54 protein-coding genes and 1 pseudogene (1 of these 55 running past the window's edge) are annotated in these 57,176 nt (G+C 65.7%); 36 read left to right on the top strand and 19 right to left on the bottom strand.

The genetic code is table 11. The annotated features are described in order from the left end of the window. Positions 1-186 carry the 5' portion of a hypothetical protein gene (locus LOC57_RS11135; protein WP_227914257.1) on the bottom strand. The gene continues 246 nt to the left of window position 1, outside the view, so only the first 186 of its 432 coding nucleotides appear in the window; it begins with the start codon at positions 184-186; its stop codon lies off the left edge, out of view. A gap of 40 nt (positions 187-226) precedes the next feature. Here LOC57_RS11135 and purN point away from each other — a divergent pair, with 40 nt between their 5' ends. Next, on the top strand, positions 227-808 hold the full coding sequence (purN, locus tag LOC57_RS11130; RefSeq protein ID WP_229959716.1) for a phosphoribosylglycinamide formyltransferase: 582 nt from the start codon (positions 227-229) through the stop codon (positions 806-808). Here the strand turns inward: purN and LOC57_RS11125 are convergent. Continuing rightward, positions 805-2,157 (bottom strand): MFS transporter, encoded by a 1,353-nt coding sequence (locus LOC57_RS11125; protein ID WP_229959714.1) that lies wholly within the window; start codon positions 2,155-2,157, stop codon positions 805-807. The genes purN and LOC57_RS11125 overlap by 4 nt on opposite strands. 145 nt (positions 2,158-2,302) lie before the next feature. Here LOC57_RS11125 and LOC57_RS11120 point away from each other — a divergent pair, with 145 nt between their 5' ends. From LOC57_RS11120 to LOC57_RS11105, 4 genes are all read left to right on the top strand, one after another. Then, positions 2,303-3,265 carry an endonuclease domain-containing protein gene (locus LOC57_RS11120; protein WP_229959713.1) on the top strand — a complete coding sequence of 321 codons (963 nt, stop codon included), beginning with the start codon at positions 2,303-2,305 and terminating at the stop codon, positions 3,263-3,265. A 269-nt stretch (positions 3,266-3,534) separates the two neighbouring features. Further along, positions 3,535-5,148 carry a bifunctional phosphoribosylaminoimidazolecarboxamide formyltransferase/IMP cyclohydrolase gene (gene purH, locus LOC57_RS11115; RefSeq protein ID WP_229959711.1) on the top strand — a complete coding sequence of 538 codons (1,614 nt, stop codon included), beginning with the start codon at positions 3,535-3,537 and terminating at the stop codon, positions 5,146-5,148. A 177-nt stretch (positions 5,149-5,325) separates the two neighbouring features. Beyond that, on the top strand, positions 5,326-6,561 hold the full coding sequence (locus tag LOC57_RS11110; RefSeq protein ID WP_331460660.1) for an NADP-dependent isocitrate dehydrogenase: 1,236 nt from the start codon (positions 5,326-5,328) through the stop codon (positions 6,559-6,561). Between the two features lie 131 nt (positions 6,562-6,692). After that, positions 6,693-7,658, top strand: a complete 966-nt coding sequence (locus LOC57_RS11105; RefSeq protein WP_229959709.1) for a bile acid:sodium symporter family protein — start codon at positions 6,693-6,695, stop codon at positions 7,656-7,658. A 321-nt stretch (positions 7,659-7,979) separates the two neighbouring features. Here LOC57_RS11105 and LOC57_RS11100 read toward each other — a convergent pair. The 3 genes and pseudogenes from LOC57_RS11100 to LOC57_RS11090 form a co-directional block, all read right to left on the bottom strand. Further along, positions 7,980-8,372 (bottom strand): annotated as a pseudogene (locus LOC57_RS11100) (Hsp20/alpha crystallin family protein); the annotation flags it as partial. 208 nt (positions 8,373-8,580) lie between these two features. Next, positions 8,581-10,047 (bottom strand): glutamate--cysteine ligase, encoded by a 1,467-nt coding sequence (locus tag LOC57_RS11095; protein WP_227914250.1) that lies wholly within the window; start codon positions 10,045-10,047, stop codon positions 8,581-8,583. Positions 10,048-10,052: 5 nt separating this feature from the next. After that, positions 10,053-10,595, bottom strand: coding sequence for a hypothetical protein (locus LOC57_RS11090; RefSeq protein WP_227926910.1), 543 nt, complete (start codon positions 10,593-10,595; stop codon positions 10,053-10,055). A gap of 172 nt (positions 10,596-10,767) precedes the next feature. On the opposite strand from LOC57_RS11090, the gene LOC57_RS11085 reads away from it, so the two are divergent. Genes LOC57_RS11085 through LOC57_RS11075 form a run of 3 tightly spaced genes read left to right on the top strand, consistent with a single transcriptional unit; the run spans position 10,768 to position 12,574 of the window. Next, complete coding sequence (locus LOC57_RS11085) at positions 10,768-11,547, top strand: hypothetical protein (RefSeq protein WP_227914248.1); 780 nt, start codon at positions 10,768-10,770, stop codon at positions 11,545-11,547. Further along, on the top strand, positions 11,547-11,981 hold the full coding sequence (locus LOC57_RS11080; protein WP_227914247.1) for a phage holin family protein: 435 nt from the start codon (positions 11,547-11,549) through the stop codon (positions 11,979-11,981). Before LOC57_RS11085 ends, LOC57_RS11080 begins: the two co-directional genes overlap by 1 nt. Further along, positions 11,978-12,574 carry a DUF3618 domain-containing protein gene (locus LOC57_RS11075; protein WP_227914246.1) on the top strand — a complete coding sequence of 199 codons (597 nt, stop codon included), beginning with the start codon at positions 11,978-11,980 and terminating at the stop codon, positions 12,572-12,574. The genes LOC57_RS11080 and LOC57_RS11075 overlap by 4 nt, the downstream gene beginning before the upstream one ends. A gap of 217 nt (positions 12,575-12,791) precedes the next feature. Here LOC57_RS11075 and LOC57_RS11070 read toward each other — a convergent pair whose 3' ends face one another. The 7 genes from LOC57_RS11070 to purU all read right to left on the bottom strand — a co-directional run bounded on the left by LOC57_RS11070 (position 12,792) and on the right by purU (position 21,034). Continuing rightward, positions 12,792-13,880 carry a Gfo/Idh/MocA family protein gene (locus LOC57_RS11070; protein ID WP_227914245.1) on the bottom strand — a complete coding sequence of 363 codons (1,089 nt, stop codon included), beginning with the start codon at positions 13,878-13,880 and terminating at the stop codon, positions 12,792-12,794. A 199-nt stretch (positions 13,881-14,079) separates the two neighbouring features. Continuing rightward, positions 14,080-15,162, bottom strand: a complete 1,083-nt coding sequence (locus LOC57_RS11065; protein ID WP_227914244.1) for a substrate-binding domain-containing protein — start codon at positions 15,160-15,162, stop codon at positions 14,080-14,082. Between the two features lie 55 nt (positions 15,163-15,217). Continuing rightward, positions 15,218-16,510 (bottom strand): multiple monosaccharide ABC transporter permease, encoded by a 1,293-nt coding sequence (mmsB, locus tag LOC57_RS11060; RefSeq protein WP_229959707.1) that lies wholly within the window; start codon positions 16,508-16,510, stop codon positions 15,218-15,220. Further along, positions 16,507-18,072, bottom strand: a complete 1,566-nt coding sequence (gene mmsA / locus LOC57_RS11055) for a multiple monosaccharide ABC transporter ATP-binding protein (RefSeq protein ID WP_227914242.1) — start codon at positions 18,070-18,072, stop codon at positions 16,507-16,509. Before mmsA ends, mmsB begins: the two co-directional genes overlap by 4 nt. Before the next feature lie 221 nt (positions 18,073-18,293). After that, the gene (locus LOC57_RS11050) at positions 18,294-19,508 is read right to left on the bottom strand and encodes an ROK family transcriptional regulator (protein ID WP_227914241.1); all 1,215 of its coding nucleotides are present in this window, start codon (positions 19,506-19,508) and stop codon (positions 18,294-18,296) included. 74 nt (positions 19,509-19,582) lie between these two features. Further along, entirely contained in the window at positions 19,583-20,110 is a 528-nt protein-coding gene (locus LOC57_RS11045) for a gamma carbonic anhydrase family protein (RefSeq protein WP_229959705.1), read from the bottom strand. A gap of 30 nt (positions 20,111-20,140) precedes the next feature. Beyond that, positions 20,141-21,034 (bottom strand): formyltetrahydrofolate deformylase, encoded by an 894-nt coding sequence (gene purU, locus LOC57_RS11040; protein WP_442860720.1) that lies wholly within the window; start codon positions 21,032-21,034, stop codon positions 20,141-20,143. Positions 21,035-21,080: 46 nt separating this feature from the next. Between purU and LOC57_RS11035 the strand changes: the two genes are divergently transcribed. Continuing rightward, complete coding sequence (locus LOC57_RS11035; RefSeq protein WP_227926917.1) at positions 21,081-21,635, top strand: GNAT family N-acetyltransferase; 555 nt, start codon at positions 21,081-21,083, stop codon at positions 21,633-21,635. On the opposite strand, the gene LOC57_RS11030 is transcribed toward LOC57_RS11035, so the two are convergent. Next, positions 21,586-22,743: an FAD-dependent oxidoreductase gene (locus LOC57_RS11030; RefSeq protein ID WP_229959703.1), complete on the bottom strand. Its 1,158-nt coding sequence runs from the start codon at positions 22,741-22,743 to the stop codon at positions 21,586-21,588. The genes LOC57_RS11035 and LOC57_RS11030 overlap by 50 nt on opposite strands. A gap of 309 nt (positions 22,744-23,052) precedes the next feature. Here LOC57_RS11030 and glyA point away from each other — a divergent pair, with 309 nt between their 5' ends. The 5 genes from glyA (at position 23,053) to LOC57_RS11005 (ending at position 28,104) form a co-directional block, all read left to right on the top strand. Next, positions 23,053-24,336 carry a serine hydroxymethyltransferase gene (gene glyA / locus LOC57_RS11025; protein ID WP_442860199.1) on the top strand — a complete coding sequence of 428 codons (1,284 nt, stop codon included), beginning with the start codon at positions 23,053-23,055 and terminating at the stop codon, positions 24,334-24,336. A 2-nt stretch (positions 24,337-24,338) separates the two neighbouring features. Then, complete coding sequence (locus LOC57_RS11020) at positions 24,339-25,352, top strand: bifunctional methylenetetrahydrofolate dehydrogenase/methenyltetrahydrofolate cyclohydrolase (protein WP_227914237.1); 1,014 nt, start codon at positions 24,339-24,341, stop codon at positions 25,350-25,352. Positions 25,353-25,431: 79 nt separating this feature from the next. Then, positions 25,432-26,397, top strand: a complete 966-nt coding sequence (locus LOC57_RS11015; RefSeq protein ID WP_227914236.1) for an ABC transporter ATP-binding protein — start codon at positions 25,432-25,434, stop codon at positions 26,395-26,397. After that, complete coding sequence (locus tag LOC57_RS11010) at positions 26,390-27,274, top strand: ABC transporter permease (protein ID WP_229959701.1); 885 nt, start codon at positions 26,390-26,392, stop codon at positions 27,272-27,274. Before LOC57_RS11015 ends, LOC57_RS11010 begins: the two co-directional genes overlap by 8 nt. After that, positions 27,271-28,104: an ABC transporter permease gene (locus tag LOC57_RS11005; RefSeq protein WP_227914234.1), complete on the top strand. Its 834-nt coding sequence runs from the start codon at positions 27,271-27,273 to the stop codon at positions 28,102-28,104. The genes LOC57_RS11010 and LOC57_RS11005 overlap by 4 nt, the downstream gene beginning before the upstream one ends. A 12-nt stretch (positions 28,105-28,116) precedes the next feature. Here LOC57_RS11005 and LOC57_RS11000 read toward each other — a convergent pair whose 3' ends face one another. Continuing rightward, positions 28,117-28,638, bottom strand: coding sequence for an O-acetyl-ADP-ribose deacetylase (locus LOC57_RS11000; RefSeq protein WP_229959699.1), 522 nt, complete (start codon positions 28,636-28,638; stop codon positions 28,117-28,119). A 158-nt stretch (positions 28,639-28,796) separates the two neighbouring features. Here LOC57_RS11000 and LOC57_RS10995 point away from each other — a divergent pair, with 158 nt between their 5' ends. From LOC57_RS10995 to LOC57_RS10975, 5 genes are all read left to right on the top strand, one after another. Beyond that, entirely contained in the window at positions 28,797-29,549 is a 753-nt protein-coding gene (locus tag LOC57_RS10995) for an SDR family NAD(P)-dependent oxidoreductase (protein WP_227914232.1), read from the top strand. 57 nt (positions 29,550-29,606) lie between these two features. Next, positions 29,607-30,098, top strand: a complete 492-nt coding sequence (locus LOC57_RS10990) for a hypothetical protein (RefSeq protein ID WP_229959697.1) — start codon at positions 29,607-29,609, stop codon at positions 30,096-30,098. A gap of 93 nt (positions 30,099-30,191) precedes the next feature. Then, entirely contained in the window at positions 30,192-31,058 is an 867-nt protein-coding gene (locus LOC57_RS10985; protein ID WP_229959695.1) for an exodeoxyribonuclease III, read from the top strand. 9 nt (positions 31,059-31,067) lie between these two features. Then, positions 31,068-32,102: a tryptophan--tRNA ligase gene (gene trpS / locus LOC57_RS10980; RefSeq protein WP_227914229.1), complete on the top strand. Its 1,035-nt coding sequence runs from the start codon at positions 31,068-31,070 to the stop codon at positions 32,100-32,102. Between the two features lie 3 nt (positions 32,103-32,105). Next, a complete protein-coding gene (locus tag LOC57_RS10975) occupies positions 32,106-32,699 on the top strand; it encodes a 2'-5' RNA ligase family protein (RefSeq protein WP_331460659.1) in 594 nt (197 codons plus the stop codon). A 3-nt stretch (positions 32,700-32,702) separates the two neighbouring features. Here the strand turns inward: LOC57_RS10975 and LOC57_RS10970 are convergent, their stop codons facing one another. The 5 genes from LOC57_RS10970 to sdhC all read right to left on the bottom strand — a co-directional run bounded on the left by LOC57_RS10970 (position 32,703) and on the right by sdhC (position 37,034). Continuing rightward, positions 32,703-33,491 (bottom strand): alpha/beta hydrolase, encoded by a 789-nt coding sequence (locus tag LOC57_RS10970; RefSeq protein ID WP_227914228.1) that lies wholly within the window; start codon positions 33,489-33,491, stop codon positions 32,703-32,705. A gap of 79 nt (positions 33,492-33,570) precedes the next feature. Beyond that, the gene (locus LOC57_RS10965; RefSeq protein WP_227914227.1) at positions 33,571-34,347 is read right to left on the bottom strand and encodes a succinate dehydrogenase iron-sulfur subunit; all 777 of its coding nucleotides are present in this window, start codon (positions 34,345-34,347) and stop codon (positions 33,571-33,573) included. Next, positions 34,347-36,113: a succinate dehydrogenase flavoprotein subunit gene (sdhA, locus tag LOC57_RS10960; RefSeq protein WP_227914226.1), complete on the bottom strand. Its 1,767-nt coding sequence runs from the start codon at positions 36,111-36,113 to the stop codon at positions 34,347-34,349. Before sdhA ends, LOC57_RS10965 begins: the two co-directional genes overlap by 1 nt. Before the next feature lie 58 nt (positions 36,114-36,171). After that, a complete protein-coding gene (locus LOC57_RS10955) occupies positions 36,172-36,651 on the bottom strand; it encodes a succinate dehydrogenase hydrophobic membrane anchor subunit (RefSeq protein ID WP_227914225.1) in 480 nt (159 codons plus the stop codon). Between the two features lie 5 nt (positions 36,652-36,656). After that, positions 36,657-37,034 carry a succinate dehydrogenase, cytochrome b556 subunit gene (gene sdhC / locus LOC57_RS10950; protein ID WP_227914224.1) on the bottom strand — a complete coding sequence of 126 codons (378 nt, stop codon included), beginning with the start codon at positions 37,032-37,034 and terminating at the stop codon, positions 36,657-36,659. Between the two features lie 240 nt (positions 37,035-37,274). Here sdhC and LOC57_RS10945 point away from each other — a divergent pair, with 240 nt between their 5' ends. From LOC57_RS10945 to LOC57_RS10865, 17 genes are all read left to right on the top strand, one after another. Then, positions 37,275-38,414 carry a mannose-1-phosphate guanylyltransferase gene (locus LOC57_RS10945; RefSeq protein ID WP_229959693.1) on the top strand — a complete coding sequence of 380 codons (1,140 nt, stop codon included), beginning with the start codon at positions 37,275-37,277 and terminating at the stop codon, positions 38,412-38,414. 171 nt (positions 38,415-38,585) lie between these two features. Continuing rightward, positions 38,586-39,740, top strand: coding sequence for an amidohydrolase (locus LOC57_RS10940; RefSeq protein ID WP_227914222.1), 1,155 nt, complete (start codon positions 38,586-38,588; stop codon positions 39,738-39,740). A 296-nt stretch (positions 39,741-40,036) separates the two neighbouring features. Continuing rightward, complete coding sequence (locus LOC57_RS10935; protein WP_442860198.1) at positions 40,037-41,119, top strand: BMP family lipoprotein; 1,083 nt, start codon at positions 40,037-40,039, stop codon at positions 41,117-41,119. 171 nt (positions 41,120-41,290) lie between these two features. After that, on the top strand, positions 41,291-42,835 hold the full coding sequence (locus tag LOC57_RS10930; RefSeq protein WP_227926923.1) for an ABC transporter ATP-binding protein: 1,545 nt from the start codon (positions 41,291-41,293) through the stop codon (positions 42,833-42,835). Beyond that, a complete protein-coding gene (locus LOC57_RS10925; protein ID WP_442860197.1) occupies positions 42,832-44,193 on the top strand; it encodes an ABC transporter permease in 1,362 nt (453 codons plus the stop codon). The genes LOC57_RS10930 and LOC57_RS10925 overlap by 4 nt, the downstream gene beginning before the upstream one ends. Then, a complete protein-coding gene (locus tag LOC57_RS10920) occupies positions 44,190-45,476 on the top strand; it encodes an ABC transporter permease (protein ID WP_227914220.1) in 1,287 nt (428 codons plus the stop codon). The genes LOC57_RS10925 and LOC57_RS10920 overlap by 4 nt, the downstream gene beginning before the upstream one ends. Before the next feature lie 54 nt (positions 45,477-45,530). Continuing rightward, positions 45,531-45,956, top strand: coding sequence for a cytidine deaminase (locus LOC57_RS10915; protein ID WP_227926924.1), 426 nt, complete (start codon positions 45,531-45,533; stop codon positions 45,954-45,956). Continuing rightward, the gene (locus LOC57_RS10910; protein ID WP_229959691.1) at positions 45,946-47,235 is read left to right on the top strand and encodes a thymidine phosphorylase; all 1,290 of its coding nucleotides are present in this window, start codon (positions 45,946-45,948) and stop codon (positions 47,233-47,235) included. The genes LOC57_RS10915 and LOC57_RS10910 overlap by 11 nt, the downstream gene beginning before the upstream one ends. A 380-nt stretch (positions 47,236-47,615) precedes the next feature. After that, a complete protein-coding gene (locus LOC57_RS10905) occupies positions 47,616-48,284 on the top strand; it encodes a DedA family protein (protein ID WP_229960058.1) in 669 nt (222 codons plus the stop codon). Between the two features lie 19 nt (positions 48,285-48,303). Continuing rightward, entirely contained in the window at positions 48,304-49,449 is a 1,146-nt protein-coding gene (locus LOC57_RS10900) for an adenosine deaminase (protein WP_227914217.1), read from the top strand. Continuing rightward, positions 49,442-50,182, top strand: a complete 741-nt coding sequence (locus LOC57_RS10895; protein ID WP_227914216.1) for a MazG family protein — start codon at positions 49,442-49,444, stop codon at positions 50,180-50,182. Before LOC57_RS10900 ends, LOC57_RS10895 begins: the two co-directional genes overlap by 8 nt. Positions 50,183-50,328: 146 nt before the next feature. Further along, complete coding sequence (gene eno, locus LOC57_RS10890) at positions 50,329-51,609, top strand: phosphopyruvate hydratase (protein WP_227926928.1); 1,281 nt, start codon at positions 50,329-50,331, stop codon at positions 51,607-51,609. A 177-nt stretch (positions 51,610-51,786) separates the two neighbouring features. Next, positions 51,787-52,536, top strand: a complete 750-nt coding sequence (locus tag LOC57_RS10885; protein ID WP_229959688.1) for an FtsB family cell division protein — start codon at positions 51,787-51,789, stop codon at positions 52,534-52,536. Between the two features lie 64 nt (positions 52,537-52,600). After that, positions 52,601-53,278, top strand: coding sequence for a DUF501 domain-containing protein (locus LOC57_RS10880; protein WP_227914214.1), 678 nt, complete (start codon positions 52,601-52,603; stop codon positions 53,276-53,278). Then, complete coding sequence (locus LOC57_RS10875; protein ID WP_227914213.1) at positions 53,275-54,252, top strand: Ppx/GppA phosphatase family protein; 978 nt, start codon at positions 53,275-53,277, stop codon at positions 54,250-54,252. Before LOC57_RS10880 ends, LOC57_RS10875 begins: the two co-directional genes overlap by 4 nt. Further along, positions 54,249-55,616 carry a S8 family serine peptidase gene (locus tag LOC57_RS10870; RefSeq protein ID WP_229959686.1) on the top strand — a complete coding sequence of 456 codons (1,368 nt, stop codon included), beginning with the start codon at positions 54,249-54,251 and terminating at the stop codon, positions 55,614-55,616. Before LOC57_RS10875 ends, LOC57_RS10870 begins: the two co-directional genes overlap by 4 nt. A 69-nt stretch (positions 55,617-55,685) precedes the next feature. Further along, complete coding sequence (locus LOC57_RS10865; RefSeq protein WP_229959684.1) at positions 55,686-57,071, top strand: NAD(P)/FAD-dependent oxidoreductase; 1,386 nt, start codon at positions 55,686-55,688, stop codon at positions 57,069-57,071. The last annotated feature ends 105 nt before the right edge of the window (positions 57,072-57,176 follow it).

Genomic DNA, 57,176 nt, shown 5'->3' with positions numbered 1-57,176 from the left:
CCCGATTGCCAGCGGCACCAGCTTCCACGGCAGGACCAGGCCGCTGCTCAGCAGCATGACCAGCACCAGCAGCCAGAACACGCGGACATAGCGGACCGCGTTCTTCTTCTGCTCGTCGGTCGCCCCGGGGCGGCGGCTCTGCTCCGCGAGGGTTTGGGTCTTGTACTGCGCGCCGTCGTCATTCATGGGTTTAAGCCTAGGGGACGCCGCACCCTATGGTTGACGCATGCGCATCGTAGTCCTCGTGTCCGGTACCGGCTCCAACCTTCAGGCCGTGCTCGACGCCGTCAGCGACGGCCGGCTGGATATAGACATCGCGGCAGTGGGCGCGGACCGGCCCGGCACCTACGGGGTGCAGCGGGCGGCCGACGCCGGCGTCCCCACCTTCGTGGTGCCCTTCCGCGATTTCCCGGCCCGGCCGGACTGGAACCGGGCGCTCACCAAAACGGTGGCTTCCTACGCGCCGGACCTGGTGCTCTCCTCGGGATTCATGCGCATTGTGGATGAGGAGTTCATCAACGCGTTCAACGGCCGGTACCTGAACACGCATCCCGCGCTGCTGCCTTCCTTCCCTGGGGCACACGGCGTCCGGGATGCCCTGGCCTACGGCGTGAAGATCACCGGCTGCACGGTGCACTGGGCCGACGCCGGCGTGGACACCGGCCCGATCCTGGCCCAGGCCGCGGTGGAGGTGCTCGACGGCGATACCGAGGAGTCCCTGCACGAGCGCATCAAGGTCCAGGAGCGGCGGCTGCTGATCGACACCCTGGACCGGTTGAGCCGGGAAGGGTTGCCGGCGCCGGCTTAGTCCAGCGCCGCACCCTTGGTCTCGGGTGCGAACCGGGCCATCCACAGCACCGCCATTAGCACCAGCACTCCTGCCAGGGCGAACGACAGCGCCAGCCCGAGATGGGGCCACAGCACCGAGACGAACAGCAGCGGACCCAAGCCTGCCCCCACCCGGGAGACGGTGGAAGCCCAGCCGAAACCGCTGCCGCGCAGCTCGGTGGGGTAGAGCTCCGAGACGTAGGCATACAGCACGGGGATGGCCACCTGCACCACGAATCCGTAGGCCAGCAGCCACACCGTTGCCGCAGTGGGCAGGTCCACCACCAGCGCCACCACCACCAGGATGGCGGCGGACAGCGGACCGGTGACCGCCAGGATCCACTTCCGGCCAACCTTCTCCACCAGCAGGGCCGCCGCGATAACTCCGAGCAGGCCAACGGCTGCCATGCCCGAGGTGGTCAGGAACGCCCGATACTCGGCAAACCCGGCGTCAACGAGGATCTTGGGCATCCACTGCAGCGCCAGGTAGTAGACCAGCAGGATGGTCAGGAACAGGGACCATGCGGTGATGGTGGTTTTGCTGCTGAACCTCCATAGGTCGCCCAGTTGGGCGCCCATAGTGCGCAGGGACAGCTTTTCCGGTTCCTCCGGTTCGGGCAGCCGCCACTGGGTTTGGGTTCCCCCGGTGCGCCGGATCAGGCTGTTGATGACGGCGGCCGCCTCATCGGTGCGGCCCTTGCGGACCAGATAGAGGGGGGACTCGGGGACCGAACGGCGCACCCAGAACACCAGCAGGGCGGGGACCACCATCACCAGCATGGTGTACCGCCAATCCGCGAAGGTGGCCATGATCGCAGCGGAAGTGAGCCCGCACAGGGCGGCACCCACCGGCCACCAGCCGTCCATCCCGGTCAGCACCCGGCCGCGCTGTTTCTTGGGGGTGAACTCGCCAACGAGCGCGTAGTCCACCGGCACGCAGCCGCCCAGTCCGAACCCGGCCATAAAGCGGAAAATGCAGAACCACACAATGTCCGGGGAGAACGCACCCAGCACGGTAAAGAGGGAAAACACCAGCAAGGTAGCGGAAAACGCTCGCTTGCGGCCGATCGCATCGGCAATGGAACCCCATACGAAGGCACCAATGGCCATGCCCAGCAGATTCGCGGTGCCGATCCAGGCGGCCTGCGGCGCCGTCAGCCCCCATTCCTTGGACAGCAGCGGAATCAGCACGCCGTTCAGCGTTACGTCCCAGGCATCGAACATAAACCCGAGTCCGCCGATGAGGAAGATCCGGCCTTGGACCTTCCACCGCCACGGCAGGTTCTGGACCACCTGGTCACCGGTGGGCAGCATATTGGTGATGGACATGTTGGTTCGGGGCCTTCCGGGGATGCGGGGTGCAGGAGGGGTGGCTGCGTGCCGGGGGTCAATGGCGTCGGGGAAACAATACCGTGCGGGGCCCCCACCTGTGGATAAGGCGCCGAAGACTCGCGGGACCGGGCACCATGTGGTGATGGGCAAACCGGAGCGGGCGGGAGGGATCGGGCTGCCCGGACCGGTGTTCTCCGTGGCAGAGGCGCGGGCACGCGGCGTGCCGGCGTCGGAGTTGCGGCGCAGGGCGTACGACGGCGCCGGGCACGGTTTGCGTACGGTCCGCGGGGCAGCATCCGCCCTGCCGGATGCGGTGCGGCCGCTTGCCCCGGCGTCCGGCACTACGGTGGCCAGCCACACCACCGCCGCCGCCCTGTGGGGCATCTGGTTGCCGTACCGCTTCGGGCCCGAACCGCTGCACCTCACCCGGCCGCTGCGGTTCAGCCAGCCGCGGAGGAAGGGCGTCGTCGGGCACCATGCACCCCTTCTGCAACTGGACGTGGTCCGGGCCGGAGGGCTGCTGGTGACATCACCGGCTTGGACTTGGCGCGACCTGGCCGCTCTCTTGTCTCCCGATGAGTTGGTGGCTGCGGGGGACTCCCTGCTGCGGCGGAGGGATGCGCCGGACCGCGGTGGCTACCTGTCCCAACCGGATCCGCTGTGCGGTATGCAGGAGTTGCAGGAGGTTCTGCTGCGCAGAGCGGGAAACCGCGGTGCATCCACCGCGCGCACCGCTCTCGAGCTGATGCGCCCAGGCGCGGACTCGGCCCAGGAAACCAGGTTGCGGTTGCTCATTCGGCGTTCCGGGCTGCCGGAGCCGGCAGTAAACCAATGGATTATCGGTCCGGCGGCGCAGCGCGTGTCCCGGCCGGACCTGCAATATGTGCGGCTGCGGATTGCGCTTGAATATGAAGGCGAGCATCACCTGCTGAATCCGGACCAGTGGCACCGGGACATTGAGCGCGACGACCGCCTTCGACGGCTGGGATGGGTGGTGCTGCGCTTCAGCAAGAAGCACCTGCGGCCCGGCAACCAAGCCGCAGCAGCGGAGAAGGTTCGCGCTGCCCTCCTGACGCGCGGCTGGCGACCCGGACAGCCCGCCTGACGCGGCCGGCCTGACGCAGCGTGCCCCACGAGAAGGCAAAATTTACCGATATTGTGCCGAAAATCGGTAAATTGTGCCTTTTCGTTCCCTTTGACGGTAATTTTTGCCTTTTCGATCGCGTGCAGGGACCGGTCTTTGCCCGGCCCCAGCGCGGCCAAGACACGTTGTTACAGCCCCGCAGGCGTGGTCCGGAGCACATAGGCATAAACTTTCCGCATGGCCGTACGGCCTTTTGCACGCCCTTCATCAACCCCTTTGGAGTGTCAGCTGTGAGCAACCCTGTCCTTGACCGTGTTCCTATCCGCCGGGCCCTGATCTCGGTTTACAACAAGACGGGGCTGACGGAGCTGGCGCAGGGCCTTTCGGCAGCCGGTGTCCGGATTGTGTCCACCGGATCCACGGCCAAGCAGATTGCCGCCGCCGGCATCGAGGTCACCGAGGTCTCCGAGGTCACCGGCTTCGCCGAATGCCTCGACGGGCGGGTCAAGACCCTGCATCCGCGCGTCCACGCCGGGATCCTGGCAGACCGCCGCCGCGAGGACCACGTGGCCCAGTTGGAGGAGATGGAGATTGAACCCTTCGACCTCGTGGTGGTGAACCTCTACCCCTTCGTGGAAACCGTCCGCTCCGGCGCAGCGCAGGATGACGTGGTGGAGCAGATCGACATCGGCGGTCCCTCCATGGTCCGCGCCGCCGCAAAGAACCACCCGTCCGTTGCAGTGGTGGTGGACCCGAACAAATACTCCGACGTCGTCACCGCAGCAGCCGAGGGCGGCTTCGACCTGGCCCAGCGGCGCCGGCTCGCCGCCGAAGCCTTTGCCCACACCGCCGCCTATGACAACGCAGTTGCGACCTGGACCGCAGAGCAGTTCGGCGACGGGACCGAAGACGGCTCCAAGTGGCCGGCCTTCACCGGCCTGGCCCTGGAACGCGCCGAAGTGCTCCGCTACGGCGAAAACCCGCACCAGGACGCAGCCCTGTACGTAGAGCAGGACGGACAGCCCGGCGTCGCCCAGGCCGACCAGCTGCACGGCAAGGCCATGTCCTACAACAACTACGTCGACGCCGACGCCGCCCTGCGCGCCGCCTTCGATTTCGATGGACCCGCCGTCGCCGTCGTCAAGCACGCCAACCCGTGCGGCATCGCCGTGGCCTCGCCCGGTGCAGCCGATCCCATTGCGGATGCGCACGCCAAGGCGCATGCCTGCGATCCGGTCTCGGCGTTCGGCGGAGTCATCGCCGCCAACCGGACCGTCACGGCAGGCATGGCCGAGACCGTGAAGGACATCTTCACCGAGGTGGTGATCGCCCCCGACTTCGAGCCGGAGGCCGTGGACATCCTCAGCGCCAAAAAGAACATCCGGCTGCTTGCCCTGCCGGACGGCTACGGTCGCAGTGCCGCTGAATTCCGGCAGGTTTCCGGCGGCGTGCTGGTCCAGAAATCGGACCGGCTGCAGGCCGAGGGCGATGACCCGGCGAACTGGACCCTGGCCGCGGGGGAGCCGGCAGACGAGGCCACCATGGCCGACCTGGCCTTCGCCTGGGCAGCGGTCCGCGCGGCGAAGTCCAACGCCATCCTGCTCGCCAAGGACGGCGCCTCCGTAGGCGTGGGAATGGGCCAGGTGAACCGGGTGGACTCCTGCCGGCTCGCCGTCGAACGCGCCAACAGCCTGGGTGCAGCCGGCGAGGACCGCGCCCGCGGTTCCGTGGCGGCGTCGGACGCGTTCTTCCCGTTCGCGGACGGCCTGCAGATCCTGATCGACGCCGGCGTCCGCGCCGTGGTGCAGCCGGGCGGCTCCATCCGGGACAGCGAAGTGGTTGAAGCAGCTGCTGCGGCGGGGGTCACCATGTACTTCACCGGGGCACGACACTTCTTCCACTAGGAAAAACCCGCTCCGCCGCGCCTGGAACCGCGGGACCGTGCAGGTAATGCACCGTCCCGCGGTTTAGGGCCGGGATAGTGGGCTGTGGCATAGTTGGACTCAAATACAAGCTAAAAAGACGGGTCCCGTCATGCCACAAGACATGCTCCGGTGCCCACCAACACACTAGGAGTACGTGTGGCTGAGAAAATCAAGGTTGTGGGCTCTGTTGTAGAGCTCGACGGCGATGAAATGACCCGTATCATCTGGCAGTTCATCAAGGACCGCCTGATCAACCCGTACCTGGACGTAGACCTGAAGTACTACGACCTCTCGATCCAGAACCGCGACGCAACCGATGACCAGGTCACCATTGATGCCGCCAACGCCATCAAGGAACACGGCGTGGGCGTCAAGTGCGCCACCATCACCCCGGACGAAGCACGCGTCGAGGAATTCGGCCTGAAGAAGATGTGGGTCTCCCCGAACGGGACCATCCGCAACATCCTGGGCGGCGTGGTCTTCCGCGAGCCGATCATCATCTCCAACATCCCGCGCCTGGTCCCGGGCTGGAACAAGCCGATCATCATCGGCCGCCACGCCCACGGCGACCAGTACAAGGCCACGAACTTCAAGGTTCCCGGTGCCGGCACGCTGACCCTGACCTACACCCCGGCCGACGGCAGCGAAGAAATCAAGCAGCAGGTTGTCACGTACAACGAAGATGGCGGCGTCGCCATGGGTATGTACAACTTCAACGATTCCATCAAGGACTTCGCGCGCGCTTCCTTCGCCTACGGCCTGCAGCGCAACTACCCGGTATACCTCTCCACCAAGAACACCATCCTGAAGGCCTATGACGGCCAGTTCAAGGACCTGTTCCAGGAAGTCTTCGACGCCGAGTTCAAGGACCAGTTCGAAGCAGCCGGGCTCACCTACGAGCACCGCCTGATCGATGACATGGTTGCCTCCGCAATGAAGTGGGAAGGCGGCTACGTCTGGGCCTGCAAGAACTACGACGGCGACGTCCAGTCCGACACCGTTGCACAGGGCTTCGGCTCGCTGGGCCTGATGACTTCCGTGCTGATGACCCCGGACGGCAAGACCGTTGAGGCCGAAGCAGCGCACGGTACGGTCACCCGCCACTACCGCCAGCACCAGCAGGGCAAGCCCACCTCCACGAACCCGATCGCTTCGATCTTCGCGTGGACCCGCGGCCTGATGCACCGCGGCAAGCTGGACAACACCCCCGAGGTCATTAATTTCGCCGAAACCCTTGAGGACGTTGTCATCAAGACGGTTGAATCCGGCAAGATGACCAAGGACCTTGCACTGCTGGTTGGACCCGAGCAGCCGTACCTGACCACCGAAGAGTTCCTCGCCGCACTGGACGAGAACCTCAAGGCCCGTCTGGGTGCCGTGGGCCCCCCTTAGTTATCCGCGGCCCCCCCCCAACCGGCCGCGGGCGCCGCGCCGGGGGGGGGGGGGGCCCCCCGTCGCCGTTAAGCCCGGTAACACCGGCGTCACAAGTAGCGCAGGGGTTGCGGCGGTGCCACCATGTGGGGATGTCGAACTCCACCGCCGCACCGTCCAAGCCCGGCTCCGCCGCCGAAGAGCGAAGTGCCCGCATAGCGGTGACCGTCTTCCCGCTGCTGATTGTGGCCGGCGGACTGGTTGCCCTGTTTTTCCCGCAGCCCTTCACCGGTCTGTCCGCCTACATCAATCCGGGCCTGATGCTGATTATGTTCGGGATGGGCCTGACTCTCACCCTTCCCGACTTCGCCCTGGTGGCCCGCCAGCCGCTCCCCGTCCTGCTGGGGGTGGTGGCCCAGTTCGTGATTATGCCGCTGCTGGGGTTCGGGATTGCGTGGGCGCTTCAACTCAGTCCGGAACTGGCGGCCGGCGTGATCCTGGTCGGCTGTGCCCCCGGAGGCACGGCGTCGAACGTGGTCACATACCTGGCCCGGGGCAACGTGGCGCTGTCCGTGGCCATGACCTCCGTTTCCACGCTGCTGGCCCCGCTGCTGACCCCGTTGCTGGCTCTGTGGCTGGCTGGCCGGTACATGGCCGTCGATGCGGGAAACATGGCCTGGTCCATTGTTCAGATCGTCCTGATCCCGGTGATACTGGGGCTGGTGATCCGGTACCTGGTGCCGAAGCTGGTTGACCGGGTGCTGCCGGTCCTGCCCTGGGTTTCGGTAGCGGCCATCACGTTCGTGGTGATTGCTGTCGTCTCGGGCAGCTCCGAGGCCATCTTCACTGCGGGCTGGCTGATCCTGCTGGCCGTTGTGCTGCATAACGGCCTGGGCCTGGGACTGGGCTACGGTGCAGCAAAGCTGTTCCGGCAGCCCGTACCCTCCCGGCGGACCATGGCCATTGAGATCGGAATGCAGAATTCCGGCCTGGCGGCGGGACTTGCCAAACAGTACTTCGCACCGGAAGCAGCTCTGCCGGCGGCCGTGTTCTCGGTCTGGCACAACGTCTCCGGCGCATTGATGGCCGCGATCTGGCAGCGCCGGCCCTCACACTGACTGCACGCCGGGCAGCAGGTGTGCAGCAACGCAGCAGGCCCCGGGTGGAAACCCGGGGCCTGCTGCGTCGGGAAGCAGCTAGATGCCGGCGCCCTGGTCACCCGAGGACGTGGGGCCCCCGGAGGAGGACTGTCCGCCGGAACCCGATCCGCCGGAGCCGCCGCTGGTCTGGCTGAACGAACCGGGGGAGCCGCTGCCGGAGCCCTGGGACCCGCCACTGCCTGAGCCTGCGCTGCCTGAGCCGGAGCTGCCTGAGCCGGAGGACACCGACGCGGGCTCCGACGTCGTCTGGCCGGAGATGGTGTGCCCGTCCTTGTAAGCGGCAGCCACTTCGATCTTGCGCGGCTTGGAACGCTCGCTGACCGGGATGAACACGCTGAGCACGCCGTTCTCGTACTTCGCGGAGATGGAGTCAATATCAATGCCCTGGCCCAGGTTCAACTGCCGCAGGAACGTTCCGCTTTCCCGTTCCCGCGTCAGCCAGGTGACTCCTTCGGTGGCGTGGATGGTCCGCTCCGCGCGGATAGTGAGCAGCTGCCCGTCCACATCCACATCGACTGAGCCCGGATCAATGCCGGGAAGATCCGCGTTCATGATGTAGTGGTCGCCCTCGCGGTAGAGGTCAATGGGCATCAGCCGCAGTCGCTGCCGTGGATCAAGGAGCGCCCCTGCCATCCGGTCGAGTTCGCGGAACGGGTCAAACTTCATCGCCATTGTCATCAACTCCTCTTGCGCCGGCGCCCGCCGGGCACCGGTGGTGTTGCCGGTTGTTGGAAAACGGAGAAACAGGCTGAGCCGCAGTGGCCCAACGGTGCAAATCACGCTAGCACTCGCTAATAGTGAGTGCTAGGTCACGGCGATGGATCGCGGCTTGGAAGCCGTAATCCGGCCCCGGGGCCGTTGGGCACCGCGGGTACGGTGCTCACAGCGGCCAGGAGTGCACCGCCGCGTTGCTGTGCATGTTCTCCCAGTACCGCCGGGACAGTTCACTCAGGGCTGCCGGACGGGACAGGCCTGACTCCTCGAGCCGGCGGAGCATGGCGATCTGCCACGCGGCCCCGTTCTGCTCGGTCCGGGCGCGCTCGGTGACCACATTGAGGTACCGGTCAATCAGGGAGGCATCCACCTTCAGGTCCCGCAGTCCCTCTGCGGCCTGGGGGATCAGGTGCCGCACGATCAGTTCCGCCACGGGAATCTCGCCAATGCCGGGCCAGTAGACCGTGGCTTCCAGGCCGTGACGGGCGCAGGTCAGGAAGTTGTCCGAGGCGGTCTTGAATGCCACCCGGCTCCAGAGAGGACGGTCTGCGGTGCGGATGTATTCCACGAGCCCGTAGTAGAACGCAGCGTTGGCCACCACGTCCAGCACGGACGGACCGGCGGGAAGGACCCGGTTCTCCAACCGCAGGTTCGGTGTGCCGCTGCCCGGATCGTAGATGGGCCGGTTCCAACGGTAAACGGTGCCGTTGTGGAGCCGGAGTTCCGGCAGCAGGGGCGCCCCGAACGGGGTGGTTTCCCCGCCGTTGCCGGACAGTTCGGGAAGCAGCGCCGGGAAGTACCGGACATTTTCCTCGAACAGGTCGAAGATGGAGGTGATCCACCGTTCACCGAACCACACACGCGGGCGGACGCCCTGGTTGCGCATTTCCGGCGGCCGGGTGTCAATGGCCTGCTTGAACAGTTCAATCCGGGTCTCATGCCAGAGCAGGTGCTCCATAAAGACCGGCGAATTCGCCGCCAGGGCAACCTGCGGCGCCGCTATCATTTGAGCCGCGTTCCAGGCCGGGGCAAACTCCTCGGGGGAGACCTCCAGGTGCAGCTGCACCGAGGTGCAGGCTGCCTCGGGGGCAATGTTCTGGGCGTAAAAGGACAGCGGCTCCGGCCCCGAGAGGTCCAGCAGAACATCCTCGCCGCGGGCCTGCAGCACCGAGGTGTTAAGGGCTGCATACCGCTGTCCGCTGCTGAGCCACTCCCAGCCGTCCATGAAGCCCGGCGTGAGGGTGGGGAGGATCCCCACCATCATGATGTCCGCGGACTCCTGTGCCGCCCGCTCGTCGGCCCGGTTGAGCTGGGCCCGCAGGCTGTCCTCGAGATCCTTCAGGCCGAACTGCCCCACCGACATGGCCGGGTGGTTCATTTCGATATTGAAGGCGCCGATTTCCGTCTGGAATGCCGGGTCGGCAATGCGCTCGAGGACGGCCTGGTTGCGCAGGGCAGGCGAAAAGTCCCGGTTCGTGAGGTTTAGCTCCAGTTCCAACCCAATACTGGCCGAATCGGCAAACTGCGCCGTCGACAGGTAATGGGCGAAATGGTCCAGGTTCTCCAGCAGGCGCTGGCGGTACGCCGTCCGCTGCGCCCGGCTGAAGGTCCTGCTTGAGACTTCAGCACCCATGGCCGCTACTTCTTCTTCTTCAAGCCCTCGTAGACATTGATGGGACGCTGCATCTCGCCTTGCTGGGCGCCCATCACAACCACGGTGCCCGTGAGGGCCGGAATGCTCCACTGGAGGATTTTAAGCTGGCGCTGAGCGGACTTGAGTTCATCGGAAGCGCCGGCGCGGGGCTCCGTGGCGCCCTGGCTGCCCTGGTCGGAGAGTTTCTCCACCTTGCTTCCGAGGATGCCGGAGTACAGGGTCACCACTGCCGCCAGGGCCGTTACCACCGTCTTGTAGGCGGTTGAGCGCCCAACACCTTCCTGCGCCGCGATGCGGGTCTTGTTGTCGCCGACCAGGGCGAGTCCGGCCAGGAAATGCATGCCAATGGCAGCGGCCTGGATGGGTGCCCATTTTTTCCAGCCCAGTGCCGAAAGACGGGCCCTTTCGGTGGGATCCTTGGCCTCCGCCGTGGCACCGTTGAGGCCAACGGCGCCCATCAGTGAACCGCCGAACCAAGCCGCGGCGGTGAGGTCGTGTACAGAGCGCGTAATCAGGGTTGCAGCCAATGTATTGCTCCTGTGGGTTGTTGGTGCAAAAAAGACAACCACGCGCGGTAAACATTAGCAAGGGCACTTATGATCCTAACACGCTACACATTGAGAACTAAGTGTGCTTAGTATTGGTGAATCCGGTACATCCGATCTTGATCAGCAGTTGGAATGACGAAAGAGAGCGATGATGACAGAGAATTACAGCCCGCGCGATGGAAGCCATGCGGCTACTCCGGCCGGAGGCGCCAGCGATTCGACCGCCTCAGCCAAGGCCGACGCTGCCAAGCAGCAGGCCGGTGACATTGCCCAGCAGGCAAAGGGCAACGCAGCACAGGTGGCTGACACGGCCAAGACCGAGGCGGCAGGCGTCGCCTCTGAAGTCAAGAGCAACGCCAAGGATCTCTTCACGCAGGCCCGCTCGGATCTGACTGAGCAGGCAGGGGTGCAGCAGCAGAAGGTAGCCGAAGGCCTGCGCTCCATGGCCGATGAACTGCACTCCATGGCACAGTCGGGACAGTCCGGCGTCGCCACGGACCTCGTCGGCCAAGCCGCCAACCGCGCCTCCTCCGTGGCCACCTGGCTGGACGGCCGCGAGCCGGGCTCCCTCGTTGACGAAGTGAAGGGCTTTGCCCGCCAGCGTCCCATGGCTTTCCTTGCCATTGCAGCGGGCGCCGGATTCCTTGCCGGCCGCTTGAACAAGAGCATCAGCGCCGGCCGTCCCCAGCAGGGCACCGCAACCGCCGGTTCCTCCGGACAGCACGTGGCGGCGCCGGTTCCGCAGGCCCCTGCCGCACAGCCGACCGTCGGCACCACCGGAACCGCCGGCAGTACCGGAGCACTGGATGACCCGTTCGGCAGCGAGCCGGTCCGCCCGGCCGGCACCGGCCCCGCCTCGGCACAGACGCTGCCGCCCACGCCGAACACCGGCGTTCCCGCAGCTGATCCCTACAGCGGTGGTCGGCACTGATGAGTACCGAAATGCCCGAAATGCCACCCACTGCGGCACAGGCGAAGGCGGAAACCACCTCCCTGGGTGATCTGCTCGGCCAGGTGACCCAGGACATGTCCACCCTGATGCGTCAGGAAGTGGACCTGGCGAAGGTCGAACTCAAGCAGTCTGCGTCCCGCGCGGGAAAGGGCGCGGGAATGTTCGGCGGAGCCGCCGTCGCCGGGTACTTCGTTCTCCTCTTCCTCTCCGTGGCGCTCTGGTACGCACTGGGCACCACGGCCATCGGCTTCGGCTGGTCCGCAGTGATCGTGGCCGTTATCTGGGCGATCATCGCCGCAGTCCTGGCCAGCCGCGGACGCACTGAGATGAAGAAGATCAACGGTATGCCGCAGACGTCTGAAACCCTGCAGGAAATTCCCCAGACCATGAAACCAAGCGAGGAAACACGATGAGTGAAAACCCTGATGAGATCCGCGCCGATATTGAAGCAACCCGCCGGCGCCTGGGTACCAACGTTGACGCTGTGGCGGACAAAGTAACTCCCTCCCACATCGTCCAGCGCCAGACGGACAAGGTGAAGGACAAGGTTTTCGGAGTAAAGGACAAGGTGATGGGTGTGGCTGATTCCATGGGCAACAGCGCGTCAAACGCCGGAGGCAGCGTTTCCGACGGAATGTCCGCTGCCGGTTCGGCCGTTTCCGACGCTCCCGGCCGCGTGGTCAACAAGGCCCAGGGCAACCCGATGGCAGCGGGCCTGATCGCCTTCGGCGCCGGCCTGCTGGCCGCTTCCCTGATCCCCGCCAGCGAGAAGGAACGCGTCGCTGCGGACAACATCAAGACCGCCGCCCAGCCGATGACGGACGAACTGGCTGGCGCCGCGAAGGAAATGGCGGAGGGGCTCAAGGAGCCCGCACAGGAAGCGATGGAGAACATCAAGTCCACTGCGACTGACGCCGCGCAGAACGTGAAGTCGGAGGGGCAGGCGGCCGCCGCGGACGTCAAGGATTCTGCTTCCGACGCACCGCAGAACGTCCGCAACGCCTAACCGGTGCCGGATGCAGCCGCTCCCGGGCTGACGGCCGGGGAGAAGGGCAATATCGACGGGGGGGGGGGGCCCCCCCCGGGGGGGGGGCGGCCGCGGGGGGGTTTAGTCGGGGTCAGGGGGGGGCCGGGGGGCTCGCCGGCCAATTCCGCCGGGGGCGCCCCCCCTCCCGGGGGGCGCCGCCGCCGTCGTTTTTAACCCGGTGGACGGAAGGAAAGCCCTACCGGGGGAGCGCGGCTTCGTCGTTGCTGTAAAGCACGCCCATCTGGGCCCGCGCGGCATCAAAGAGCTTCATGGTGCGCAGCGAATCAGCCCAGGTCATGGTGGGGCTCTCCACCAGTCCCTCCTGGATGCACCGCGTGACCTCCCGCAGTTCGTACGTGTAGCCGTTGCCGACCTGCGGGAAGCGCTCCACCCGTGCCTCGCCCGTATGCGGAACTATGGTGAGTTCCACCGGGTTGTGCAGCGGCGAACCGGTGCGAAGCCAGCCCTTGCTGCCGGAAATAAGGGCAGTCCGGGGGCAGGAGGAGACCAGGGAAGAGGTCAGCTGGGCGAACCCGCCGGAAGCGTATCCCAGGGTCAGGGCATTCTGGCTGTCCACCCCCTGGTGATTCAGGGTGCCCACCGCGTGCACGGTCTCCGGGTATCCGAGGGTGCCCAGGGCGAAGGTCAGCGGGTAGACCGTCAGGTCCAGCAGGGCGCCGCCGCCGGCAGCAGGGTCCCATAGCCGGCTGGCCGGATCGTAGGGAGCAGGGAAGCCGAGGTCCGCCTGGACCCAGTTGATGTCCCCGAGTTCCCCGGAAGCTACCAGCTCCCAGATCCGGTTGATGCAGGGCAGGAAGCGGGTCCAGACGGCCTCCATCAGGAACAGGTTGCGGCTGCGGGCCAGCTCAATGAGGTCCTCGGCCTCCCGTGCATTGATGGTCATGGACTTCTCGCACAGCACGTGTTTGCCGGCTTCCAGGGCCCGGCGGGCAATTTCATAGTGCTGGGCGTGCGGGGAGGCGATGTAGACCACGTCGACGTCGCCGTCGGCGAAGAGCTGGTCGTACCCCGGGATCCCGTCGGCATCGTAGTAGCTGGCGGCAAAGCCGAAGCGTTCGGCAAAGTCCTCAGCAGTGGCCTGCCGGCGCGAACTGACCGCCTGCAGGACGGCGTCTTCGAGCCGGGCGATGTCTTCGGTGACACGCTCGGCGATGTTGCCGGTGGCAACTACGCCCCAGCGCAGGGTCCGGCCGGTGGACTGGACGGGGCTGGGGGCGCCCGGCTGTACGCAGGGTGGTGTGGGAATGTGTTGAACGGCAGTCATGGTCCTCGTCTTCCGCGTCGTTGAGGGAGTACCCCATACTCTATGGTTGCCGGGTTCCGGGGCCTAGGCCCGGACGGCAGGCAGTCCTCGCGGATGGCCGGCGCCGGCAGATGGAACAGCCCGGGTCCCCTGTAGCGGGGAGCCCGGGCTGTTCCGCCCTAAAGGGGCGGGTTATTACGGCAGCAGTGTACCGGTGGTGCTACTTGACCAGCGGGGAAAGCGTCGGGTCATTGGCGTACGCCTCGGCAGCGTTGGCCTTGGTGACGATGACCGGCTCCAGCAGGTAGGCCGGAACAACCTTCTTGCCGTTGTCGTAGCTCTCGTCGTCGTTGACCTCGACGTCTTCACCGGCAGCCAGATCCTTGACCATCTCGATGGAGTGGTTCACCAGGTTGCGGGTGTCCTTGTTGATCGTGGAGTACTGCTTGCCTTCCATGATCAGCTTCACGGACTCAACCTCGGAGTCCTGGCCGGTGATGACGGGCAGGGTCTTGCCGGCGGCCTCAACCGAGGTCAGTGCTGCGCGGGCCAGGGTGTCGTTGGGGGAGAGGACGCCGTCCAGCTCAGCGGAGGCGTAGTTGGCCGAGAGCAGGGTGTCCATGCGCTTCTGGGCGTTCTCGGCCTTCCAGCCCTGGGTTACAACCTGGTTGAACTCAGTCTGGCCCGAAACGACCTTGAGGTTTCCCGATTCGATTTCCGGCTTCAGCACGCTCATGGCGCCGTCGAAGAAGACCTGGGCGTTGGCGTCATCCGGGGATCCGGCGAGCAGCTCGATGTTGTACGGACCCTCGGGCTTCTTTTCCTTCAGTCCGTCCAGCAGGGCCTGGCCCTGCAGCTCGCCAACCTTGAAGTTGTCGTAGGCCACGTAGTAGTCAACGTTTTCAGTGTTGGTCAGCAGACGGTCATAGGCAATGACGGTGATGCCGGCATCCTTGGCATCCTGCAGCTGGGAGCCGAGCTGCTTGCCGTCGATAGCGCCGACAATCAGGACCTCGACACCGTTGGTGATCATGGAGCTGATCTGGTTCTGCTGCTCGGACACGCCGCCGTTGGCGAACTGGACCTGGCCTTCGAAGCCGGCGTCCTTGAGGCCGTCGTTGAACAGCTTCTCGGCGAGGACCCAGTTTTCGGAGGTCTTCTGCGGCAGGGCAACGCCAATGGCGGCACCTTCGCCGAAGCCGGACTCGGATCCGGAAGCGGATTCTTCTTCGCGGCCGCAGGCGGACAGCGACAGTGCTGCCACCGTTGCGACAACGGCGAAGGACTTTGCGAATTTACGCATGATGTTCTCTTTCTTGATAGCGGTACTGGAGGATATTGCCGGTCAATGGAAAGGATTAGGCGTCGGTGGAGATGACGGTTTTGGTGCCCGTGGGCATTTCCGGGGTGGCGTCGACGACGGCGGGTGCGGGCTTGGGCTTGTTGCCGCCCAGATTGCGCATCAGCAGGCCGGTGATGGAGGGCTTGCCCTGGGTCTTGTTGTAGACGTCCAGTGCCACGGCGAGCAGCAGGACCAGGCCCTTGATCATGGAGGTCAGGTCAGCGCCAACGCCCAGCAGCTGCAGGCCGTTGTTCAGTACGGCCATGACCAGGCCGCCCACGATGGAACCCACCACGGTACCGACGCCGCCGGAGACGGCTGCACCGCCGATGAAGACGGCCGCGATGGCGTCCAGCTCCCAGTTGGTGCCGTCGAACGGACCCGAGGCGGTGGAGCGGGCAACGAAGATCATGCCCGCCAGGGCGGCCAGGATGGACATGTTCATCATGACCATGAAGTTGACCTTTTTGCCCTGCACGCCGGAGAGCTCGGCTGCGTGCCGGTTACCGCCCACCGCGTAGACGTGGCGGCCCAGGATGGTCTTGTTGGAGACGAAACCGTAGAACAGGACCATGACGCCGAGGATGATGCCGGAGACCGGGAAGGAGGTGCCCGGACGGCCGGTGGCGAAGAGGTACGTGGCGTAGAGGATGACGGCGCAGAGCAGGCCGATCTTGACTACCGGCACCCAGGCCGGCGGGTTGGCCGTGCCGAGCTTGGCATTGCGGCCGCGCTTGCGCATTTCGCCGTAGATAACCGCGGCGCACAGGACCAGGCCGATCAGCAGGGTCAGGTTGTTGTAGCCCGGGATGGGGCCGCCTTCGGGCAGGTAACCGGCGCCGATGAACTGGAATTCGGAGGGGACCGGCACTGTGTTGGACTTGCCGACCCACTGGTTTGCACCGCGGAAGATCAGCATGCCGGCCAGCGTGACGATGAACGCCGGAATGCCGACGTAGGCGACCCAGAAGCCCTGCCAGGCGCCGATCGCGGCACCCACCACCAGACCCAGGACGATGCCGGCGTACCAGGGCAGTCCCCAGTCCCGCATGGCCATGGCGACGACGATGCCGGAGAAGGCGGCCACGGATCCGACGGAGAGGTCGATGTGGCCGGCGATGATCACGAAGACCATGCCGACGGCGAGGATGAGGATGTAGGAGTTGCCGTTGAACAGGTTGATCATGTTCGTGGACGTGAGTGTCTTGCCCCCGGTGAGGAGCTGGAACAGGACAACGAGGATGCCCAGGGCGAAGATCATCCCGAATTGGCGGCCGTTGCCGCCCAGGAGCTGCTTGATGGCGTTCATGAAAGGGTTCCTTGTGCGGCGTAGGTTTTCTTGGCGGGTGAGGTCATGAGCCTCATGAGGTTCTCCTGGTCGGCTTCGTCCTTGGAGAGCTCTCCGGTGATGGCACCTTCGAAGATGGTGTAGATGCGGTCTGACAGGCCCAGCAGTTCGGGCAGCTCCGAGGAGATCACGATGACGCCCTTGCCCTGGTTGGCCAGCTGCTGGATGATCCCGTAAATCTCGTACTTGGCGCCGACGTCGATGCCCCGGGTGGGTTCGTCCAGGATCAGCAGATCCGGGTCGGTGAACATCCACTTGGCCAGGACAACCTTCTGCTGGTTGCCGCCGGAAAGCTTGGAAACGCCTTCGTCCACGGTCGGGGCCTTGGTGCGCAGGGACTTGCGGTACTCCTCGGCGTGGCGGAACTCGGCGTCGTCGTCCACCACCAGCCCGCGGGTGATCTTCTTCAGGTCCGCGGAAACCGTGGTGGCCTTGATGTCATCCAGCAGGTTCAGGCCGAGGGTCTTGCGGTCCTCGGTGACGTAGGCCAGGCCGTGGTTGATGGCGGAGTGCACGCTCTTGAGCGTGATTTCCTTGCCGTCCTTGATGATCTGGCCGGAAATGTAGTTTCCGTAGGAGCGGCCGAAAATGGACCGGGCCAGCTCGGTGCGGCCGGCCCCCATCAACCCGGCAAAACCGACAATTTCGCCGCGCTTTACGTGGAAGTCCGAACCCTTGCAGACCAGCCGGTCCGCAATGGCCGGGTGGCCGACGGTCCAGCCACGGACCTCGAAGAAGGTCTCGCCGATCTTGGGAGTGTGGTCCGGGAAGCGGGATTCAAGCGAACGCCCCACCATGCCGCGGATGATGCGGTCCTCGTCGGCGCCTTCGACGGCGACGTCGATGCTCTCCACGGACTTGCCGTCGCGGATGATGGTGATCGAGTCGGCAATCTGCTCAATTTCGTTGAGCTTGTGCGAAATCATGATGCAGGAGATGCCCTTGTCGCGCAGCCCGGACATCAGGCCCAGCAGGTGCTGGGAATCAGTTTCGTTGAGCGCGGCGGTGGGCTCGTCGAGGATCAGCAGCCTAACGGACTTGCTCAGCGCCTTGGCGATTTCCACGAGCTGCTGCTTGCCCACGCCCAGGTCCTTGATGGGGGTGGTGGGGTCTTCCTTCAGGCCCACCCGCTCCATGAGGTCCAGGGTGTCGAAGTTGACCTTATCCCAGTCGATGACGCCGAACCGTGTGGGTTCGTTGCCCAGGAAGATGTTTTCCGCGATGGACAGTTCCGGGATCAGCGCCAGTTCCTGGTGGATGATCACAATTCCGGCGGCTTCGCTGGAACGGATATCGCGGAACTGGACGTCGTTGCCGTTGAAGACAATATCGCCGGTGTACGTTCCGTGCGGGTAAACGCCGGAAAGGACTTTCATCAGCGTCGACTTGCCGGCGCCGTTTTCACCGCAGATGGCGTGGATTTCGCCTGCACGGACCTTCAGGGACACATCCGAGAGGGCTTTAACGCCGGGGAATTCCTTGGTGATGGAGCGCATTTCCAGAATGAACGGGTTAGCCGACATGGGCGTTGTTCCCGCCGTTGGGGCAGTGCGCGCTGGGCGCGTTCACTGCCGGAGCTGTTACTGCTCGCATGAGTGCCTCCATGTGACCTCTTTGTCGTGACATGGCCCACAGGTGAGCCGATAACGAAGTTAACAGGGTCACAGGCACTGCCGTCAAGTCTTGAACGCAAAGTGGCGGAATGACGCGGATTTGCTGAGCCCCCAAAACTGCCGGAGCAGGACTAACGGGCCGGGGCGCCCTGTTCCTGCAGGACGAGTGCAGCCGCGCCCAGTGCCTCGGCGCGGTCCCCGAGGGAGGACATCTGCACCGCGGTGGTTTCATCCACCAGCGGGACGGCATGGCGGAGCAGGCCGCGGCGGACCGGCTCCAGGAAGCAGTCCCCGAGGTCGGTCAGGGAACCGCCGATAACGATGGTTTCCGGATTCAGGGTGTTGGCCAAATTGGACGCTGCACGCCCCACGGCCACTCCGGCGTCGTCAATGACGCGCAGGGTGGCAGGGTCCTTGGCGGCCGCCCGGGCCAGGATGTCCGCGGTGGTGACGGGGCCGTTGGAGGCGCGGCCCAGCAGTTCGATCATGGTGGACGTGGAGGCAATGGTCTCCAGGCAGCCGCGGTTGCCGCAGCGGCAGATCACGCCCTGTTCGTTGATGGTGGCGTGGCCGATCTCGCCGGTGATTCCCACGTGACCGTAGTACAGGGAGCCGTTGATGATCAGCCCTGCTCCGATGCCGGAGGCGACTTTGATGAAGATGAGGTTTGCCGTGCCTCCGTGCGGACCCCAGGTCACTTCTGCGAGGGCACCGAGGTTCGCGTCGTTGTCGATGAAGACCGGCATGCCGAGGCGGTCCGCCAAGTCCGCGCGCATGTTGATGCCGACCCATTCGGGCAGGATGGCGCCTTGGACCACCGTGCCGGTCCGCCGGTCAATGGGGCCGGGAATCCCGACGCCGGCGCCGAGGACGGCACTGCGGTTCACGCCCTGCCGGCGCAGCAGCCGGGCGAGCAGCGCGGCGGCTGCGTCCATGCCTTCAGCGGCCGAGTGTCCCAGTGGCAGCTGCACGGATTCTTCCTGCAGGATGCGGTAGCCCAGGGAGGCCAGGACCACCCGGACGTGGCGGCGGCCGATGTCGATGCCCGCCGCCACGGCACCGGTGTCATTCAGCCGCACGGAAAGTGCGCGCCGTCCGGAACTGGTGGTCGGTTCCGTGCTGACCAGATGGTCCTCATGCAGCTGGCGCACGATGTTGGATACGGTGGCGCTGGAGAGTCCGGTCTGCCGGGACAATTCGGCCTGGGTCTGCGGTCCGGAGGCCAGCAGGGCGGTGATGATGCGCTGGCGGTTACGTTCGCGCAGGGCGCTTTGGGAGCCCGGTTTGGAGCTCTCTGAGCCCGTGGTCGGGACTGTCCTCAACGCTGAGGATGGATCGGCTGGCATAAATTAAGAGTGCTACATCACACTCTTGTCGTCAAGAATTGAACGCAATAGTAGGCCGCGGACCCGATTGGCAGCTAGGACTGCCCCGCAACGGCGGTCCGGTGTTCCGCGGCGGTGCGCCGGTAGTTCGCGGCGTTGGCCTGCACCCCGGCAAATTCCTCGTCCGTCAGGCTCCGCCGCACCTTGGCAGGCATACCCGCTACCAGCGAGCGGGGCGGAACCACGGTGCCTTCGAGGACCAGGGCGCCGGCGGCCACGAGTGAACCGGCGCCGATGACGGCCCCGTTCATGATGGTGGCGCTCATGCCGATGAGGCAGTCATCCTCCACCGTGCAGCCGTGGATCACAGCGTTGTGGCCTACGCTCACCCCTGCCCCCACCGCCGTCGGGAAGCCCGGATCCGCGTGCAGCACCACGTTGTCCTGCAGGTTGCTGCCGGGCCCTACCCGGATGCTGTTGGAGTCTGCGCGAACGCTGACGCCGTAGAAAGCGCTGGAGTCGGCAGCCATCACCACATCGCCGATCAGGGAGGCGGTGGGCGCTAGGAAAACACTGGGATCAACGGACGGGACAGAGCCCCGGAATTCAATGATGTGTGCCATGGGACCTTAGCGTACTGCGGCGGCACGAGCCTAGGTGAAGACGATAGTCCGCTTGCCGTCCAGCAGCACCCGGTGCTCGGCGTGCCACTGCACGGCCTTGGACAGTGCCCGGCCCTCGACGTCGCTGCCCAGGGCAGCGAGCTGGGCAGCGGAGCGGGAGTGGTCCACCCGGATGACTTCCTGCTCGATGATGGGCCCTTCGTCCAGGTCGGCCGTGACGTAATGGGCGGTGGCGCCGATGAGCTTCACGCCGCGCGCGTGGGCCTGGTGGTAGGGGCGGGCACCCTTGAAGGACGGGAGGAAGGAGTGGTGGATGTTGATGGCACGCCCGGCCAGATCCGCGCACAGCCGGTCGCTGAGGATCTGCATGTAGCGGGCCAGGACCACCAGTTCAATGTCCAGCTGATCCATCAGCTCCCGCAGCCGGTCCTCGGCTTCCGGCTTCGTGTCCGCAGTGACCGGGATGTGGTGGAAGGGGACACCATAGAAATCGGCCAGGGATTCGAGCTCGCGGTGGTTGGACACAATGGCCGGAATGTCGATGGGCAGCGTGCCTGCGCGCTGCTGGAAAAGCAGGTCATTGAGGCAGTGGCCTGAAGTGGAAGCCATGATGAGGGTGCGGACGCGGCGGCCGGTGGCGTGCAGTTCCCAGGCCATGGCGAACTGGCCGGCCACCGCGGCCAGTTCGGCGCGTACTTCCGCGTAGGAGCGCGGCGAGGTGAATTCGACCCGCATAAAGAACGAACCGGTCTCGGGGCTACCGTACTGGGCGGACTCGGTGATGTTCCCTTCTGCGGCCACGAGGGCGGCGCTGACCGCGTGGACAATGCCGGGACGGTCCGGGCAGGAAAGCGCCAGCGTGTACGTGCCCGGTGCGGAGCCGGAACCGGTGCCGCCGGGAGAAGTCGGGATCAGGTGCGTCACCCTAGCTAGGTTACCGGTTGGGGCGGGCAGGCTTAGGGTTGGGCACATGGATGTGACGTTCCTGCCGCTTTCCGACAAGGATGAAGAAGAGCTTGTCCGCTTCCTCACCACCAACAGTTTCCCCTACCACCGGATTACGGCACCGTCCGAGGAGCTGGTGCGGCGCCTGCTGATCGAGGGACGGTTCGACGGCGACGGTGTGTGTACCTATTGGGTCTTCGGCGACAACCAGCGCATGGGCCTGGTGATCCTGGAAGACCTGGGCACACCCACGCCGGTGCTGGACCTGCGTCTGGTGGAGCGTTTCCGCGGCCGGGGCAATGCGGTGCCGGTGCTGAAATCGCTGACCGGCAAGGTGTTTGACGAGCACCCCGGGATCCACCGCTTTGCCGGCCGCACCCGCGAAGACAACATCGCCATGCGCAAGACCCTGCTGCGGTCCGGTTTCCTCAAGGAAGCCCATTACCGGGAGGACTGGCAGCTCGAGGACGGGCGGTACGTGGCCACCGTGGTTTACGCCATCCTGCGCCGGGACTGGGAACAGGGCACGCTTAGCCGGTTCGAGTGGGAAGAGCTGGAGCAGCCCCGGCAGCCCCGGTAGACCCCGCCTGCGGCGTTTGCCCCGCGGCCAGCAGCCGCGCCGCAGCCAGCGCCGCGGCCCGGCCTGCGCGGGTAGCCCCCAGCGTGGAAGAAGACTCCCCGTAGCCCACCAGGAGCAGCCGCGGTTCGCGCACCACCAGCACCCCGTCCATCAAGACGCCCCCGCCGGGTTCACGCAGGTGCAGGGGCGCCAGATGGTCCAGGGCGGGCCGGAAGCCCGTGGCCCACAGGATGGAGTCCACACCCTCAACCGAACCGTCGGCAAAAACCACGCCGTCTGCGGTCAGCCGGCTGATGGGACCCCGCGAGACGAGCACACCGGCCTCGATGCCGCGCTGGTACTCGGGGGTCAGCGGCAGGCCTGTAGCGGAGACCACGCTCCGCGGCGGAAGGCCGGCGCGGGTGCGTGCACTGACTCGGGCTTCCACCGCCCGGCCCCACTCGGCGTCGAACGCCCGCCGGGTGAATTCCGGCGGCCGGCGGGTTGACCACACTGTGGAGACCCCCGCCCCGTCCAGCTGCAGCAGGAACTGCACGGCCGAGGTCCCGCCCCCCACCACCAGCACCCGCTGCCCGGTGAACTCATCGGTGCTGCGAAAATCATGGGTATGCAACTGTCGGCCGCGGAAGAGCTCCCGCCCGGGGTAATAGGGCCAGTAGGGGCGGTCCCAGGTCCCGGTGGCATTGATGACAACACGTGCCTGCCACTGCCGCCCGTCCGCCGCGTGGACGGCCAGCCGCCCGCCGTCGCCCTCCGTCACCGACACCACCGCCACCGGGCGCACGACGCCGAGGCTGAACTCCTGCTCGTACCGCCCGTAATACCGGGTAACCACCGCTGACGCCGGTTCGGTCGGATCCGGAACACCCAGGGGCATGCCGGGCAAATCGTGCAGGGCATGCGCGGCGCCGAACGTCAGCGAGTCCCAGCGGTGCCGCCAAGCCCCGCCGGGTCCCGGATTGGCGTCCAGCACGGTGAACCCGCTACCGGCCGCCAGCCCGCGCCGGCGCAGGTGGTAGGCGGCACTGAGTCCGGCCTGTCCGGCCCCGATCACCACTACGTCCGTCTGTACCTGGCCCTCAGCGTGCACCTGCGCCTCCAAGTCCATTGCCTCGCTTCCCTGCTGAACCCTAACCTTCGGCTCCTTTCCGGTATTCCGGCCCGCAGCGGCAGAGGGAGGCTAGGATGGGGAGCGTCGCGACTGGCGTCGGGTGGATTACCACCAGGGAGCGGCACGGCACCTTACTGCCCCCGGCGTTGCGCCATGGCGGAAGGTGTTTTCAAGACCACGGATCGCACGCCTGGGCCGCGGGTCACGTTGAACTGTTTGCCATGCCCGGCCGGTGCCCACCCACCGACCGCGGCCGTGCCGGCAGGTAGCCTGACCTATAGAGAACCCAGTTCCCAGGAGATCCACGTGAGAGTATCCACCCAGCCCGTCACCAACGCGCCCCTGTCCGATGTCGATCCCGAAATCGCGGCAGTGCTTAATGACGAACTGTCCCGCCAGCGCAGCACCCTCGAGATGATCGCGTCGGAGAACTTCGCTCCGCGTTCCGTCCTTGAAGCCCAGGGGTCGGTGCTCACCAACAAGTACGCCGAGGGCTACCCCGGCCGGCGCTACTACGGCGGCTGCGAGTATGTGGACGTGGCCGAGAACCTGGCCATCGAGCGGGCGAAATCCCTTTTCGGTGCGGAATTTGCCAACGTCCAGCCGCATTCCGGAGCGCAGGCCAATGCCGCAGCGCTCGCCGCCCTGCTGCAGCCGGGCGACAAGCTGATGGGATTGAACCTGGCCCACGGCGGGCACCTGACCCACGGCATGAAACTGAATTTCTCCGGCAAGCTGTATGAAGTTGCGGCTTACGGCGTGGACGAGCAGACCTACCGGGTGGACATGGACAAGGTCCGCGAGCAGGCCCTGGCCGAACGCCCGCAGGTCATTGTTGCCGGCTGGTCCGCCTACCCCCGGCAGTTGGACTTCGACGCGTTCCGGTCCATCGCCGATGAAGCGGGCGCCTACCTCTGGACGGACATGGCCCACTTCGCCGGCCTGGTGGCCGCCGGGCTGCACCCAAACCCGGTCCCGGCGTCCGACGTCGTGACCTCCACTGTGCATAAGACGCTTGCCGGACCTCGGTCGGGCATGATCCTGGCCAAGCAGGAGTACGCCAAAAAGCTGAACTCCGCCGTGTTCCCGGGGCAGCAGGGCGGGCCGCTGATGCACGTTATTGCCGCCAAGGCCGTGGCCTTCAAGATTGCCGGGTCCGAGGAGTTCCGCGAGCGGCAGGAACGGGTGCTTGAAGGCGCGCGGATCATTGCCGACCGCCTCAACGCGCCGGACGTTGCCGGGCACGGCGTGTCCGTGCTGACCGGCGGAACCGATGTGCACCTGATCCTGGTGGACCTGCGGCACTCCGCACTGGACGGCAAGCAGGCCGAAGACCTGCTGCACTCGGTGGGCATCACCGTGAACCGCAACTCCGTCCCGTTCGACCCGCGCCCGCCGATGGTCACGTCCGGGCTGCGGATCGGCACCCCGGCGCTGGCCACCCGCGGATTTGGCGCCGCCGAATTCACCGAAGTCGCCGAAATCATCGCGGCCGCCCTGATGCCGGCACCCGACGTCGACTCGCTGCGGGCCCGCGTGGCCGCGCTGGCGGAGGACTTTCCGCTCTACCCCGGACAGGAGGAATGGTAACCATGGAGAAAGGAACCAATATGGAGGGCAGCGTCACTAAGGCCGCCGTTTCCGAAAGCCCCGAAGAGACCGGGGTGAACCTCGGCTGGGAGGCCAAGGAAAAAACGGAGTTCGGCACCCCGGTTGCGGCCAGGATCCTCGACGGCCGTGCGGCCGCGCGGGAGATCAAGGAGGAGCTCGCGGGTCGGGTGAAGGCGCTGCAGGACGAACACGGCATCACCCCCGGTCTGGGCACCGTCCTGGTGGGCGATGACCCGGCCAGCCATTCCTACGTGGGAGGCAAGCACAAGGACTGCAAGCAGGTGGGCATCAATTCCATCCGCCGCGACCTGCCGGCAGACATCAGCCAGGCGGACCTGGAAAAGGTCATCGACGAACTCAACGGGGATCCGGCCACCACCGGCTACATTGTGCAGTTGCCGCTGCCGGCCCACATCGACACCAACGCGGTGCTGGAGCGGATTGCTCCCGAGAAGGACGCCGACGGCCTGCACCCGGTCAACCTGGGCCGGCTGGTGCTCAACGTCAGCGAGCCGATGACCTCACCGCTGCCGTGCACCCCGCACGGGATTGTGCAGCTGCTGGTCCGCAACGGCATTTCACTGACCGGTAAGAACGTGCTGGTGGTGGGACGCGGCGTCACCGTGGGCCGCCCCCTGGGACTGCTGCTGACCCGCCGGCCGATCAACGCCACGGTCACCCTGGCGCACACCGGAACGGTTGACCTGTTCGAGCACCTGCGCGAGGCCGACGTCGTGGTGGCCGCGGCAGGCTTCCCCGAGATGATCAAGGCCGAGGACCTCAAGCCCGGTGCCATTGTCCTGGACGTCGGCGTCACCCGGGTCACCGACCCCGAGACCGGCAAGACCACGCTGACCGGGGACGTGGAGCCGGCAGCGGCCGACGTCGCCGCCTGGATTTCGCCGAACCCGGGCGGGGTGGGGCCCATGACCCGGGCGATGCTCCTGTCCAACGTGGTGGAAGCGGCAGAACGGCAGGCCGGAGTCCTGGCCTAGGGAAGGTTTAAGCGCAGTATGACGGGCCGGTGCAGGCGCAGAGGCACCGGCCCGTGGCGCGTCCACTACACTTTCTCAAGTGCCGCAGATCACAGTAAGCAAAACTGTCCCTGAAACCCGCTCCGACTACGTTATTTCCGCCCGGAACCTGACCAAGTCCTACGGCGACTTCACTGCCGTCAACGGCATCTCCTTCGACGTACCGCCGGGGGAGTCCTTCGGCCTGCTCGGACCCAACGGGGCCGGCAAATCCACCACCATGAAAATGATCGGCGGGGTGTCCCAGCGGACCTCCGGCGAGCTGAGCATCATGGGACTGGACCCCAACACCTACGGCCCGGAGGTCCGCGCGCACTTGGGCGTGGTGCCGCAGCAGGACAACCTGGACGAGGACCTGCGCGTCCGGGACAACCTGCTGGCCTACGGACGGTACTTCGGGCTGCCCAAGAGCTACCTGCAGCCCAAAGCGGACGAACTGCTGGAATTCGCCCAGCTGACCGATAAGGCCAAGGCCCGCGTGGATTCCCTCTCCGGCGGCATGAAGCGGCGGCTGACCATTGCCCGCTCCCTGATCAATGATCCGAAGATCCTGCTGCTGGATGAACCCACCACCGGCCTGGACCCGCAGGCCCGGCACATTCTCTGGGACCGGCTTTTCCGGCTCAAGGAAGCAGGGGTCACGCTGATCCTCACCACCCACTACATGGATGAGGCCGAACAGCTCTGCGACCGGCTGATCGTGGTGGATAAGGGCGCCATCATGGCCGAGGGCTCCCCGGCTGCCCTGATCCGCGAGCATTCCACCCGCGAAGTGGTGGAGCTGCGCTTTGGCTCCGACCGCAACACCACCGTGGCCGCGGATCTGGAAGGCATCGGGGAACGGCTGGAAACCCTTCCGGACCGGGTGCTGATCTACGCCAACGACGGCGAAGACGCCCTGGATGCAGTGACGGCCCGGGGGCTGCGGCCCATCACCTCGCTGGTGCGGCGTTCCTCGCTGGAGGATGTTTTCCTCCGGCTGACCGGCAGGAGCCTCATTGACTAAGCTCCCAGCCGAAGAATCCCGGCACGCCGTGCTGGGGCTGCGTTCCCCGCTGACACCGCTGCAGACCGCAGCGAAGGCGCGCCGTTTCGGTGCCTTCTACTACGCCGACATGTGGATCCGGCGGATGCGCGGCTACCAGTGGACGGTGCTGATGACCGCCGTCGGTACCCCGCTGGTCTACCTGCTGGGCATGGGCACCGGGCTGGCGGTACTGATTGATGCCAACTCCGACGCCGGTTTTCCCGGCGGCAACGGGTCCACTGTCTCCTATCTGGTGTTCCTTGGCCCGGCCCTGGTAGCCACCGCCGCACTGATGGTCTCCAGCGAGGAGAACACCTACACGGTGATGGGCGGGTTCAAATGGCACCGCACCTACTACGGTCCCAACGCCTCGCCGCTTTCCAGCGGGCAGATAGCCTCCGGCCACGTGCTGGGCCTGGCCTTCCGTCTCCTGCTGACCACCGGCATCTACTACCTGTTCCTGCTGCTGTTCGGTGCCGTTCCGCAGCCGGGCACCGGTTGGCTGATGGTCTTCACCGCCCTGCTGGCAGGGCTGGCCTTCGGCCTGCCGCTGCTGGCGTTCAGCGCCACGCTCAAAGAGGACAAGGGCCAGTTCGCCATGGTCCAGCGCTTCATCGTGATGCCGCTGTTCCTGTTCTCGGGAACGTTCTTTCCGCTGGACAACCTTCCGCTCGGCGTGCGGTGGATCGGCTGGATCTCACCGCTGTGGCATTCCACCGAGCTGGGCCGGGTGCTCAGTTACGGGCACCCCGAACCGGCTGCCATGACCGCCCTGCACCTTGCCTATCTGCTGGCCCTGGCCGCCGTCGGCCTGGTCCTGGGCCGGCGCAACTTCACCAGGAGGCTGGACGGATGAGCACGCAGAACTCCACGGCGACCACTTCGCTGGTCCCTCGGGACCGTTTCCTTGGCTCGCTTTACGGCCGCAATACCCGGGCCGTGATTGCACGCGGCCTCAAGGCCACGTGGGGCACCAACTGGAGCATCATGGTCAGCGGCTTCGTGGAGCCGGTGCTCTACTTGGTGGCCATGGGCATTGGGCTGGGCGCACTGGTGGGCACAGTTACCGGGCCCGGGGGAGCGGAGATGGGCTACGCGAACTACATTGCGCCCGCCCTGCTCGCCGTGTCCGCCATGAACGGCGCCGTCTACGACTCCACCATGAATGTGTTCTTCAAGCTCAACTATGCCCGGCTGTACGAGGGGATGCTCTCTACTCCGCTGGGGCCGCTGGATGTGGCCATGGGGGAAATTTTCCTCGCGTTGCTGCGCGGAGCGATGTACGCCACGGGGTTTACTGCCGTAATGGGTGCCATGGGCCTGATTACATCGCCCTGGGCGCTGCTAATGATCCCCGCAGCGGTGGTCATAGCCTTCGGGTTTGCCTCCTTCGGCATGGCGGTGACCAGCTATATGAAGACCTTCCAGCAGCTGGACTGGGTGAACATGATCATGCTGCCCATGTTCCTGCTCTCGGCGACCTTCTATCCGCTGACTGTCTACCCCGAAGCGATGCAGTCCGTGATCCAGGCGCTGCCGCTGTGGCACGGCGTGGAAATGCTGCGGCAGATCAGCGTGGGCATTTTCAGCTGGGGGACCGCCGGCCACCTGCTGTACTTCGTGGTGATGATTGCCGTTGGACTGACGGCGACGACGGTCCGGCTGCGCGCATTGTTCCTGAAGTAGGGCAGTTCCTGGCTACGCGGTCAGCTGTGCCAGCCGGCGGCGGAAGACTTCCGCCAAGCGTTCGTTGAACAGCACGAACTCTGCGTGCTGCAGGTTCTGCGGCTCGTGGCCGAGGAGCTCCTGAAGGCCGATGTCCGCCACGGTTTCCGGATCCCAGCCGTAGATTCCGGCACTAACGGCCGGAAAGGCGATGCTTTCGGCGCCGAGCTCCTCCGCCGCGGCCAGAGCCGTGCGGAAACAGGAGCGCAGCAGCTCCGGATCCGTTTCCCCGGCCCCGGCGTTGGGGCCCACGGTGTGGACAACCCACCGCGCCCGGAGGTTGTACCCCGGCGTGGCCACGGACCGGCCCGTGGGCAATCCGTCCCGCAGGGAAGCGGCCCGCAGCTCACGGCAGGCGGCCAGGAGTTCCGGTCCCGCGGCCCGGTGGATGGCGCCGTCCACACCGCCGCCGCCCAGCAGCGAGGAATTGGCTGCGTTGACAATCACATCGGTGTCGCGCTCCGTGATGTCGCCGGTACGGATTTCAATATGCATCGGCCCAGTGTCGCACCGGCGGACGGCAGGCACCAGCCGGGATCCCAGCTGCGGTGCGCGTTGCCCCGCGGGGCACTGCTTCCCTTGCCGCACCCCGTTTGCGGCGGGACCATGGAAACCAAGCAGGACGAGGAACCACCAGAGAAAGAGGCACAGCCATGGCCGGAACTTTCGATGCAAAAACAGCCCTCGTGACCGGTGCAGGGTCCGGGATCGGCATGGCGGCGGCGATAGCCCTTGCCGCCGAGGGAGCGAACGTTGTGGTCAACGACCTCGACCTGCAGGCGGCGCAGGACGTGGTGGAGAAGATCACCGAAAAGGGCGGCAGCGCCGTCGCATCGGCGGGTGATGTGTCCAATCCCGCGGATATTTCCGGGGCAGTCCAACTAGCGGTCAGCGAATTCGGTGCCCTGAACCTGGCCTTCAACAACGCGGGGATCTCGGGACCGCTGGGCCCGCTCGCGGACATCGACATTGAGGGATACCGGCGGGTGATCGACGTCAACCTCAATTCCGTGTTCTACAGCATGTACTACGAGATTCCGCAGATGCTGCAGGCCGGCGGCGGCGCCATAGTCAACAACTCCTCGATCCTGGGCCTGGTGGGGGATGCCAACGCTGTTCCTTATGTCACGGCCAAACACGGGGTAGTGGGTATGACCAAGTCGGCCGCATTGGGATACGCCGACAAAGGCATCCGCATCAACTCCGTCCAACCCGGATACATAGACACCCCGCTGCTGGGGAACCTGCCGCGGGAAGTCTACGAGGGCCTCGTGGGCCTGCACCCGGCCGGGCGGCTGGGCACGGTAGAGGAAGTGGCCGCCGTCGTCCTGTTCCTGCTCTCGGACGCGGCGGCCTTTGTCACCGGATCCCAGTACGCCGTGGACGGGGCGTACACCACGCAGTAAAACCGCTGCTGGCGAAACCGGCACCGGGCACCTGTCCAAGTTTGAGAGAATAAAACCATGCAGTCGATCCGAAACGGCAAGACGCCGTCGTCCCCGTCCACGCCCGGCCGCGGCATCAGCCGCAAGGTGGGCACCACAGGCATCACCGTGATGCTCATTATCTTCCTCGTGGCGGTGGTCTTTGCCGCAAACCAGAACGACGTCATCGGCTGGATCGTAGTCATCGTCTCGCTTGGCTGGCTGTTCCTGGCCACCTTCGTGGTCTTCTCCGTACGGGGGGCCACGCGCAAGGCCACGGCGAAGTTCGCCGCTGCCACCGCCCCGCCCCGCGGCGGCGTGCAGGTGGTCGACGAAAGCACCCGTGACCTGAAGCTGGACCACAGCTTCAAGATCATCGAGGTCCAGGCCAAGGTCATCCGCGAGAACCTGGACACGGACCGCGGAATGGTGGACCGCGCCCTTGAGACCATCGACATCACCGCGCACAACGGCCGTGGCATGATCAAGAAGGACGACGGCGGCCCGGTCGAAGGTACAGTCGTCGACTAATAACGGTACGGCCGTCCGCGGCCGCCGGCGCCCTGCGGCATGCCCGCGGCGCCTGTTCGGGTTGAGCAGCTACTGAGGAGTATGGTTATTCGCGTGAGTTCGGCATCAGAGGAAACGGCAACCGTGGAAACCGGTGACCGTCCGGGGACAGCACTGCGCATCGCATCCGTGAACGTGAACGGCATCCGCGCCGCCTACAAGCGCGGGATGGCCGACTGGCTGGCGGAACGGGATGTGGACATCCTGTGCCTGCAGGAAGTCCGTGCCCCGGACGCCGTCCTGCGTGAACTGCTGGGGGACACCTGGCATGTCCAGCACGCCGAATGCCTCGATGCGAAGGGCCGCGCCGGCGTCGCCATCGCTTCCCGGACCGCACCGGTGGCCGTCCGCGAGCACATCGGCGACGAATACTTTGCCCGCTCCGGGCGCTGGGTGGAAGCCGACTACAAGGTCAGCGTGGACGGAGCGGAGAAAATTCTCACCGTCGTCAGCGCCTACGTTCACTCCGGCGAGGTGGATACCCCCAAGCAGATGGACAAATACCGTTTCCTGGACACCATGAGTGTCCGGCTCCCGGCGCTGGCGCAGACCAGCGACTTTGTCCTGGTGGTGGGAGACCTGAACGTGGGCCACACCCCGCTGGACATCAAGAACTGGAAGGGCAACGTCAAGCGTGCCGGTTTCCTGCCCGAGGAACGTGCCTACTTCGACCGGTTCTTCGGCGACGAGATCGGGTACACCGACGTGCACCGCTCGCTGGCCGGAGAGGTAAACGGCCCCTACACCTGGTGGTCCTGGCGCGGACAGGCCTTTGACAACGACTCCGGCTGGCGGATCGACTACCACATGGCCACGCCTGAACTGGCAGCCCGTGCAGCCAATGCCGTGGTTGACCGTGCCGCCACCTACGATGCCCGTTTCTCTGACCACGCCCCCGTCGTGATCGACTACCACTTCTAAGGTTTCCCCATGACTTCGAACTCCTCCACCGGCCGTCAGCGCATCCTTTCCGGGATGCAGCCTTCAGCTGATTCGCTTCACCTGGGCAACTACCTTGGCGCCCTCGTGAACTGGGTGCGGCTCCAGGAAGAGTACGACGCCTACTTCTTCATCCCCGACCTGCACGCCATCACGGTGCCGCAGGACCCCGAGGACCTGCGCAAGCGCACGCGGGTGACGGCGGCGCAGTATATTGCCGGCGGCGTCGACGTGAATAAGGCCACCCTGTTCGTGCAGTCGCAGGTCCCCGAACACGCACAGCTGGCCTGGGTGCTGAACTGCCTGACGGGTTTCGGCGAAGCCTCCCGGATGACGCAGTTCAAGGACAAGCAACAGCGTTTCGGATCCGACGCGGCCAGCGTGGGACTGTTCACCTACCCCGTTCTGCAGGTGGCGGACATCCTGCTCTACCAGCCGCACGGTGTGCCGGTGGGAGAGGACCAGCGCCAGCATGTGGAGCTGAGCCGTGACCTGGCCAAGCGCTTCAACTCGCGGTTCGGTGAGACCTTCGTGGTCCCCGAGGTCTTCATCCAGAAGGCAGCCGCCAAAATCTACGATCTGCAGAATCCAGGCGCAAAGATGTCCAAGTCCGCGGCTTCGCCTGCGGGCCTGATTAACCTGCTGGACGAGGATAAGGTCATCGCCAAGCGGATCAAGTCCGCAGTGACCGACGACGGCAGCGAGATCCGCTTCGACCGGGACGCGAAGCCGGGCATCTCCAACCTGCTGTCCATCTACTCCCTGATCAGCGGACGCAGCGTGGAGACACTGGAAAAGGAGTACGAAGGCAAGATGTACGGACACCTGAAAGTGGACCTCGCAGAGGTAGTGACGGAGCACGTCCGGCCCATCCGCGAACGCGCCCTGTACCTGCTGGATGATCCGGCTGAGCTGGACCGCCTGCTGGCAGTCGGGGCGGGGAAGGCCCGGGAGATGGCGTCGGTTACCCTCGCGGATGTGTACAACAAGGTCGGCTTCCTGCCGCTGGGCAGCACGACGGCGTAACCCATGAAGATCTCCGAATCCTTCGACCACGCCCCGGCCGCCGAGCGCGATGGACACCCCGTTGAGTGCGCCTCGCGTTGCGTGGGTATTGTCATTGCGGTTCCGGAGCCGATGGCAAGTGAACTGCGGGCTGCGCGGGCGTCCTTCGGGGACCCGATGGCTGCCGTGATCCCCGCCCACATCACGTTGGTCACCACCACCGAGACCACCGACTGGGACGCCACCCTGCGTCACGTCCGCGAGGTGGCTACCTGCCAGGAGCCGTTCCGCGTAACGCTGCAGGGGACCTCCTCCTTCCGGCCGGTGTCCCCGGTGGTGTACCTGAACGTGGATGAGGGTTTTGACGAGTGCATCGCCTTGCATAAAGAGTTCCAGAGCGGTCCGCTGGCCCGAAACCTGGCGTTCCCCTTCCACCCGCACGTAACGGTGGCCCACGATGTCAGCGAGCAAAGCATGGATGAAGCAGTCCAGCGGCTGGATGGCTATTCCGCCAGCTTCACCGTGGACTGCGTGGGACTGTACGAGCACGACGCCACGGGGCTGTGGAAGCTGCACGAACACCTGCAGCTCGGCGGGGGCAAAGAAGTCTCCCGGTAGCCCCTAGGACTCGTCCAGGCCGAGGTAGATACCGGCCCAGGCGGCGATGATGGCCGCCGCACGGCTGGTCTGTGCCCGTTCCACCATCAAATGGTCGCTGCCCTCCAGCGAGATGAAATTGCGGGGGTGGCGCGCGGTCGAGAAAATCTCGCTGGCGTTGTCGATCCCGACCGTGTTGTCCGTGGGGGAGTGCATCACCAGCAGCGGCAGATGCAGTTCGCGGATACTGTCCGTGAGTTCGTGTTTGCGCAGGTCCTCGACCAGGTGCCGGCGGATTTCCAGCTCCCCGCCGCCCAGGTCCACGGACGCCGAGCCCTGCTCCACGATCTCGTCCAGCTCCTCCTCGAACATGTGGACCACGTGGTCGGGCCGGAAGGGCGCCGCAATGGTCGCCACCGCCTTCAGCCCGGGGATCTGCCCGGCCGCCGCCAGGACGGCCGCTCCGCCCAGCGAATGGCCAATCAGCAGGGAAACAGGACGGCCGGAGGCCGCCATGAACTCCGCCGCGCTGCGGACGTCCGCAACCTTGGTGCTGAAACTGCCGTCCTCCCAGTTGCCGGTGGACCCGCCCAGGCCGGCGGCGTCGTAACGCAGCACGCCAATACCGCGTCCGGCCAGTGCCTTGGAGATGCGGGAAGCGGCAGCACTGTTCTTCCCGAGGGTAAACCCGTGGCAGAAGACCGCCCAGGCGCGGGCACCGCCGTCGGGCACATCCAGCGTGCCGGCAAGGGTGGTCCCGTTCACGCCGGGGAAGGAGACTTTTTCAAATGTTGGCTTGGACTGGGAAAGCATTCTTCCAACTTTACATAGGGACGCAAAAGGCGCCCGTCGGCGGGGAAACCGCCGGCGGGCGCCTTGGGCGCAGGACCGGTTAGAGCGAGCGGGCCAGGATGGCCTGCTTGACCTCTGAAATGGCCTTGGTGACCTGGATGCCGCGGGGGCAGGCTTCCGAGCAGTTGAAGGTGGTGCGGCAGCGCCACACGCCTTCCTTGTCGTTCAGGATCTCCAGGCGCATGTCACCGGCGTCATCGCGGGAATCGAAGATGAAGCGGTGCGCGTTGACAATCGCGGCCGGTCCGAAGTACTGGCCGTCGGTCCAGAAGACCGGGCAGGACGAGGTGCACGCGGCGCACAGGATGCACTTGGTGGTGTCGTCGAAACGCTCGCGGTCCTCGGCGGACTGCAGGCGTTCCTTGGTCGGTTCGTGACCCTTGGTGACCAGGAACGGCATGATCTCGCGGTAGGACTGGAAGAACGGCTCCATGTCCACGATCAGGTCCTTCTCCACCGGCAGGCCCTTGATGGGCTCAACGAGGATGGGCTTGGACGTGTCCAGGTCCTTCAGCAGGGTCTTGCAGGCCAGGCGGTTGCGGCCGTTGATGCGCATGGCATCGGAGCCGCATACGCCATGGGCGCAGGAGCGGCGGAACGAAACCGAACCGTCGTGCTCCCACTTGACCTTGTGCAGGGCGTCCAGCACGCGGTCAGTCCCGTACATGGTCAGCTTCCACTCGTCCCAGTAGGCTTCGTCGGAAACCTCGGGGTTGTAGCGGCGGACCTTCAGGGTGATCTCGAAGGAGGGGATTTCTCCGCCGATCGACTCGGGGAGCTCCACCTTGGAGGCCGGCTCGGCGATTTCCGTTGTCATTAGTACTTCCTCACCATCGGCTCGTAGCGCGTGAAAATGACCGGTTTGGTGTCCAGCCGGATGCCGGCGGTGTGCTCGGCATTTTCGGCTTCGTCAACCTTGTAGGCCATTGAATGCTTCATGAAGTTCTCGTCGTCGCGCTCCGGGAAGTCCTCGCGGAAGTGTCCGCCGCGGGATTCGGTGCGGTGCAGGGCGGCTACGCTCATGACCTTTGCCAGTTCCAGGAGGAAGCCCAGCTCCACGGCCTCAAGGAGGTCGAGGTTGAAGCGCTTGCCCTTGTCCTGGACGCTGATCTTCTGGTACCGCTCCTCGAAGGAAGCGATGTCCGTCAGCACCTTTTCAATGGTGTCAGCGGTGCGGAACACCTGCATGTTCATGTCCATGGTGTTCTGCAGGTCCCGGCGGATTTCTGAAACGCGCTCGGTGCCTTCGGAGTTGCGAACGTGGTCCAGCAGGGCCACCGTGTCGGCCTCCGGGTTTTCCGGCAGGTCAACGAAGTCCGCGGTCTGGGCGTATTCAGCGGCGTAGATGCCCGCACGCTTGCCGAAGACGTTGATGTCCAGCAGGGAGTTGGTTCCGAGGCGGTTGGAGCCGTGCACGGACACGCAGGCCACCTCGCCGGCGGCGTACAGGCCGGGGATTACGGTGTCGTTGTCCTGGAGGACCTCGCCCTTGATGTTGGTGGGGATGCCACCCATCACGTAGTGGGCCGTGGGGAAGACGGGAACCGGCTCCGTGTACGGCTCCACGCCAAGATAGGTGCGGGCAAACTCGGTGATGTCCGGAAGCTTGGCATCAATGTGCGCCGGTTCCAGGTGGGTCAGGTCCAGCAGGACGTAGTCCTTGTTCGGACCGCAGCCGCGGCCCTCGCGCACCTCGTTGGCCATGGAACGGGCGACAATGTCACGCGGCGCCAGGTCCTTGATGGTGGGGGCGTAGCGCTCCATGAAGCGCTCACCCTCGGAGTTGCGCAGGATGGCACCCTCGCCGCGGGCTGCTTCGGAAAGCAGGATGCCCAGCCCGGCCAGGCCGGTCGGGTGGAACTGGATGAACTCCATGTCCTCCAGGGGGATGCCGCGGCGGAACGCGATGCCCATGCCGTCACCGGTCAGGGTGTGGGCGTTGGAGGTGGTCTTGAAGACCTTGCCGGCTCCGCCGGAGGCGAAGACCACGGACTTGGCCTGGAAGATGTGCAGCTCGCCGGTAGCCAGGTCATAGGAGATGACGCCGGAAACGCGCTTCTGGCCGTCCGGCTCCGTCACCATGATCAGGTCCAGCACGTAGTACTCGTTGTAGAACTCAACGTTGTGCTTGACGCAGTTTTGGTACAGCGTCTGCAGGATCATGTGGCCGGTGCGGTCTGCCGCGTAGCAGGCACGGCGGACCGGGGCCTTGCCGTGGTCGCGGGTGTGTCCGCCGAAGCGCCGCTGGTCAATGCGTCCTTCGGGCGTCCGGTTGAAGGGGAGGCCCATCTTCTCCAGGTCCAGCACGGCGTCGATGGCTTCCTTCGCCATCACCTCGGCTGCATCCTGGTCCACCAGGTAGTCACCGCCCTTGACGGTGTCGAAGGTGTGCCACTCCCAGTTGTCTTCCTCGACATTGGCCAGTGCCGCGCACATGCCGCCCTGCGCCGCGCCTGTGTGGGAGCGGGTGGGGTACAGCTTGGTCAGTACCGCCGTCCGTGCGCGCTGACCGGATTCAATGGCGGCACGCATACCGGCGCCGCCGGCGCCGACAATGACGACGTCGTACTTGTGGACCTGCATACCAGATGCTCTTTCTGTTGAAACTGCTAAAAACTCTTGGACTGCCGCGGTATTGCCGTTAGACGGAGCAGTGCTCCGCCAGGATCTCAGCCGTGGCGCCGTCGAGGCAGGGATCGAAGGTGAAGATCACCAGGGTGCCCAGCAGGATGATGACGAAGGTCGCCACGTACAGCACGCCCTTGAGCCACATCCGCGTGGCCTTCTTGTCCGCGTAGTCGTTGATGATGGTGCGGACGCCGTTGGAGCCGTGCAGCATTGCCAGCCACAGCATGACCAGATCCCAGACCTGCCACAGGGGGCTGGCCCACTTGCCGGCCACAAAACCGAAGTCAACGGCGTGGATGCCGTCGCCGGCCACCAGGTTCATGAACAGGTGGGTGAAAATCAGCACCACCAGCAGGACGCCGGATACACGCATAAACAGCCAGGCGAACATTTCAAAGTTGCCGCGGCTGGAACCGTTCCGGGTGTACCGGGGGGCGATGCGTCCCGAGCGGGGTGCTTCGAGGGCGTGGGCTTCGTTGGTTGAAGTAGTCATTGGTGCTAACCCCCGAAGACGTTGGGAATGTGGCGAATGGAGAAGCCGATGAGCGTCACGGCCCAAAGAGCGACTACGGCCCACAGCATCTGACGCTGGTACTTGGGCCCCTTCTTCCAGAAGTCGATCAGGACAACGCGTACACCGTTGAAGGCGTGGAACACGATGGCGGCGACGAGCCCAAGCTCACCGAGGCCCATTATCGGGTTCTTGTAGGCACCGATCACCAAGTCGTAGGCCTCGGGCGAAACTCGCACCAATGAGGTATCCAGAACATGGACCAAAAGGAAGAAGAAGATCACCACGCCAGTGATGCGGTGGGCTACCCACGACCATTGGCCCTCGCGGCCACGGTAGAGAGTGCCTGCTGGTAACTTCGACACTGAATTTTCCTCCCTGCATCGCAGCGGCGTTAGCGCGTCTTCCACGCAGTGATGACGCCGGTGCGACAGCGCTATAAGCTCTACCATAATCTAGGCGTGCGTGACCGGCGTTTCAATTTAGGATGCCCTTTGGTGTGACCCTTATTACATTGCCCGGCGGCATTAAGAGGTGTACGCAATAGGGCCCAAACCGTGCCGCTTCCGGGACGTGCGGCGTCCGCTCCGCTAATCTGGGCAGTGATGAGTAAGCAAAAGGCACCCGCCACCTCCGAGTCCGCCGTCCTTGACCGTTTCTACGGGGTCATCCCGGCCGGCGGCGTGGGAACGCGGCTGTGGCCCCTGTCCCGGGCTGCTGCGCCGAAGTTCCTCCACGACCTCACCGGTTCCGGGTCCACCCTGATCCGTGCCACCTATGACCGCCTGCGTCCGCTCAGCGGGGACCGGGTCATGGTCGTCACCGGTGCCCTGCACCGGCAGGCCGTGCGGCAGCAGCTGCCGGAAATTGCCAATAAGAACCTCGTGCTCGAACTCGAGCCCAAGGATTCCGCCGCAGCCATCGGCCTGGCAGCGGCCATCCTCTATAAGCGGGACCCGCAGATCATCATGGGCTCCTTTGCCGCCGACCAGGTGATTGCCCCCGTCGACATTTTCCAGGAAGCCGTCCGGGAAGCCGTGCACACGGCCGCACAGGGATACATTGTCACCATCGGCATCCAGCCCACCCATCCCTCCACCGGGTTCGGCTACATCCGCGCAGGCGAGCCGCTTAAGGTGGCCGGGGCGCCCAGCGCCGCCTCAGTGGTGGAATTCGTGGAAAAGCCCTCCGCCGACGTCGCGCAGACCTATCTGGACAGCGGCAGCTACAGCTGGAATGCGGGGATGTTCGTAGCCCCGGTGGACCTGATGCTCAAGCACCTTGAAGCCAACGAGCCGGTCCTCTACACGGGACTGATGGAAATTGCCGAGGCGTGGGACACCACCCGGCGCCGGGAAGTGGTGCGCCGGATCTGGCCCACCCTGCCCAAGATCGCCATCGACTACGCCGTGGCCGAACCGGCCGCCGCGGCCGGGGATGTCGCCATGATTCCCGGCGCCTTCAGCTGGGATGACGTGGGGGACTTCGCGGCCATCGGCCGGCTTAATCCCGCCGAGGAAAACAGCGATCTCACGGTGATGGGCGAGGGGGCCCGCGTCTACTCTGAGAACGCCTCCGGCATTGTGGTTTCGGATACCAAGCGGGTGATCGCGCTGATCGGCATCGAGGACGTGGTCATTGTGGACACCCCCGATGCCCTGCTGGTCACCACCAAGGAGCACGCCCAGGAAGTCAAGAAGGCCGTGGAGCACCTGAAGGCCAGCGGCGACACCGACGTCCTGTAGGGCCTTTCCGTTCCGGTAAGCGGGCGGCGTCCAGGCGGCCCGGCAAGACCTGGTCATGTGACGACGTTTACGGGCGTGCACATTCCGGTTTTGGGCCCGGAATTGGCTAACCTAGAGGTTGTGCAGACTATCCCACTGAGCAATTCACCAGTCCCCTCCATACGGGGAAGCGTGGCTCCGCTCCTGGGCGAGTTGATCGAGTTCCGGCGGGACCTCCACTCCCATCCCGAGCTGTCCCACAAAGAGTTCCGGACCACGGACCGGATAGTGGAAGCCCTCGAAAACGCAGGGCTGGCAGCAAAGCGGCTCGAAGGCACCGGCGTCGTGGTGGACATCGGTGACGGACCCCTCCGCCTCGCCCTGCGAGCCGACATAGACGCCCTGCCGGTCCTGGAGGAAACGGGGCTGCCGTATTCCTCACTGAACACCGGCATTGCCCACGCCTGCGGCCACGACATCCACACCACTGTCATGCTCGGAGCTGCCCGGGTGCTCGCGAAGTTCGACGCCGCGGGAGAGCTGGGCGGCAGGGTGCGCGTCATCTTCCAGCCGGCAGAGGAAGTGATGCCCGGCGGCGCGCTCTCCGTGATCGAGCAGGGCGTCCTCGACGGCGTGCCCCGCGTCCTGGCCCTGCACTGCGACCCCCGGGTCGACGTTGGCCAGGTGGGCACGCGGATCGGTGCCATCACCTCCGCGTCCGACACCATCCGGATTGAACTCAGCGGGCGGGGCGGGCACACCTCCCGTCCGCACCTGACCGAGGACCTGGTCTTTGCGCTGGCAGAGATTGCCGTGAGCGTTCCCGCCGTGTTGTCCCGCCGCATTGACGTGCGCAGCGGGGTGTCGGTGGTGTGGGGCCAGATGCACGCCGGGTCCGCCCCCAACGCCATCCCCGGCCACGGTTTCATGGCCGGCACCATGCGGTGCCTGGACGCCGAGGCCTGGTATGCCGCCGGTGAACTGCTGGACAAGGTGGTACGGGAGGTCGCGGCACCGTACGGGGTGGACGTGGCCCTGGAGCATACCCGCGGCGTGCCTCCGGTCATCAACGCCGACGCCGAGATCAGCCTGATCGAGGCAGCCGCCCGCACCGAACTGGGGGAGGACGCCGTGGTCCTGGCACCCCAGTCCATGGGCGGGGAGGACTTCGCCTGGATGACCCAGGCGGTGCCCGGCGCGCTGATGCGGCTGGGAACCCGCGCCCCGGGCGGGGAAACCTTCGACCTGCACCGCGGAGACTACAACCCCGATGAACGCGCCGTCAGCTGCGGGGTCAGCGTGATGGCCGCCGCTGCGCTGAGGGCAGCGCGCGGTCTGCGGCACTAGCCGCTGCGCCGGCATGAGCGCCGGCACCGGCACATGAGTACGCCCGGCCGGGAGGACAATATCAGTCCTTCCCGTGCCGGGCGCCGTCATTTGATAACAACATGTAAACAATCTGCCGCCAGCGCCCGAATTGCGCTGAGTGTCGTCTGGGACACATTATGGTTGTCTTGCTGCGGTCCAACGATGGACGGAGCGCTGCACCACACCGGGCACCGGTGCGTTCCTTCCCCGCCGGGGGCCGGGAGAAGCGCCGGCTGCCTTCTTGAGGGTGATACCCATTTCTTTCTGGAGGAACATTGAAGAATTTCCCGCGCAGCTTTAAGCGCAACGCAGGCGTCAGTGCCGCCATGCTCGGCGTTTCGGCGCTTCTGCTCTCCGGCTGCGGCGCGGCCCCCGAAGAAGAAGGCGGTTCCGCCGACGGGGCTACCGATTTCCTGGGCTGCATGGTTTCCGACTCCGGCGGATTCGATGACAACTCGTTCAACGAGTCCACCTACAACGGCATCATGAAGGCCAAGGAAGACCTGGACATCGAGGTCAAGACCGCCGAGTCCCAGTCCGAGACCGACTTCACCCCGAACCTGGACAGCATGATCCAGGCCAACTGCGACATCACGGTTACCGTGGGCTTCCTGCTCGCTGATGCCACCAAGGAAGCAGCTGCCGCCAACCCGGACAGCCACTTCGCCATTGTCGATGACCAGTCCATCGAGGCTGACAACGTCAAGCCGATCATCTACGACACGGCCCAGGCCGCGTTCCTGGCCGGCTACGTTGCCGCAGGCACCTCCCAGACCGGAAAGGTCGCCACGTACGGCGGCCTGGACATCCCCACCGTGACCATCTTCATGGAGGGCTTCGAGCAGGGCGTGGAGTACTACAACGAGCAGAACGGCAAGGACGTCCAGCTTCTCGGCATGGATTCCTTCACGGGCGGCTTCGACGACGTCTCCGCGGGCAAGACCACCACGCAGAACTTCCTGAACGAAGGCGCCGACGTCATCATGCCCGTCGCCGGTCCGGTTGGCGCCGGCACCATTGACGCCGTCGTGGCAGCCAACGCCGCCGGCAAGGACGCCAAGGTTGTATGGGTTGACTCCGATGGCTACGAGTCCGTCACCACGGGCAAGGAAGTTATCCTCACCTCCGTGATGAAGCTGATGGGCGAGGCCGTGGAAGACGTCGTGAACAGCGACGTCAAGGGCGAGTTCGACAACAGCCCGTACGTGGGCACCCTCGAAAACGGCGGTGTCGCACTGGCTCCGTTCCACGATCAGGAAGCCAGCGTTCCGGACGACGTCAAGAAGGCCGTCGAAGACATCCAGGCCAAGATCATCTCCGGCGAAATCAAGGTCGAGTCCGCTTCGAGCCCGAAGTAACAACGCGACCGGTATTACCAGCATTCGGGCCGTTGTCCGGATACTGGAAGCTCCGAATGCACCAAAACGACCGCCGTCTTCCCGGCAGAATTGCATTGCCGGGAAGACGGCGTTTGTGCTGTTTTCGGTAGTGTTCCCCTTTATTTACCCAAAAACAGATTGGTTGGGGTTTTGAAACTCGAACTCAAGGGCATCACCAAGCGTTTCGGCGCGCTGGTCGCCAATGACCACATTGATTTGGTGGTCGAACCGGGGCAGGTCCACAGCCTGCTCGGCGAAAACGGTGCGGGCAAGTCAACACTGATGAACGTGCTGTACGGCCTGTACGAGCCCACCGAGGGTGAAATCCTGGTGGACGGCCGCCCCGTCACCTTCAACGGTCCCGGTGACGCCATGGCCGCGGGCATCGGGATGGTGCACCAGCACTTTATGCTGGTGCCCGTCTTCACCGTGGCGGAAAACGTGGCCCTCGGCGACGAAAAGACCACGTTCGCCGGCATGCTGAACCTTGAACAGACCCGGCGCCGCATCCGTGAAATCTCCAACCAGTACGGGTTCGACGTTGATCCCGATGCCGTGGTGGAGGACCTGCCCGTAGGTGTGCAGCAGCGGGTGGAAATCATCAAGGCACTGATCCGCGAGGCCCGGGTCCTGATCCTGGATGAACCGACGGCGGTACTGACGCCGCGTGAAACGGACGAACTGCTCGGCATCATGCGCCAGCTGACCGAAGACGGAAAGTCTGTCGTCTTTATTTCGCACAAGCTTCGCGAAGTGAAGGCAGTATCCGACGTCATTACGGTGATCCGCCGCGGCAAGGTGGTCGGCTCCGCCGAACCCACCGCTTCCACCACCGAACTGGCGTCCTTGATGGTCGGCCGGTCCGTGAGCCTGAACCTGAACAAGGAAGCGGCCAAGCCCGGCGAGGAAACCTTTGTGGTGGACAACCTTACGGTTGCTTCCGCCAGCGGACCCGCGGTACTGGACTCGGTCAGCTTCGGCATCCGGCGGGGCGAGATCCTTGCCTTGGCCGGCGTCCAGGGCAACGGCCAGACCGAACTGACCGAAGCGATCATGGGTCTGCAGGAACACGTCTCGGGTTCCATCCGCCTCAACGGTGAGGAACTGGTGGGACGCAAAACCCGCGACATCATCAGCGCCGGCGTCGGGTTTGTGCCCGAAGACCGCAACGTGGACGGCTTGGTGGGAACCTTCTCCGTGGCCGAGAACCTGATCCTGAACCGTTACGATTCGGAGCCCTTTGCACGCGGGCTGTCCCTGCGTCCGGCCGTGATCGAGCAGAACGCGGCCGAAAAGATCACCGAGTTCGACATCCGCACGCAGTCTGCGGATGCGGCAGCCGGTACGCTTTCGGGCGGCAACCAGCAGAAGGTCGTGATGGCGCGGGAACTGTCCCGCCCGCTGCAGCTTTTCATCGCCTCCCAGCCGACCCGCGGCGTGGATGTGGGATCCATCGAGTTCCTGCACCGCCGTATCATTTCCGAGCGCGACGTCGGCACACCGGTGCTGATCGTGTCCACCGAACTAGATGAAGTCCTTGAACTGGCGGACCGGATTGCCGTGCTCTACGGCGGACGGCTGATGGGCATTGTCCCCGCCAACACCTCGCGTGACGTGCTGGGCCTGATGATGGCCGGCATGGACGCGGAAGAAGCAACAGCGCACCACACAGATTCCAAGGGAGGGGCCCAGTGAGCCCGGAGGATTCCACCACGCAGGACCCGCCGGGAGGCAGCAGCACAGACGCTGCCGTGTCCGCCCGGCTCGAAGCGGCGGCGGACACACCCGCCACGGCGGCAACACCACCCACCGTCCCGGCGAAGTCCCCGCGGGGCGACGACGGCGCAGCGCAGCAGTCGACCCTGCGGCGGGTGCTGTCCTCCCATGCCGTGGTCTCGGTTCTGTCCGTGCTGCTGGCACTGGTGGTGGGCGGCATCCTGATTGCCGCCACCGATGAGGAAGTGGGCGCCGCGGCGTCGTACTTCTTCTCCCGGCCCACGGACCTGCTTGCGGCGGCCTGGTCGGCTGCCTCGGGCGCCTATGTTGCCCTGTTCCAGGGCTCGGTCCTGAACTTCGAGGCAGAAACAACAGCCCGGTTCTTCTACCCGCTCACCCAGACCCTCACCGTGGCAACACCGCTGATCCTGGCCGGACTCGGCGTCGCCGTCGCTTTCCGGACGGGCCTGTTCAACATCGGTGCGCAGGGTCAGATCCTCATCGGCGCGGCCATGGCCGCCTGGGTGGGGTTCACCTTCCACCTGCCCGTTGGCCTGCACCTGCTGCTGGTCATTGTGGCCGGTATGCTCGGCGGGGCCATCTGGGCCGGTATCGCCGGTGCACTGAAGGCCAAAACCGGCGCACACGAAGTGATCGTCACCATCATGCTCAACTACGTGGCAATCAACCTGGTGCTGTTCCTGCTCAGCACGCCCGCTTTCCAGCGCCCCGGCTCCTCTAACCCGATCAGCCCCCAGCTGGATAAGAACGCCATGTTCCCGCCGCTGCTGGGTGCCGGGTTCCGCCTGCACTGGGGTTTTGTCCTGGCTGTCCTGGCCACCGTGTTCATCTGGTGGCTGATGAACCGCTCCACGGTGGGCTTTGAGCTCAAGGCTGTGGGCGCCAATCCGTCTGCTGCCCGCAACGCCGGCATCAGCACCACCAAGGGCTACATCATTGTGATGCTCATTGCCGGTGCACTCTCCGGCCTGGCCGGCGTGGCACAGGTTTCCGGCACCGAGAAGGTACTGACCTCCGGCGTCGCCGCCAGCTTCGGCTTTGATGCCATCACCGTTGCCCTGCTGGGCCGCTCCAGCCCCTGGGGAACCTTCGCAGCCGGCGTGCTGTTCGGCGCCTTCCGGGCCGGCGGCGTGAACATGCAGACCAACACCGGAACCAGCATCGACATTGTCCTGGTGGTGCAGTCCCTGATCGTCCTGTTCATTGCGGCCCCGCCGCTGGTACGGTCCCTGTTCCGCATCCCCGCACCCGGAGCGTTCAAGACCTCCGGCAAGCGCATGACCCCCAAAACCGAGTCCGCCGGAGGCGCAGCATGAGTACCGCAACAACGCTCCCGGCCCCCGGGACGGCTGCCGTCGCAACCGTCCGCAGCTGGAAGACCCCCATCATCCTGATTGTCCTGGCGCTGCTGGGACTGGCCGTCTTCGCCCTCGGCGCTCCGTCCACTGACGTGACGTTCCGGCTTTCCGATCCAGGGGAAGCCATCGTGCTCCCCTCGGTGGTGGTTTCCGCGCCCCTGGTGGGCTGGCTTACGGCCGTAGTGATGATCGCCGCCGCTGCATGGGCCTTTATGCTCACCCGCCGCGGAGACCGGGTGCCGGTATGGCTGGTCGCCGTCTTCGGCCTGGCTTTCGTCATCGGCTTCCTGACCTGGGTGGTGGGCAGTGCAGACACCCCCAACGTTGCCCTGTACGGCCTGCTCGCAGGCTCCTTCGCCCTGTCCATCCCGCTGATCTTCGGTTCGCTCTCCGGCGTGCTGTGCGAACGCTCCGGCGTGGTGAACATTGCCATTGAAGGCCAGTTGCTCTTCGGCGCCTTCGCTGCCGCCGTGGCGGGATCACTCTCCGGCAGTGCCTTCGTGGGGCTCTTCGCCGCTGCCGTGGCCGGTGCCCTGGTATCGCTGGTGCTGGCAGTGTTCAGCATCAAGTACCTGGTCAACCAGGTCATTGTGGGCGTGGTGCTCAACGTGCTCGTTTCGGGCCTCACGGGCTTCCTGTTCTCCACGCTGCTGTCCTCGGACGCGGCCAAGTGGAACAGCCCGCCGTCGCTGCCGCCCATCCGGATCCCGCTGCTGGCGGATATTCCGATCATCGGGCCGATCCTGTTCAACCAGTCGATCGTCGGCTACCTCATGTACATCGCCCTGGCCGCTGTCTACTTCGGTCTGTTCCACTCCAAGTGGGGCCTGCGGACCCGGGCCGTCGGGGAGCACCCCAAGGCGGCTGACACCCTGGGTGTCAACGTGAACCGCACGCGCTTCCTGAACGTGCTGCTGGCCGGAGTGGTCGCCGGCGTCGGTGGCGCCTTCTTCACCCTGGTCTCGGTCTCCGCCTTCAACCGCGATATGACCGGCGGGCAGGGCTACATTGCGCTGGCCGCCCTCATCCTGGGCCGCTGGAACCCGCTCGGCGCCCTGCTGGCCGCCCTGCTGTTCGGCTTCGCCACCAACCTGCAGTACGTCCTGAGCCTGCTGGGGACCTCGGTTCCCAACCAGTTCCTGGCCATGCTGCCCTACGTGGTGACGATCTTCGCCGTGGCCGGTGTGGTGGGCAAGTCCCGGGCACCCGCGGCCAGCGGCGTGCCGTACGTCAAGGAATAAGAAACAAAAGAGGCGGGCGGTCTGCGGGCCGCCCGCCACTAGCTAGGACCTGTTATGACCACTGAAGAACCCCTGGGCACGGACGTGAACTGGGATGCGCTGCTGGATGCCGCCCGTGCGGCGCTGGCCCATGCCTACGTGCCCTACTCCCAATACCCGGTGGGCGCTGCTGCGCTTACCGACGACGGCCGGATTGTTTCCGGCTGCAATGTTGAAAATGCCTCGTACGGGCTGACCCTGTGTGCGGAATGTTCCTTGATCAGCCAGCTGCGCATGACCGGGGGAGGACGCCTTACGGCGTTTGCCTGCGTTGACGGCTCCGGGGCGGTACTGATGCCCTGCGGACGGTGCCGGCAGCTGCTCTATGAATTCCGGGCGCCGGGCATGGCACTGATGACAGTAAGCGGCATCCGCAGCATGGACGAAGTCCTGCCGGATGCTTTTGGACCGCAGCACCTGGGAGGCCAGCATGAACAGTAGCAACTTCGACGCCGTAGATATCATTCGCACCAAACGGGACCGCGGGGTGCTTTCAGCCGAACAGATCGACTGGACCATTGACGCGTACACCCGCGGAGCCATTGCCGATGAGCAGATGGCCGCGCTGAACATGGCGATCCTGCTCAACGGCATGAACCGGGAAGAGATTTTCCGCTGGACCGCGGCCATGATCGCCTCCGGGGAACGGATGGACTTCTCCTCCCTGGGCAAGCCCACCGCCGATAAGCACTCCACCGGCGGCGTGGGGGACAAGATCACCCTTCCGCTGGCGCCGCTGGTTGCCGTGTTCGGCGTGGCCGTTCCGCAGCTCTCCGGCCGCGGCCTGGGCCACACCGGCGGCACGCTGGACAAGCTCGAAGCGATCCCCGGCTGGCAGGCATCGCTGAGCAACGGCGCCCTGATGAACCAGCTGCGCGACGTCGGCGCCGTCATCTGCGCTGCCGGTGCCGGCCTGGCCCCTGCGGACAAGAAGCTCTACTCACTGCGCGATGTCACCGGAACCGTGGAAGCCATTCCGCTGATTGCATCCTCGATCATGAGCAAGAAGATCGCCGAAGGCACCGACTCGCTGGTGCTGGACGTCAAGGTGGGCTCGGGCGCCTTTATGAAGGACGAAGCCATGGCCCGCGAACTGGCCGAGACCATGGTGGCCCTGGGCAAGGACGCCGGGGTCAACACGGTGGCCCTGCTCACCGACATGTCCACGCCGCTGGGCCTCACAGCCGGAAACGCCATTGAGGTTCAGGAGTCCGTGGACGTCCTGGCCGGCGGGGGCCCGGAGGATGTGGTGGAACTGACCATCCGCCTCGCCGAGGAGATGCTCAGTGCCGCCGGAGTGCACGACGCCGATCCCGCCGCCGCACTGCGCGACGGCCGGGCCATGGACGTCTGGCGGAAGATGATCAGCGCCCAGGGCGGGGATCCGGATGCGAAGCTGCCCGTCGCGAAGGAATCCGAGACCGTCTACGCTCCGGCCGACGGCGTGCTGGTGGAACTGGACGCGCTCTCCGTTGGCGTAGCCGCGTGGCGGCTGGGCGCAGGCCGGGCACGAAAGGAAGACGTGGTCCAGGCCGGTGCCGGCGTGGTGATGCACGCCAAGCCCGGTGCTGTGGTCCGTGCCGGCGAGCCGCTGATGACGCTGCTGACCGACACTCCGGAGAAGTTCGACCGGGCTAAGGAAGCGCTGGCGGACGCCGTCGTTATTGCGCCGGAAGGCTCCCGCCCGGCGCGCAAGCTGATCCTGGACCGGATCAGCTAGTTTCCCCGGGCCCTGTGGGGCCCTGTGGGGCCCTCGCGGGGACCTCGCGGGGCCCGGAACGGCGGCAACGAAATTTCCTGCTCGCAGAGCTCGCAGAAAATATTAAAGCCGCCTTCCTCCGGGCCCCGCGTGGGCCCGCCTTCTTCCGGACCCCGCGTGGGCCGGCCTTCCTCCGGACCCCGCGTGGGCCGGCCTTCCTCCGGACCCCGCGTGGGCCGGCCTTCCTCCGGGCCCTCCGGGGCCCGCGTCTCACCAGTTCCAGCCTCTAACAGTGCCCGCGGCGGTTCGCCGCGGGCACTGGTGCGTCCGTGGCATGCTTGTAAGGGACGCCGGACAGTCAACCCAAGGAGCGGCAACTGTTGGAGATTTTTAGTGCCACGGTGGATAACATCAACGCCTTCATCCTCTCCTCTGCGGGGTCGCCATGGGTCTATGTGGGGCTTTTCGCGTGTTGCCTGATCGACGGGTTTTTCCCGCCGGTGCCCAGCGAATCCCTGGTGGTGGCACTGGCCTCGCTGGCCGCCGGCGGTGCCGGGGCGAACATCTGGCTGGTCATCCCGGCAGCGGCGCTGGGCGCTTTCCTGGGGGACAACCTGGCGTACCTGATTGGACGCTGGATCGGCACCGAACGCTTCGGCTGGATGCGCCGGCCCAAAATGCGGAAGTCCTTCGCCTGGGCCCGATACGAGCTGGACAAGCGCTCCGTGTCCCTGATCCTCGTGGCACGCTTCATCCCCGTAGGCCGGGTAGTAGTTAACCTCACTGCCGGCGCCACCGGATTCCCTCGGCGCCGCTTCGTGACGTTGACCGGCATTTCGGGTGTTGTATGGGCCGCCTACAGCGTCGCCATTGGAGCCATCGCGGGTGCATGGTTCGACGAACACCACCTGCTGGGCGTCGTCGTAGGGGTCTGCGGGGCGCTGGTCCTGGGCCTGATTGTGGACCGGCTCATCAGCATGGTCCGAGGCAAGGCCCCGGCTGCCGTCCCTCCCGGCAAGGACGGCTTCTCCGCCGCGGGAGAAGACGAAAAGACGCAGAAGGCCGCCTGAAACCCCGTAGAGTGACCGTGTGACTGAGCCTACAAATCCTCCTGCCAACCCTTCCCGCCTCGACGTCCGCAGCCTGCCGAAGGTGTCGCTGCATGACCACTTGGACGGCGGACTCCGTCCGGCCACCATTGTGGAACTCGCCGCCGCCGTCGGCCACGCACTGCCGGCCACCGACCCCGCCGAGCTGGGCGAATGGTTCCGTGCCGCAGCCGATTCCGGCTCGCTGCCGCGTTACCTGGAAACCTTCGACCACACCATTGCCGTGATGCAGACGCGCGACGGGCTCTCCCGCGTGGCCCGCGAATTCGTCGAGGACCTGGTGGCCGACGGCGTGGTTTACGCCGAAGTGCGGTGGGCGCCGGAACAGCATGTGCAGGGCGGCCTGAGCCTTGACGACGCCGTGGAGGCCGTGCAGGCCGGAATCGACGAGGCCGTCGCCAACGCTGAGCAAGCAGGCAGCTTCATCCAGGTCGGGCAACTGATCACCGCCATGCGGCATGCCGACCGGGCCATGGAAATTGCCGAACTGGCGCTGCGGCACCGCGACTCGGGGGCCGTGGGCTTCGACATTGCCGGTCCCGAGGACGGCTTCGGCCCCTCACGTTTCAAGGACGCATTCACGTTCCTGGCCGAACACCAGTTCCCCATCACCGTGCACGCAGGCGAGGCGGCCGGCATAGAGAGCATTGTGGATGCACTGGTGCACGGCCGCGCCCTGCGGCTGGGCCACGGCGTGCGGATCGCTGAAGACATTGACGTGGAATTCGACACCGACGCCGGTTCCCCCGAAGAGCCCGAGGTTGGCCTGGTCAGCATGGGCCGGGTGGCTTCCTGGGTCCGGGACCGCGGCATTGCCCTGGAAGTATGCCCGTCCTCGAACCTGCAGACAGGTGCGGTGGCTTCCTTCGGCGAGGACATTGAAACCCACCCCATCGACCTGCTGTACCAGACGGGCTTCGCCGTCACGGTCAACACGGACAACCGGCTGATGAGTTCGGTCACGCTGACCGGCGAGTTCGAGCTGCTGATGGAGACATTCGAGTACGACCTGGATGACATCCTGGAACTGACCATGAACGCCGTCAACGCTGCCTTCCTGCCGCTGGATGAACGCGCCGCGCTGTCCGCCTACGTCACCGAGGGTTTCAACCGCGCCCGTGGCTGAACTTCCCCTTCCCGATGACCTCGGCGAGCGGTTCACCCGCCTCGCCGGGGTCATCGCCGCCCTGCGTGAGCGTTGCCCCTGGACCCGGGAACTGACGCACGAGTCGCTGCTGGAATACCTCGTGGAGGAAACCTACGAGCTCATTGAGGCGGTGGAAGGCGGAACCGCAGGTCCCGTCCGGGCCGCCGAACTGCGCGGGGAACTGGGGGATGTGCTGCTGCAGGTGATGCTGCACGCGCGCCTGCAGCAGGAAACCGGCAGCTTCTCCGTGGCCGACGTGGTGGACGGGCTCACCGCCAAGATGATCCGCCGCAACCCGCACGTGTTCGCGGCTGACGGCAGCGTCCTGCCCGACACCGGCGGGCAGCCGTCGCTGGCCGCCATTGAACAGGCCTGGGACGATGTGAAAAAGGCCGAAACCCCGGACCGCAGCTCGGCTTTCGAGGGCATTCCGGCCGGCTTGCCCGCCCTGGTGCTGGCCGCAAAAACCCTCTCGCGGGCCCGCCGTGCGGGACTGCCCCTGCCGCCGTCCGGCACTGGAGAAGGATTCTCCGACGACGCCGCGCTGGGCGACGCGCTGCTCTCACTGGTGCGCCGGGCTTCCGAGCAGGGGCTGGACGCCGAGGCTGCGCTGCGGGCCGCAGTGCGGCGCTACACCACCGCCAGCACCGGCGCTGAAGCCGGCCTCGAAACGGGCGCCGAAACAACTGCTGACGGGGAGATTTCGGGCTGATCCGGGACACTGGTTGGGGCATATTGGCCTGCCGGGCCTTACCCGGGGCCGCGATTCTATTAGGCTAAGAGACAGACACTGCGGCGTGCTGCCCACGCAGCACCGCGGTTTTCTCCCCAATCGTTCCAATGAACAGGAGCAATTCAATGGCCATCATCGATGCCATCCACGCCCGCGAAATCCTCGATTCCCGCGGCAACCCCACCGTTGAGGTGGAGGTGCTGCTCGACGACGACACCTTCGGCCGCGCCGCGGTACCCTCCGGTGCCTCCACGGGTGCCTTCGAAGCCAACGAACGCCGCGACGGTGAGAAGAACCGCTACCAGGGCAAGGGCGTGCTGCAGGCCGTCGAAGCCGTGATCGAGCAGATCCAGCCGGCCCTGCTGGGCTTCGACGCCGCCGACCAGCGTGCCATCGACCAGGCCATGATTGACCTGGACGGCACCGAGAACAAGTCCGGGCTCGGCGCCAACGCCATCCTCGGCGTCTCCCTGGCCGTGGCCCGTGCCGCCGCCGAATCCGCTGCCCTGCCGCTGTACCGCTACCTCGGCGGCCCCAACGCGCACATCCTGCCCGTCCCGCTGATGAACATCCTCAACGGCGGCTCGCACGCCGACTCCGACGTCGACATCCAGGAATTCATGATTGTTCCCCTGGGCGCGCAGACCTACTCCGAGGGCCTGCGCTGGGGCGTGGAGGTCTACCACAACCTCAAGTCCGTGCTGAAGGAAAAGAACCTCTCCACCGGCCTGGGCGACGAAGGCGGCTTTGCGCCGAACCTGCCCTCCAACCGCGCTGCACTGGACCTGATCATCGAAGCGATCCAGCGCGCCGGCTACGTACCGGGCACCGACATCGCCTTGGCACTGGACGTGGCAGCCTCCGAGTTCTTCAAGGACGGCGCTTACCTCTTCGAGGGGCAGAACAAGACCGCGGCCGAGATGTCCGCGTACTACGAGGAACTGGTCCGCGACTACCCGCTGGTCTCCATTGAGGATCCGCTCGACGAGGAAGACTGGGACGGCTGGAAGACCCTGACCGCTTCCATCGGCGACAAGGTGCAGATTGTTGGTGACGACCTCTTCGTCACCAACCCCGCCCGCCTGGAAACCGGCATCAAGAACAACGCGGCAAACTCGCTGCTGGTGAAGGTCAACCAGATCGGTACCCTGACCGAGACCCTGGATGCCATCACCATGGCCCAGCGTGCCGGTTACACCACCATCACCTCGCACCGCTCGGGTGAGACGGAAGACACCACCATCGCCGACATCTGCGTCGCCACCAACGCCGGGCAGATCAAGACCGGCGCTCCGGCCCGCTCCGAGCGTGTGGCCAAGTACAACCAGCTGCTGCGCATCGAAGAAGAGCTCGACGACGCCGCACGCTATGCAGGCCGCAGCGCTTTCCCGCGCTTCAACGGCTAGCAGCTGCGCACCAGCCGCCTGAAGACCCGATTCCGGGCCTGCAGGCGTTGCGTGGACGGCCCGGACACTGCGGGTGGGTACCCTCGAAGGAGGAACCCGCCCGCGGTGGTTTCCGGGCCGGTTTTTTATGCTGGCGCAGGATCCGCAGCATCGACATACTCCAAGGACTCAGAACGCATGTCAACGCGACGCCCCCAGGTGCCCAGGCCCCCGGCCCCCGTCCGGACCGCCGGAGCGAAACCTGCTCCTGCAAAGTCTTCAGCCAAACCTGCCGCCGCGAAGGCTGCCGGCTCGAAACCCGCTGCCGCGAAGGCTGTCGCCTCGAAACCCGCTGCCGCCAAGCCTGCCGCCTCGAAACCCGCCGCCGCCAAGCCCGCCGCCTCGAAACCCGCCGCCAAACCTGCAACGCACCAGCGCAAGCCCTCCGCGTCAGATGCCCGGGCCGCCGCGCGTTCCCAGCTCTCCGGAGCGATCCGCCGTCAGGCCGGGGACGTGCAGAAGGAGAAAAACGCGGCGCCGGTTGCCGCCGACGAAGAGCTGCGGCCGGTCCCGGCCAAGGCCTTCTCCGGCCGGTTGCTGGTGCTGGCCATGGTCATGGTGGCCATCACCGTGCTGCTGGCTCCCTCGGTCCGCACCTATCTGCAGCAGCGTTCAGACATCGCCGCAGCCAGGGCCGAAATTGCCCAGGCCCAGGAAAAGCAGTCGGAACTGGAAGTCCAGCTGGGCCGCTGGGAAGACCCGGCCTACATCAAGCAGCAGGCGAGGAACCGGATTTTCCTGGTGATGCCGGGGGAGAAGCGGTACCTGGTCAAGGGCGAAAACGGCGTGGAGGAAGCTGAAGCGAAAGCGGCCGAGGAGGAGCCTGAAGACCTCCAGTGGGTCGATTCGCTGTGGGACTCGGTCAAGAGATCGGCCACGGCACAGTAATCTGGAGGCTGATAGAACAGCAGCCCGGGGCCCGTCGCGGCCCCCACGGAAGGAACTTCTGAGCATGACGCAGGACCAGCTCGCCCCCACCCAGGAAGACCTGGAAACGCTGAGCAGGCAGCTCGGCCGGCCGGTGCGCGACGTCGTCGAGATCGGTGCCCGCTGCGTCTGCGGCAACCCCCTGGTGGCCACCACCGCGCCGCGGCTGAGCAACGGCATTCCCTTCCCCACCACGTACTACCTCACGCACCCGGTGATCACCGCCGCCGTCTCCCGGCTCGAAGCTGCGGGCCTGATGACGGACATGACCCGCCGGCTCGAAGACGATCCCGAGCTTGCACAGCGCTACCGCCGCGCGCACGAGCACTACCTGCAGGTGCGCAACGAAATCGGCGAACGCACGGGCACCGGACCGGTGCCGGAAATCGACGGGGTTTCCGCCGGCGGGATGCCCACCCGGGTCAAGTGCCTGCACGTGCTGGTGGGGCACTCCCTGGCCGCCGGGCCCGGCGTGAACCCGCTGGGCGATGAGGCGCTGGCCGCCATTTCCGAATGGTGGACAGCTGACCGGTGCTACTGCGAAGGTGCTTGGGACACTGCAGGAGCGGCTCCGGCCCGGGACCTGAGCCGTCACACCAAGACGCAGGGCCTGAGCCCGGAAGAGCTGGAAAGCAAAAAAGCGGCCCGCCGGCTGGGCGGCGGGGCAGCGGAAGAAGCCGCAACGAACGAGGGAGAACTGTGAGCGACCAGAACACCACCGGGAGTGTGCGGGTTGCCGCCGTTGACTGCGGCACCAATTCCATCCGCCTGCTGATCGCGGACATCACCCGGGACGCCGACGGCGCGGCCCGGCTTACCGACGTCGTGCGCCTGATGCGTGTGAACCGTCTGGGACAGGGGGTGGACGCCACCGGCCGGCTGGCCCCCGAAGCGCTGGAACGCACGTTCGCCGCGGCAGACGAATACGCCGCACTCATCCGCGAGCACGGTGCTGCCCGGATCCGTTTTGTAGCCACCTCAGCCAGCCGCGACGCTGAAAACCGGCAGGAATTCGTGGACGGCATCCGGGAGCGGCTCGGCGTGGAACCGGAAGTCATCAGCGGCGACGAGGAAGCCGAGCTCTCCTACACCGGTGCCGCCAGCGTTTTTGCCGGCAGCAACGGCGCCAAGACACTCGTGGTGGACCTGGGCGGCGGCAGCACCGAGTTTGTGCTCGGCGACAGCACCGGTGTCCTGGCGGCCAAGAGCACCAACATGGGCTGCGTGCGGTTCACCGAACGCTACCTGCTTTCCGACCCGCCTACTGAAGCGGAAATCGCCGGTGCGCGGGCCGAGATCCTGGACATGATCGCTTCCGCGCAGGCAACCGTCCCGCTGGCCGAAACCGACCGGCTGGTGGGTGTGGCCGGGACCATCACCACCGTCACCGCCGCAGCGCTGGACCTGGCGGAGTACGCGCCCGAAGCCATCCACGGCACAGAGCTCAGCAGGGAAGAAATCGACCGCACGGCGGATGCGCTGCTGCACCGGGACCGCGCCGCACGTACCGGCCTTCCGTACATGCACCCCGGCCGGGTCGACGTCATCGGGGCCGGTGCCCTGATCTGGCGCACCATTGTGGACCGCGTTGAAGAACTGACGGACGGCCGGGTATCTTCGGCGTTCGCCAGCGAACACGACATCCTTGACGGCATCGCCCTGAGCGTCGCCGGGTGAGCGCCGCAGCTGGGGCCACCGGCCGACGCAAAGCCGCCCGCCTTCGGACCGCGGCCGCCGTGCTCGTGGCCGCCGTGGCGCTCCCGCTCCTGGCCGCCCCCGCCGCACAGGCCGATGAGTGGCGGGACAAGCAGTACTGGCTTAACGACTACGGCATCACCGAGGCCTGGAAGACCACCAAGGGCGCCGGCGTCAAGGTAGCCGTCATCGACACGGGCGTGGACGCCAGCCATCCGGACCTTGCCGGAGCCGTTGCAGGCGGAACCGATGTTTCCGGAGCCGGCGACCCCAAGGGCGCCAAGGGCCTGGGCACCACGCCCGAGCACGGCACCCTGGTGGCGACGCTGCTGGCGGGGCGGGGACACGAGAAGCCAGGCGAAGCCAAAGAGGGCGAAAAGAAGGAACGCACCGAAGGCATCATCGGCGTGGCACCGGAAGCCGAGCTCCTTGCGGTTTCCGCTTGGATCGGAGGCACCAATCCCGGCGGCGTCCCCATCGACACGCAAATCCCCAACGCTGTCCGCTGGGCCGTAGACAACGGTGCCAAGGTGATCAACATGTCCCTGGGCAGTACCTCAACTGCCTGGCCGGAAAGCTGGGACAACGCGTTCCTGTATGCCGAACAGCACGACGTCGTAGTGGTTGCGGCTGCCGGTAACCGCGGTGTGGGCATGGTCCAGGTGGGGGCTCCGGCCACCATCCCCGGTGTCCTGACCGTTGCCGGCCTGAACCGGCAGGGCGAGGCCAGTTGGGATTCCTCCTCCGAAGGCATCAGCATCGGCGTGGCCGCTCCGGCCGAGAAACTGATCGGCGGGCTGCCCGAAGGCACTGCGCGGTATGCCGACTGGGAGGGCACCTCCGGAGCGGCTCCGCTGGTTGCCGGTGTTGCGGCACTGATCCGGTCCGCCCATCCCGAGATGAGCGCGGCCGACGTCGTAAACCGGATTGTCAGGACTGCCCGGGACGCAGGAGCGCCGGGCACCGACACCATCTACGGCTACGGCATCCTGGACGCCAACGCCGCGCTGAATGCCGAAGTACCCTCGGTTTCCGTCAACCCCCTGGGCACCATCGCTGAATGGATCCGGGTCCACCGCCGGGTGGCGGACGTGTCGCCGGGCACCGCAGACATTCCTGCCCCCACCGTGCCGGACCTGCCTGAACCGACTGTTCCGGCCGCGGCCGCACCTCCGGCCGAAAACAGTTCACTGCCCGCCGCCGTAGTGCTGGGATTCAGCGGGCTGCTGCTCGCGGTGCTCCTCGCCGGAACCGTACACGTTGCCATTGTCCGGCGCCGGCAAGCACGTTCCGAAGCGGGCGAAGCCACCGAATCCGGTTCCCTTGATGAAGTTGGTGTGAGCTAGCGAAAAACCCGATGTGCCGTTTGTCAAATAGTTCGTGAAGACTTTCACAAACTCGGGTAGGATTGGCGTATGGCATCGAACAAGCAGTTTTCTGATCGTCCCCGCGTTCTGGTGGTCGGCGGTGGTTACGTCGGTCTGTACGTAGCCAAAGACCTCCAGAAGAAGGTCAAGGCCCAGGGCGGCATTGTTACGGTAGTGGATCCGCTTCCGTACATGACGTACCAGCCGTTCCTTCCCGAAGTCGCCGCCGGCACCATTGAGGCCCGCGACGCCGTTGTATCCCACCGCATGCACCTGAAGAGCACCGAGCTGATCACCGGCAAGGTCACTTCCATCAACCATGCTGCCCGCACCGCCACGGTAGAGCCCGGCGACGGCAGTGAACCGTTTGAGCTGCCCTACCAGGACGTTGTCCTGGCCGCAGGCTCCATTACCCGCACCTTCCCGATCCCGGGCCTCGCGCAGGCCGGCATCGGCATGAAGAGCATCGAAGAAGCCGTCGGTACCCGCAACCACGTGCTGGAGCGCATTGAAACCGCCTCCCTGATGCCCGTCGGCCCGGAGCGCACACGCGCCCTGACCTTTGTCGTCGTCGGCGGCGGCTTTGCCGGTATCGAAACCCTGACCGAGATCGAAGACATGGCCCGCGACGCGGTCCGCCTCAACGACCGGCTCCGCCGCGAAGACCTCCGTTTCGTCATGATCGAGGCCATGGGCCGCGTTATGCCCGAGGTCAAGCCGGACCAGGCCGAGTGGGTTGTATCCAGCATGCGTGAGCGCGGCATCGAGGTGCTGCTGAACACCTCCCTGGCTTCCGCCGAGGACGGCGTCCTGAAGCTCATCAACATGGCTGACAAGTCCCCGGCCGGCGAATTCGGTACGGACACCCTGATCTGGACCGCCGGTGTGCAGGCCAACCCGATGGTGCGCGCCACCGACTTCCCGATCGACGAGCGCGGCCGTATCCGCGCCAACGCCGAACTGCGCATCACCGGTGACAACGGACCCATCGACGGCGCCTGGGCTGCCGGCGACGTCTCCGCCGTCCCCGATCTCTCCGGCGGCGGTGTTGGCGGCTTCTGCGTCCCGAACGCACAGCACGCCGTCCGCCAGGCCAAGCTGCTGGCCAAGAACATCATGGCCGCCCGTTACGGCGTCGGCAGCGTCGAGGAATACAACCACAAGAGCCTGGGTGCCGTTGCCGGCCTTGGCCAGTACAAGGGCGTTGCCAACATCATGGGCTTCGGCATGAAGGGCTTCCCGGCCTGGCTGGCCCACCGCGGCTACCACGGCCTGGCCATGCCGATGTTCGAGCGCAAGTTCCGTGTGGTCTCGGGCTGGCTGCTGAACGTGGCCTACGGCCGCGATGTGACCGACCTGCGCAACCTCAAGCACCCGCGCCGGAGCTTCGAGGAAGCAGCAACTCCGGCCAAGAAGCCGGCAGTGAAGGCCTAGCTTTCCGCGTCACTTCATAAACCGCAGCGGCGGGCCCCCCCCCGGGGGGGCCCCCCGGGCGGGGTTTACCGCCCCCCGCGCGGGGCAGGTAGCGTGGGGGGGGAA

It is taken from the genome of Arthrobacter sp. zg-Y750 (assembly GCF_020907365.1).
Lineage (GTDB): Bacteria > Actinomycetota > Actinomycetes > Actinomycetales > Micrococcaceae > Arthrobacter_B.
This window is presented reverse-complemented; position numbering and strand designations above follow the sequence as displayed.

Excerpts from the sequence above, each read along its gene's own strand:
- LOC57_RS11120 (WP_229959713.1), top strand. The coding sequence starts at position 2,303 with ATGGGCAAACCGGAGCGGGCGGGAGGGATCGGGCTGCCCGGACCGGTG.
- LOC57_RS11105 (WP_229959709.1), top strand. The coding sequence starts at position 6,693 with ATGTCGAACTCCACCGCCGCACCGTCCAAGCCCGGCTCCGCCGCCGAA.
- LOC57_RS11000 (WP_229959699.1), bottom strand. The coding sequence starts at position 28,638 with ATGCATATTGAAATCCGTACCGGCGACATCACGGAGCGCGACACCGAT.
- LOC57_RS10910 (WP_229959691.1), top strand. The coding sequence starts at position 45,946 with ATGAACAGTAGCAACTTCGACGCCGTAGATATCATTCGCACCAAACGG.
- LOC57_RS11095 (WP_227914250.1), bottom strand. The coding sequence starts at position 10,047 with ATGGGTGCTGAAGTCTCAAGCAGGACCTTCAGCCGGGCGCAGCGGACG.
- LOC57_RS10865 (WP_229959684.1), top strand. The coding sequence starts at position 55,686 with ATGGCATCGAACAAGCAGTTTTCTGATCGTCCCCGCGTTCTGGTGGTC.
- LOC57_RS10965 (WP_227914227.1), bottom strand. The coding sequence starts at position 34,347 with ATGACAACGGAAATCGCCGAGCCGGCCTCCAAGGTGGAGCTCCCCGAG.
- LOC57_RS11065 (WP_227914244.1), bottom strand. The coding sequence starts at position 15,162 with ATGCGTAAATTCGCAAAGTCCTTCGCCGTTGTCGCAACGGTGGCAGCA.
- LOC57_RS11035 (WP_227926917.1), top strand. The coding sequence starts at position 21,081 with ATGGATGTGACGTTCCTGCCGCTTTCCGACAAGGATGAAGAAGAGCTT.
- LOC57_RS11020 (WP_227914237.1), top strand. The coding sequence starts at position 24,339 with ATGGAGAAAGGAACCAATATGGAGGGCAGCGTCACTAAGGCCGCCGTT.
- LOC57_RS10995 (WP_227914232.1), top strand. The coding sequence starts at position 28,797 with ATGGCCGGAACTTTCGATGCAAAAACAGCCCTCGTGACCGGTGCAGGG.
- LOC57_RS11005 (WP_227914234.1), top strand. The coding sequence starts at position 27,271 with ATGAGCACGCAGAACTCCACGGCGACCACTTCGCTGGTCCCTCGGGAC.
- mmsA (WP_227914242.1), bottom strand. The coding sequence starts at position 18,072 with ATGTCGGCTAACCCGTTCATTCTGGAAATGCGCTCCATCACCAAGGAA.
- LOC57_RS10945 (WP_229959693.1), top strand. The coding sequence starts at position 37,275 with ATGAGTAAGCAAAAGGCACCCGCCACCTCCGAGTCCGCCGTCCTTGAC.
- purN (WP_229959716.1), top strand. The coding sequence starts at position 227 with ATGCGCATCGTAGTCCTCGTGTCCGGTACCGGCTCCAACCTTCAGGCC.
- LOC57_RS10885 (WP_229959688.1), top strand. The coding sequence starts at position 51,787 with ATGTCAACGCGACGCCCCCAGGTGCCCAGGCCCCCGGCCCCCGTCCGG.
- LOC57_RS10970 (WP_227914228.1), bottom strand. The coding sequence starts at position 33,491 with ATGCTTTCCCAGTCCAAGCCAACATTTGAAAAAGTCTCCTTCCCCGGC.
- eno (WP_227926928.1), top strand. The coding sequence starts at position 50,329 with ATGGCCATCATCGATGCCATCCACGCCCGCGAAATCCTCGATTCCCGC.
- LOC57_RS10880 (WP_227914214.1), top strand. The coding sequence starts at position 52,601 with ATGACGCAGGACCAGCTCGCCCCCACCCAGGAAGACCTGGAAACGCTG.
- trpS (WP_227914229.1), top strand. The coding sequence starts at position 31,068 with ATGACTTCGAACTCCTCCACCGGCCGTCAGCGCATCCTTTCCGGGATG.
- LOC57_RS10975 (WP_331460659.1), top strand. The coding sequence starts at position 32,106 with ATGAAGATCTCCGAATCCTTCGACCACGCCCCGGCCGCCGAGCGCGAT.
- LOC57_RS10955 (WP_227914225.1), bottom strand. The coding sequence starts at position 36,651 with ATGACTACTTCAACCAACGAAGCCCACGCCCTCGAAGCACCCCGCTCG.
- sdhA (WP_227914226.1), bottom strand. The coding sequence starts at position 36,113 with ATGCAGGTCCACAAGTACGACGTCGTCATTGTCGGCGCCGGCGGCGCC.
- LOC57_RS11045 (WP_229959705.1), bottom strand. The coding sequence starts at position 20,110 with ATGGCACACATCATTGAATTCCGGGGCTCTGTCCCGTCCGTTGATCCC.
- LOC57_RS11070 (WP_227914245.1), bottom strand. The coding sequence starts at position 13,880 with ATGACTGCCGTTCAACACATTCCCACACCACCCTGCGTACAGCCGGGC.
- mmsB (WP_229959707.1), bottom strand. The coding sequence starts at position 16,510 with ATGAACGCCATCAAGCAGCTCCTGGGCGGCAACGGCCGCCAATTCGGG.
- LOC57_RS10915 (WP_227926924.1), top strand. The coding sequence starts at position 45,531 with ATGACCACTGAAGAACCCCTGGGCACGGACGTGAACTGGGATGCGCTG.
- LOC57_RS11080 (WP_227914247.1), top strand. The coding sequence starts at position 11,547 with ATGAGTACCGAAATGCCCGAAATGCCACCCACTGCGGCACAGGCGAAG.
- LOC57_RS11125 (WP_229959714.1), bottom strand. The coding sequence starts at position 2,157 with ATGTCCATCACCAATATGCTGCCCACCGGTGACCAGGTGGTCCAGAAC.
- LOC57_RS11085 (WP_227914248.1), top strand. The coding sequence starts at position 10,768 with ATGACAGAGAATTACAGCCCGCGCGATGGAAGCCATGCGGCTACTCCG.
- LOC57_RS11030 (WP_229959703.1), bottom strand. The coding sequence starts at position 22,743 with ATGGACTTGGAGGCGCAGGTGCACGCTGAGGGCCAGGTACAGACGGAC.
- LOC57_RS10990 (WP_229959697.1), top strand. The coding sequence starts at position 29,607 with ATGCAGTCGATCCGAAACGGCAAGACGCCGTCGTCCCCGTCCACGCCC.
- LOC57_RS11075 (WP_227914246.1), top strand. The coding sequence starts at position 11,978 with ATGAGTGAAAACCCTGATGAGATCCGCGCCGATATTGAAGCAACCCGC.
- LOC57_RS11050 (WP_227914241.1), bottom strand. The coding sequence starts at position 19,508 with ATGCCAGCCGATCCATCCTCAGCGTTGAGGACAGTCCCGACCACGGGC.
- LOC57_RS10920 (WP_227914220.1), top strand. The coding sequence starts at position 44,190 with ATGAGTACCGCAACAACGCTCCCGGCCCCCGGGACGGCTGCCGTCGCA.